Source organism: Paenibacillus campinasensis, assembly GCF_002272015.1.
Classification (GTDB): Bacteria; Bacillota; Bacilli; order Paenibacillales; family Paenibacillaceae; genus Paenibacillus_AQ; species Paenibacillus_AQ campinasensis.
Genome location: NZ_NPBY01000014.1, coordinates 1 through 57,671 on the forward strand (window position 1 = coordinate 1; position 57,671 = coordinate 57,671).

The window sequence follows — 57,671 nt, forward strand, 5'->3', positions numbered from 1 at the left end:
CAATCTGCTGATGGTTCTGATGTATATCGGAATCGTTCGTCTCTACCCGGGAAAGACGATCTTCGAGATCCATGAGCAAGTTCTCGGCAAAGTGTTGGGTAAGGCGCTCAATCTGCTGTACCTGTTCTACTTTTTGATTTTGACAGGCACGCTGCTTGGGAACCTGGGCTTTTTTCTGACGAGCGAGATTATGCCGGAGACGCCAACGGAAGTGATTCAGCTGTTGTTCTTGCTCTCGGCGGTCATTTGTGCCCGGATGGGGCCGATTATACTGGCCAGGGTCGGTGAGCTTGCCTTTCCCTGGATCGTATTTCTGTTTCTGGTTCTTGTGTTGGGGCTCATTCCACAGATTGAATGGGATTATATTAAACCGGTGCTTGAGGAGGGCTGGGGGCCTGTATTGACAGCGGGGCTCCATTCCTCGATGTTTCAGGAATTGATTGTATTGCTGGTGTTTTTTTCGTTGGTCAACAAAAGAAAGGACGGTGAGCGGGCCTATGTGCTTGGCGCATTTAGCGGTGAAGTTGTACTTGCGATCATCACGACACTGAGCGTGCTTGTGATGGGCATCGAGCAGACGGAGAACAGCACATTTCCGGCATTCGCCCTGGCCAAAACGATTAACGTCGGCAACTTTTTTCAGCGGGTGGAAGGGATTTTAATTACATTATGGGTATTGACCTTCTTCCTTAAAATCTCCCTCTTGTTCCTGTCCATTCTTGAAGGCTTGCAGAGCGTATTCGGCTTGAAGGAACAGCGTTCGTTGATTTATCCGCTGTCGATCATCTTTATCATCGTATCCTGGAACACGTACATCAACACCGTGTATGTCTCGGATATTATCCAGAATGTATGGGTTGGGTATGCCATGCTTCATTTGATAGCCATTCCGCTACTTGTCCTGCTGATCGGCGCCGTTCGGAGGAAGCTGCTGGGCGGGCGTTAACTTCAGCACGGAGATCAGTGCGGAGCCATGCCGTTTGCGTGGCTGTCTCTTCCTGGATGCAGACGGGCGGATGCCGAAACGCGGATCTGCCGTTATAATAGGGTGTAGGCCTGTCAGCTTCGCTGCAGGCTGTTCGGGGAGGCATGGCACAGCTGAAGCCCCCTGTAACAGCATGGGAGGGGACCTATGAAACCGATTAACCAACTCCGCATTCAGGATGAATTCGTGGGCTTTTATTTGTTGAAGGAACTGAACCTAAGACAAACGAGCGGTACACCGCCGAAGGATTATTTTGACATTGTGCTGTCGGATGCGACCGGGCAAATTTCTGCGAAATACTGGGATGTGACGATCCAGGATAAAGAGACGTTTTTTCCAATGCAGCTGGTCAAAATCCAGGGAACGGTGCAAAGCTACCGGGATCAGCCTCAAGTCAAAATAAGCCGCATACGCAGGGCAACAGACGATGACGGAGTGTCGATCACCGATTATGTGAAAGCCGCCCCGCTTCGCCCTGTCGATCTGCTCCATACGATCAAACTGGCGATCAAGAGCATTGCGCATGAGGAGATTCGCATGATTGTGACGTATTGCGCTGATAAGGTGGAGGACAAGCTGATGCATTATCCGGCTGCGAAGTCCTATCATCATGCTTATTTCGCCGGGCTCGCCTATCATATTGTCCGCATGCTTGAGATCGGCGATTTCATCTGCAAGCAGCGCCCGTTCCTCAATCCGGATCTGATCAAGGCCGGCATCATTCTGCACGATATTGCCAAGCCGGAGGAAATGATCGCCCAGATGGGCATCGTGACGGATTACAGCAATCAGGGCAAGCTGATCGGGCATATTGCGCTTGCATCCGGCTGGATCGTCGAGGCGGCCATCTATCACGGCATTTCGCTGGATTCCGAGCTGGTGCTCGGGCTGCAGCATCTGGTGCTGTCCCATCACAATCTCGGCGAATGGGGCAGCCCTGTTCAGCCTCAAACGGCGGAAGCGGTGGCGCTGCACTATATCGATATGATGGACGCCAAGCTTCAGATGGTGGAGGACGCCCTCGATACGACCGCGCCATCCGAACCGTGGACGCCGATGATTCGCGGACTTGAGAACAAGGCGCTCTATCGGCTTAAGATAGAGGAAGAATCGGTCCGCAGCGGAAATGAGAAGGAGACCATCGCTCCGCCTTCCGGATGATTCGCTGCGGTAATCTGACCGCCGTGATGGGAGACGAGCAATTTGGCGATATAGAGGCCGAGGCCGGCATGTCCTTTCTGCCTTGGGGCACGTCCTTGCCCTTGATAGAATCGTTCAAACACTTGCTTCAGCTCCTGGCTGTCAAATCCGTTACCTGTGTCAGAGATCGCCATCTTCACTTGATGCTCGTTCATCTCGATGCTCCAGGTGATGGTCCCGGCTGCCGGTGTATGACGGATGCTGTTGGCCACGAGGTTGTCCAGAATTTGTGCGATCCGGTATGGATCGAACAGAATGGGCTGAACAGACGTCCGTTCATCCTGGCATGCTGCTGTAAACGTGATGTTCTTATCAGCGCACAGCGCTTTGTACTCGATGGTTTTCTCCTCTATAAATTCCTCTATATCCATTGGGATCGGCTGAAGATGAAAGGACATATGTTCAAGCTCAGCGATGGTGTTCATATCCTTCAGCAAATGGGCAGCATTGGCGGTGTTCCTCTTAATCACGTTCAAGTATTGGGAGACTGGAGATTCCTTGCTGCCTCTATTCATTTCCTCAAGCCCTTCGACATGGCCCTGGATAATCGTAAGCGGGGTGCGCAAATCATGGGCAAGTGCAGCGAACATCGTCTTGCGCTCCTGCTCTTGCTTCCATTCCCTCTCCAAGGATTGCGCCAGCTCCTTTCGCATCTCCTCAAAAGCAACCGTCAGCTCATTCATCTCGGTAACCGGGGAGCTCTCGCTCATCGAAAAATGAAGGTTCCGCTCCTTGATCCGGCCAGCTCCATCCAGCAGCTGTTGCAGCGGCCGGCTGATCATTCGGCTGATTTGTTTGCCGAACAGATAGGTGAACAGCGCGATGTAAAGAAAGGGAGTCAGGAACAAGAACAGAACGCCACTGTTAATCCAGGGACTAAGACCAGGATTGACAGCGGTCATCCTGAGCGAATATTCCAGCAATAGCGTACCTACCTGTTCCCCGTTATGGTCATGAATCGGCACAGACCTCGTAATATTTCCCCCGATCCAATTCGCCGGAGTCACTTGAACGGCTGCTGCATCCTGATTCCATCGCTTGGTGATCGCGGGGTCTCCGTAGAGAAATTGCCCTTTGCTAGCCACAACGCCATAGGATATGCCGGAAGAAGGAATCAGCTGTTCCAGCTCGGCCTGTGATTCCAGGCTCAGCAGGAGCGCTCCTTTCGAATTGGCAAAATGCTCGATAGCCGGAATCTGCTTCTCGTAATAATTGGCTGGACGCAGCACCTCATGCTGAAACAGAAAGCTGACCAGAGCAGCCAGCAGCCCCCAGGTAAGAAGTGTTGCGATCAGGCTGAGCGACAGCACCGACAGAAAGCTGCGGATGAATATACTTTTGACCGGCCGCTGTCTGCTCATTTGACCTCCCATTTATATCCGATGCCCCATACGGTCTGTATATAAGTGCGATCCGGGATGCAGGCCGCGAATTTGGCCCGGATTTTCTTGATATGCTCGGTGACAGTTGCATCGTCGCCTTCAGCGTCCCAACCCCACAATTTCTCGTAGATTTGCTCCCGCGTAAACACCTGCCCCGGATGCATGGCCAGCAGCTCTACAATTTTAAATTCCTTGTTGGTTAGTGAGATATCCTGACCATTCCCGTTTACCGTATAGCCTTTGCAGTCAATGGTTAAGGAATGGAAGCGGAGAACGCTCTGGTCCTGGGGCGTGAGTCCCCGCTTCTCCCGTCGCAGGTGAGCGTGAATTCGGGCTTTCAGCTCCGCCAGGCTGAACGGCTTTAACAGATAATCATCGCCGCCCGCCGCCAGCCCCTGAATGCGATCGGTTTCACTCTGGCAAGCGCTCAGGAACACGATCGGACACTGCGTAAATTCCCGGAGCCGCCGGCATGTCTCAAAGCCATCCAGCTCGGGCATCATCACGTCTAGCAGGATCAGCTCAGGCTGAAGCTGACTTAATTCCAGCGCCTCCCGGCCGTTTGCGGCGGTGAATACCTGATATCCCTCCCGCTCCAATGCGTCTTTCATAAAAGCGATAATTTCCTCTTCGTCGTCCACTAGCAATATACGTTCTTGAGTCATACAGATCCTCCGTCAGTCTATGAGATCGGTTAACTTCATCCTAGTATACATGGATTTTCTAAAGAAGCGATAAAGAAAGGGCCCGGAGCTAACCCCAGATAAGAGCTATCACAGCGATTCAGGAGCGCATACATGCGGCTTTATAAATTCTTTATGCTTATGGATTAACCTTGCATGGACCAACATTGTGGAAGGATGATCGACATGACAGACGTACGGCAGCAAAGAATTACACTCATAGACAGCTTGAGGGGATTTGCTTTATTGGGCATATTTCTGGTAAACATTCTTTTTTTCACGACATCGCTCCAGACGATTTCGTTTGGCGTGGACCTGTGGACTGGCGGGTACAATGAAGCGCTTGGCATGCTGAAGGACATTTTCATCAACAGCAAATTTATTCTGATCTTCTCGTTTCTGTTCGGTTTGGGGGCGGTACTGCTCCAGAACAGCTGCGAGGCGAAGGGGCTGAGCTTCCGTCGTGTTTATGCCCGGAGACTGACGGCCTTGCTGGTGATCGGTCTGATTCACGGCATGCTGATATGGTATGGCGACGTTTTGACGCATTATGCGATTCTCGGCTTCCTGCTGCTGCTGTTTATCAAGCGCAAGCCGAAAACGCTGCTTATCTGGTCGCTCATTTTGCAGCTGATCGTTCCGGTGCTGGTCGTGATCAGCAGCCTGGCTTCATCTGGCGATCCGCAATTCACCACATTGAGCGGGGAAGAAATGCAGCAGACGGCACTCTATTATCAAGCGAAGGATGCGGCGATCTATGGCGCTGGAGATGCGGGGCAGATTTTGGGGCAAAGGCTGAACGACTTCATCGCCTCGATTTTTAACATGATTCTGTTTTATCCCCAAGTGCTGGGTTTGTTTCTGTTAGGCATGTATTTCGGCAAGCGCAGGTTTCTGCATGACGTTGCCGGGCACCGGGCGCTGTTCGTTAGATTGGCTTGGATCGGAGGCGTCTTGGGACTTGCCGCGCAGCTGGCGATGGCATGGACGGAGCTGTCGTTTGCCATGGAGGCCGTTATGCTGTTCGTTGGCGCGCCCCTGATGTCACTGGCCTATATTTCGCTATTTGCGCTGTTGTACCAGAACAAGCGGTGCCAGAAGGTGCTGCGGGTCTTTTCCTATCCGGGTAAAATGGCCTTCACCAACTATCTCATGCAATCGGTTATTTGTGGCTTTATCTTTTATAGCTACGGCTTGGCGCTGTACGGCACCGTGGACGTTGGAATCCAGATGCTTATTGCCCTGGCGGTCTATGCCGCGCAGGTGATCTTCAGCATGCTATGGCTGCGCCTCTTCCCGATCGGCCCGTTAGAATATGTGTGGCGCTTGTTTACTTATTGGGGGAAACCGGTGAGGAAGGGAGCAGTGTCACATCAGGCTAGCATCGCTAGCGACAAGGACAGCAGCCGAGCGAACCGGGCTTGAAACCATTTTTCAAGAAACCCTTGCAATACCATTCCGAGTGTATTACAATGCATTATAAATTCATGACATGATATGTTATACAAGCAATGAAGGAAAGAGTAAGCACCGGAACTTCCCGACAGGAAAGGGCTGCCACCGACTGAGAGCGCCCGGGCGAAGCGTCTGCTGCCGAAGTTCATTCCTGAGCTGGTATCCTGATAGCGGTGCGATTGCGCTGCGGTAGGGATATCCGTCCACCTCGCGTTAAGAGGCTCAAGTGAGATATGCTGCGGTGAATACGATGGACGCACATATCTAATAAGGGTGGTACCACGACTCCTCGTCCCTTGACGGACAGGAGTCTTTTTGATTTTCAGATAAATAATAATGAGTGAAGGAGAGAAACCGTTATGAATATTAATGAAGGTCGTTTGGAGGAGCTGCGCTCCCAGCTCGATTCCGTCAATTTGCAGCTGCTTGCACTGCTGTCGGAGCGGGCACAGCTGGTTCAGGAGATTGGGGAAGAGAAGCAGAAGCAGGGCGTGCCTGACTATGATCCGGTCCGTGAGAAGAAAATGCTGGATAGCTTGGTGGAGAACAATAGAGGGCCGTTCGATAATGAAACGGTCCGCCATCTGTTCAAGCAGATTTTCCAGGCTTCGCTCAAGCTGCAGCAGGTCGAGCATAAGAAGCATCTGCTGGTCAGCCGCAAGAAGAAGCAGGAGGATACGGTGATCCAGTTGGGCGAGACCGCCATTGGTGGCGGACAGCCGGTTATGATCGCTGGACCGTGCTCTGTGGAAAGCTATGAGCAGGTGCGCCAGGTGGCTGCAGCGCTCAAGGAGGCTGGCATTACCGTGATGCGCGGCGGAGCCTTCAAGCCGAGAACATCGCCGTACGATTTTCAGGGGCTGGGTATTGAAGGTCTGAAAATTCTGAAGGAGGTTGCCTCCGAATTCGGGCTGAAAACGATCAGTGAAATTGTGGATCCGGCGCATGTTGAGCTGGCCTGTGAATATATCGATGTCATTCAGATCGGGGCTAGAAACATGCAGAACTTCGAGCTCCTGAAGGCAGCGGGCGACGTCAAGACCCCGATTCTGCTGAAGCGCGGTCTTGCGGCGACGATTGATGAGTTCGTCCATGCGGCCGAATATATCGTGTCCCGCGGCAACACGCAGGTCATGCTGATTGAACGCGGCATTCGAACTTATGAGAAGGCCACGCGCAACACGCTGGACATCTCGGCTGTGCCGATTCTGAAGCAGGAGACGCATCTGCCGGTGCTGGTCGATGTGACGCATTCCACAGGCCGGAAGGATATTCTGGCTCCATGTGCGAAAGCCGGGCTGGCTGCAGGTGCGGACGGCATTATGGTGGAGGTGCATCCGAATCCGGCGACCGCACTGTCCGATGCTGCCCAGCAGCTGAACATTCCGGAGTTTCAGGAGTTCCTGGCGACAGTCAAACAATCCGGTTTGCTGTAAAGCGGGCGGGGCGTAATTCAGCCCCCTGGCATTAGAGGTCCGGCCCTGGCATCCGAAGGTGCCGGGCCGGCGATATAGCGCTATGTACGCCGCGATCATCTCTGATGATGCGGCGTTTGTCTTGTCCAGGGCAAGTTATGCGCGGACCTGGTTTTTCACGACAAAAGAGCTTCCCGAAGATGACGGTTTGCATGGGAGGGATACGATGCGATGATGTTGCAGCATCCCGATCCTCTGCGAAGGGGTGAACTTCGGGTTGCAGCCATTCACACGGCTGCGGACGAAAGCGACAGGGGAAAGTCGAGCAAGGCTGGACTGGCTCCCGTTCACGGTGGGCGCCTCCACAATCCATTCAGCCGAAGTTTGCGGACCATGATAACTCTGCACCGTTTTGAAGGTCCAGCCCCGGCTCAGGTTTTGCAGGCGGATCAGCCACTTGCTGCCTTTTAATTTGGCAATATAAGCGCGCATAACATCGCCCGGTCTCACCGGCAAGGAGATACGGGTTTCGTAGCTGGGGAGAATCTCCCACCAGGCATAATACTGCGCGGTGCCGTTTACGAAGTGATGCGCGGTACCGGTCTGGATCAGGCTGCTGTTGTTGTAGCCGTCAATTCCGACCCAGGCCGAAGAGTAGGAAGATCGTGAAGTAGGCAGAACGAAAGGAACTGTCCATTCTCCGGAGATGCAGCTGTACTTCCCTTTTCTGCCTGTGAGGACATATCCGCTCCAGTTGCTGGAGTAGGGAAGAGACGCGCTGCTCTTGCCTGGACGAGGAACGAGGCAGCAGGTACCGTAAGCTGGAAGCTTGCTGATTGTGCTCATATATCCACCACCTTGATCGATTTGGGGCATGCTGGATTATGAAGCATCCCAGCATTGTCCACAGTATATTAGATGTAAGCAGGCGGGGAATGGTATGGTCATCGTTTCTATTATTTTTTCGTTTGTTATGTAATGGTTGCAGCCGGGTAAAAATGATAGAGACATCGTGAAGCTGAACATGCCATCTTATATCAAGAAGGAGAATAACTCATGCCAAATGAATTTTGGGTTAACCTGCCTGTGGAGAACCTGGATCGGTCAAGACAGTTTTATAAGGAGATCGGATTTACGTTCCATCCCGAGTATGTTGACCGGGACGATACGGCAGCTCTGCTGCTGGGCGATAACCAAGTGCTGGTGATGCTTCTTCCTGAGGCGGCATTCTCAACCTTCACCGGTCATGCCCCGGCGGAAGTGAGCGGCACAGGTGTGGAAGCGTTGTTATCTATCGATGTAGGCAGCCGGGAGCGCGTTCACGAAGTTATCGGCCAGGCGGTAAAAGCCGGGGGGACGATCTTCAGCGAGCCTCAGGCCCAGGGCTGGATGTACGGAGCCGGATTTGCCGATCCGGATGGCCACCGCTGGAATGTGCTGTGTACAGATGTGAACCAGGTGCCGCAGGAATGAAAGACTTCATGCCAGACGGAAGCGAGGCAGAACGTGATTCCCTACTAAAAGAATATATAACATCTATTACAATTTAAACCATAATATACCTGATTGTAAGAAAGCCATCGCTCTATCCAGCAACGGAATTGTTGGTGCCAATGTGATGATGCGAAAGCTTGGAAAGCCGCAGTGTTGCGGCTTTTTTCTGTTGTTCGGAGCACTGCTCTGCTGATGCATGACAGCCATCTTCCTATCCGTTCCCCTAAAAAGTTCCGAATATCTTCACAATCCCATCAATATATTTTAGTAGACGCTTTCTGTAAGCGGATACAACAAAATGCCAAAGAAGTGACGGTCAATGGACTAAAGGAGGGAACAGAATGAAAGGCGGCAAAAGGGGACTGATGCTGATATCATCGGCACTCAGTTTGTCACTGTTGTTTGGATGCGCGGGCGGGGGACAGTCGTCTGAACCCGGTTCGCCGGAAACGGGGGAGGCGGGAGAAAATGCAAAAACGGTCATCTCGGTAACCTTCCGCGATGACGGGATCGGAGAGAACGGGGCCTTCTATAAATGGTTGAAGGAGGTATCCGCAAGTTACCCGAACCCGGATGTGGAGATCAAGCCGACGCCGATCCAGGCATCCGAGGGCGACTATTTTGCCAAGGTTGCATTGGCTCTGAAATCCACGGAGACCGCACCTGATATCGTCACCGAGGATACGTTCATCCTGAATTCGGACGCAAGCGCCGGATATCTGGAGCCGCTGGATGACCGCTTGCAGGACTGGGAGGACTGGAATAACGGTTCCTTTATTGAAGCGATGAAAAAAGGGGTGACTGCCAGCGATGGCAAAGTGTACGGTGTGCCGTACAACACGGATTCCCGTGGACTCTGGTATAACAAGGAAATTTTCAAGCAGGTAGGACTTCCTGAGGATTGGCAGCCGAAGTCGTGGGAGGAAGTGCTTAACGCAGCCAGAACGATCAAGGAACAGGCACCGGATATCGTGCCAATCTGGATGAATATGGGCAAGGCTACCGGGGAGGCGACCTCCATGCAGACGTACGAGATGCTGCTCTATGGCACCGGGGAGCGCCTGTATGATGATGCCAGCGGCAAATGGATTATCAAAAGCCAGGGCATCCTTGACGCGCTGGGCTTCGTGGAAACCGTGAACAAGGAAGGACTGGGTCCGCCGCTGTCCAAAGTGCTGAACGGTCAGGCCGGCAATACGGCCTCCCGGGAATATCTGCCGCAAGGAAAGCTGGCGATCTCGCTCGACGGCTCCTGGATTACCGGCAATTATCTGGAGACGGGGGCGGCGCCTTGGCCGGAATATAAAGATGTGCTCGGATTTGCCCCGATGCCGACCAGCGAGGGACAGCCGCCCGGATCAATTACGCTGGCCGGAGGCTGGGCATTGTCGATTCCGAGCAATTCCAAGAATAAGGACGAAGCTTGGGAATTCATCAAATATGCATTGAACAAGGACAACACCCAGAAGCTGGTGACCAGCTCCGGAAATATTACGGTGCGTACCGATGTTGCCAAAGACCCGGGGTATACCCAGATGCCGTTCAATGAAATTGCGACCGCTTATTTGCAAAATGCCGATTTCAGACCGTCGCAGGAGAAGTATCCGGAGGTATCCACGCAAATCCAGACGATGGTTGAAGCGGTGGCTACCGGAACCTCGCCTCAGGATGCGATGAACAAGTATGCCCAGGATGTCACCCGAATCGTAGGCGCCGACAATGTTGTAGAGAAATAGTGACGAGAACAGAAGCCTGCTCAAGCGCGACCCGCCTGAGCAGGCGGTATTTCGATTCCCTGCATGAAAGGAGCTAGGTTCATGAGCAGCTTGACGATAGGCTCACAGAAACCGAAAAGAAGCACCTACACCTGGCTGTTTTTTCTGCTTCCGTCCGTGGCGATTATGCTGGTGTTCTTCATCTATCCGATCCTGCTCACGTTCTTCTATTCGTTTACGAACCTCGCGTTGACAGGGGAAGCGGCCAGGGAGCTGAAATTTGTCGGGCTGGACAACTATGCCCGCATGTTCCAGGATCCTACGGTGAAAGTAAGCATCTGGAACACGCTCGTATTTCTGATCGGATCAGCGGTGATCGGACAGCAGGTGCTCGGTTTTCTCATTGCGCTGCTGATGAAGCAGCGAAACCGGACGTTCCGGCGTGTCATCGGGACGATCGTGCTTGCAGGCTGGGTTACGCCCGAAATTGTATGCGCATTGTGTCTGTACAGCTTTTTCGGGGATGACGGGACGCTTAATGCCATCATTACGTCGTTTGGATTCTCGGAAGTGACCTGGCTGTTTACCGTTCCGATGTTGACGGTCATATTGGCGAATATATGGCATGGCACGGCATTCTCGATGATGGTGTTTCAGGCAGCGCTGGACGATGTTCCGAGCGAGATTGAGGAGGCTGCCGTCGTCGACGGGGCGTCCAAGTGGAAAATTTTCACCTCGATCATCATCCCTTACATTAAAGGCTCCATTACAACCAATGCGATGCTGGTCACGCTGCAGACGCTCGGGGTATTTGGCCTTATCTATGCGATGACCGGCGGCGGGCCGGGCAATTCAACGATGACGCTGCCGATCTTTATGTACAACCAGGCGTTTGTTAATTATCAGCTCGGCTACGGAACAGCCATCTCGTTGCTCTTGCTGCTTATCGGCATCGTGCTGAGTCTGCTCTATATCCGATCGATGAAAGAGTAATCAGGGAGGAGTTCGTATGAATGCCAGGCAACGAAAGCTCATCTACCGAATACTGCCTTACACGATACTGACCGGAATCGGGCTCTGTTTTCTGCTGCCGCTGCTGTGGGTGCTCGTGGCTTCCGTTGATCCCAATGCCATGCAGTCCCTCAAGCTCCCCAGCCAGCTGACGATGGGAAATTATGTTGAGGTTATCACGAGTCCTGAGAATCAGCGGGCATATCTGATCGGTCTGGTCATTTCGCTTGGCCAAGCCGTGCTTGTCGTGCTGCTGGCGCTGCTGGCCGCTTATCCGCTGTCCCGGTATCAGATGAAATACAAGAAACCGTTTATGCTTACAATTCTGTTCATGACATCGCTTCCGATTACCGCGGTCATGATGCCGGTCTATCAGCTGTTTCTCGGATTGAAGCTGTATGACAGCATTGGCGGCGTCATTCTGTTCTATGTGGCATCGTCGATGCCCTATGGCATTTGGATGATGAAAAATTTTATGGATTCCGTACCGCGGGATATGGAGGAAGCTGCCTGGGTGGACGGGGCTTCGCTGCTGACCGGTATCCGAAGGGTAGTAGCTCCGCTCATGGTGCCCGGAATCTGCACGGTGGCGATCTTTACCTTCTCCGGCAGCTGGGGCAATTTCTTTGTCCCTTACATTCTGCTGCAATCCCCGGAGAAGTTCCCGGCTGCGCTGAAGCTGTACCAGTTCTTCGGACAATACGGGATGGTGGATTACGGCAGTCTGGCGGCATTTTCCGTCCTCTATGCCGTTCCGGCTATCGTGATGTATGTGCTGTCCCAGCGATTTATGTCCCGCGGCTTCGGTCTGCAAGGCGGAAGCAAGGGATAAGGGTCGCGGGAAAATGCAGAAGACTGGAAACGTTATTGAACCAACAATGCCTGTTCTGATTGATCACGGAGAAGGATCCGCATACTAGACGTTTAAGGCCAGCATCAAATGCTCACTTTGATGCTGGCCTTCTATCATAGTGATATCGTCGGTCTTTCATACAATCCACGTGATTTGGAGCTATGATTAATCCTGATCCTGACGATCAGACCTGATCAGACTTGATCAGATGGGATCAGACATGATCAGATGATCAGCTCCAGCTCGATGACCGTGTTGCGCTTATCAGGGAGCGGATAGGTGAAATGCTCGGGACGGGCAAAGCTTATAAACGCATCCTCTATGAATTCTGCGGCACTCCACGGTCTGCCAACGAACACTTCGGAGCCGTCAGCAAGCAGGCGGGCGCTCTTGATCTTGTCTGCCAATCCGGGCAGGCTGATCGGTCCGATCGATTCCTCGAACAGATGGGCGTACAGCTTGTTGCCTTTTTGCGTATAGCGTCCCCACTCCGGCTTCGGAAAGTCGGCGGCCCGGCAGCCGTGAATGCTGTCCCCGTTCTTCTTCATCCAGTCCCCGATCTCCTTCAGAATGTCCAGGCTTTCCTGAGGGATGGCGCCTTTCGCATCAGGCCCGACGTTGAGCAGCATATTCCCGTTCTTGCTTACGCATTCCACCAGCTTGCGGATGATCGTTGTAGCCGATTTGTAGTTTCGGTCCGCTGCGGCGTACCCCCAGTTGTTGTTCAGCGTAATGCAGGCTTCCCACGGAATCGGATCACCCTGTTCATTGACGAGACCGCGGGGAGGAATAATCTGCTCCGGTGAAGCGAAATCCCCGCTGTATATCGAAGGATTGGCAGTATAGATGCTTCCGCCCTGCTCGCCGCTGCCTTCTAGCCGGTTGTCGATAAGGATATGCGGCTGAAGCTCGCGGATCATCTGAACCAGCTCGGTTGCACGCCATTTCTCTCCGGTCATCTCATCATAGGAGAAGTCAAACCACATAAGATCGAGCTTGCCGTAGTCTGTCAGCAGTTCCCGAACCTGGCCGTGCATGTAGTCCAGGTAGCGGCCGAAGGTGTTCGGGTCGCGCTTGAATGCTTCGTTCTCCCGCATCGGATGGATGCGGTCGCCGTAGGCAGGATAGTCTTCATGGTGCCAGTCGATCAGCGAGTAATAGAGTCCAACCTTCAGCCCTTCCTCTCGGAAGGCCTCCAGAAATTCTCTGACCAGATCGCGGCCAGCCTGGGTGTTGGTAGATTTGTAGTCCGTAAGCTTGCTGTCAAACAGGCAGAAGCCATCATGATGCTTGGCTGTCAACACGGCGTATTTCATGCCGGCTTCCTTGGCCGCCTTGGCCCATTCCCGCGGATTGTAATGGACAGGATTGAATTCGTCGTAATAGGTCTGATACTGCTGGATGCTCATTTTCTCCGTGCTGCGAATCCATTCTCCTCGGGCAGGAATGGCATAGAGCCCCCAGTGGATAAACATGCCGAAGCGGTCTTGCTCAAACCACTGTACACGTTCCTTGCGCTCCTGGATAATGGGATTGGTATGATTCGTCATGGGATCAGTCCCCCTGTTCCTGGTTTATCGACCATGATTGTAGCAATTATATGGTAGTATGAATAGACAATTACTTAACTAATAAGGGTATTATAATAACTTTAGAGGATTATCGAAGATGAAGAAGAGAGCGCAGAACGAACAGGAAGCGATTCAGCAGATGCTGCTTCATATGCAGGTTCAGGTGCTGGAAGCGGAGTATACACAGTGCTGGCCGGAATGGAAAGAATTCGATTATACGATAGACTACAATAAACTCTACTGGATTGTGGATGGGGAGGGGTGGCTCAAGATCGGCGATAAGGAGCTGTATCCGAGGCCGGGCCAGCTGATTCTGATGCCGGCGGGTACGAAGCAGTCATATTCCACGATCAGCGATCGGCCGTTCCTGAAGTATTGGTGCCATTTTACAGCCACGGTGGGAGATTCGGAAGTGTTCTCCTGGCTGGATGTCCCGCTTGTGTATGACGGGTTTGATCCTGAGCTCATGACCGGGGTATTCTGCGAACTGGTTCAGGCAAGGCATCAGAAGACGGTCTCCTCCAGGCTGAAGGAGAAGTCTGCCGTTCTGGATATTTTGTCCCGTATTTTGGATAGGACGACGCCTGCGATTCATCCAGACAAAACGTGGGAGATGCAGCGTCTTGCTATTGTGCAGCAATACATCCAGGACCATCTGCACGAGGAAATTACGCTTGAGCAGATGGCTGCCACCATTCATCTTCACCCGAATTATTTTATCAAATACTTCAAACGTCATTTTGGTACAACACCGCAGAAATATCTGAGTATCAAACGGATGGAACAGGCCAAAATATTGCTGAGAACATCGACGCTGAGCATCAAAGAGATTGCGGACGCAACAGGCTTCGAATCCGCCAACTACTTCTCCAAAACCTTTCGCCAGAGGGTCGGATACAGTCCCTCTGAATACCGGGCGAACATGTGATGAGCGGAATATGGTTGTGAGATTGGAGAGCCGTACAGCAGCTGCGTGATCGTGTGCGAGTTGCAGGTTAGGTTGAGAAGATCTCGTTATGGTTTCAATACAACCTTGATGCATCCTTCTTCCCGATTGTTAAACATTTCGTACGCTTCACCCGCTCGTTCCAAGGGCATTCGGTGTGTCACAATTTCGGTCGGGTCAATCTGTCCGCTGTTGATTAGGTTATACAATTCGGGCATGTAATGAATGACTGGGGTTAGTCCCATCTTTAACGTGATGTTTCGTTCATACAGGTTGCCCAGCGGGAACAGGTTGTAGACGCCGCCGTATACACCGGCCAGCATTATGGTGCCGCCTTTTCGGACCGCTTTGATGGCCATCCGGATCGCACTCATGGGCCCGCTTTGAATCATCAATTTCTGACCGATGTTCTCAATCATGGATTTTTTGCCGTCCATGCCGACGCAGTCTATGACAATATCGACGCCCCCTTTGGTGATCTCGCGGATATACATGCCCATATCGTCATAATCTTCGAAATTGTAAACTTCCGCCTGATTCATGCTTTTGGCTTTCGCGAGGCGGTAGGGGACGCGATCAATGGCAATCACCCGGCTGGCGCCCATCATCCACGCAAACTTCTGGGTCATCAACCCGATCGGACCGGAGCCGAGTACAGCGACCGTATCGCCGGGCTTCACGCCGGCATGCTCCACGCTCCAGTACGCTGTCGGCAGCACGTCCGACAATAACAGAAGCGCCTCATCCTCCAGTTCGCACGATTCAGGAATGACAAAGGGCATGAAGTTCCCGTACGGGACGTGGAGATATTCGGCTTGTCCGCCGGGGTACTCTCCATATCTTCTCGCGAGTCCCAAATAGCCGCCGCCGTCCACGATGCCTTTGTCGTTTGTGACATCACACATGCTCTCCAGGTCATGCTGGCAATAATAGCATTGTCCGCAGGATACGGTGAATGGAATGACGACCCGATCGCCTTTTTTGACAAGGGTAACTTCAGGACCGACCTCCTCTACAATCCCCATCGGCTCGTGACCGATAACGTATCCTCGCTCGGTAGGCATGACCCCTTGATATATATGCAGATCCGAACCGCAGATGGATGTCGACGTCACCCGGATGATGATGTCGTCCTTTTTTTTCAACATCGGGTCGTTCACCTGTTTGACCTGAATATCCTTTTTGCCTTGAAAAGTGACGGCTTTCAATGCATTCCCTCCTTATATGCGCTATACGTTAATGTGCCCTTTTTGGAGTTGAATATGACGGGTTGCGTCAAATAAACACCTTGTTGCTGGTTGCTTAGCACGATTATCCCGTTTGATCAGGTGACCGAGAACCGAGAACAGTGAACAGTGAACAGAGAACGGGGAACAGTGAACAGCGAACTGAGAACCGAGAACAGTGAACGGGGAACAGAAGCTCGAAGGAAGAACGCTAGACTTTTACGGTAGGGTGTCGATCTCAAGACGAAGAGATCATGGATAAGACGGAGATCAAGCTCAATATGGGGATCAATCTCAATATGGAGAACAAGCATAGATGGAGATGAAGGACAGGTGGAGATCAGCACAAGGTAGAGATTAGAGATCAAACACAGATAGAGATCAAGCGCAGACGAATATCAACGGCAGACGGCAGATCAAGGTCGCGGCGCGAGGCCAAGGGCAGACACAGGAAAACGAAAACACCGGGATAGATTGGCAGCAACCTGAACGAAAGGGATAATCATGCAAAGGTCCCAGACAGGAACTTCCGAGCCCCAAAAAAAGAATGCCCTAATAGCCAGGGAAGTGATTGGCTCAAGGGCATTCTTCTTTAATTTATAGGCTTGGAATCACGAGGCAGGCCCCGCCGCTGGTTCACCTTATACCAGCTTCAAATATTCTACGATGGTCAGCAATCCCTTGTCGAAATTCTCAAGGTTGAAGTGTTCGTTCGGTGCATGCAAGTTCTCATCCGGCAGACCGAAGCCCATCATGACAGCCGGGGCATTCAGCGTGCTGGACAGACGCTCGACAATCGGAATTGAGCCGCCGTCTTTTGTGAACAGCGCCCGTGTACCGTACACGTTCTCGAACGCGTCCGCCGCTTTTTGCAGCATTGGATGAGATGGATCGATGTTGAATGCAAACGCCTTTTCCTTCGGCTTGAACGTAAGCTTCGCACCCACAGGAGTATGAGCCTTCAGGTGGGCCTCAATCGCATCAAGCACGGCCTGCGGGTCCTGGTCAGCGACGAGGCGGCAGGTGATTTTGGCATGGGCTTCTCTCGGGATCACCGTCTTGCTGCCTTCCCCTTGGAATCCGCCGTATACGCCGTTCAGTTCCAGTGTAGGACGTGCGCCAACGCGTTCCACGAAGGAGTAGCCTTCCTCGCCGAACAGTGCGTCAAGCTCCAGATCCTTCTTCAGCTTCTCTTCGTCAAACTGCTGCTTGGCGAACTCTTCCCGCATTTCCGGGGACAGCTCCAGCACACCGTCATAGAAGCCTTCAACGCTGACTCGGCCCTTGTCGTCATGCAGGGAAGCGAGCAAGGACACCATTGCATGCAGGGCGTTGGGCACGCCGCCGCCATATGTACCGGAATGAAGATCGCTGTTGGCTGTGTGCAGGGTCAGCTCCATCGAGCAAAGGCCGCGCAGTCCTGTCGAGATGGCCGGCTTGCCTGGTGCGAGCAGGGAGGTGTCCGAGATCAGAACCGCATCGGCGGTCAGTTTGTCCTTGTTGACATCCACATACCGCGGCAGATTCGGGCTGGACACTTCCTCTTCGCCTTCGATGCAGAACTTGATATTGACTGGCAGTTCGCCTTCCTCTTTCAATATCGCTTCGACAGCCTTTACATGCAGGAACAGCTGTCCTTTATCATCGGTAGCTCCGCGCGCGTACAGCTTGCCGTCCCGGATGTCCGGTTCAAAAGGCGGCGTCTGCCACAGGTGAAGCGGATCAACCGGCTGCACGTCATAGTGGCCGTAGATGAGAAGGGTCGGTTTGCCTTCAGCGTGCAGATAGTCAGCGGTCACAATCGGGTGCCCTTCGGTCTGATGAATTTCCACATGCTCAAGCCCGGCTTCTTTCAGCTTGGCGGCAATCCATTCTGCTGCACGGGCGACATCGCCCTTATGCTCGGACAGTGCAGAGATGCTCGGGATCGCAAGCCACTCTTTCAACTCGTTCAGATGGGCTTCGCGATGCTGCTCGAAATACGCTTTATAATCAACGCTCATTTGGAATAGATCCTCCTTGAAATGATGGTAATAGGTCAGGCAATACACATGCCGTTCCTTCCTATTCTACCCCTTTTTCCATCAATGCGAAATAAGCTGAATGTCGATCGATTATTTCCGCTGCTCGGAAAATGCTTCGGCCAGGCTCTTCCAGAACATCTGCAGCGCCGGTGTTATCAGCTTGTTCCGGTGCCGGACTGCATAGATCTGGCGCTCGGGCACCCACTTCGGAATCGCGCGTGTACACAGCTTGCCTTCCAGCTGCTCCTCCTGCACGGCGGCCTCTGCAATCATGCCATAGCCCAGGCCATGCTTGACCGCTGCCTTCAGCGCCTCGGTTCCGGACACCTCGAGGGAAATCTGAAACTTAACGTCGTTGCTGTCCGCCCATCGATCAATCAGCTGCCTGCTGATCGATCCGGGTTCATGCGATACAAACGGATGCTCAGCGAGATCGCCGGGCAGCAGTTCCCCAGCGGAGGCCAGCGCATGATCCGGGGGAAATATGAGCACAAGATCATCCTTGAGCAAAGGCTTGGACACCAGTTCCGGATCGTCTACACGAGTGTTGGAGATGATTCCGATATCCAGTTCGTACCGTTTCAGTTTATCCAGAATAAAGGGGGCAGGGCGCACGTCGAGCATTACGGTTAACCGGGGATTGCTGGCTTTCAGTTGCTTGAGCAGCGGAGGCAGCAGGTAGGTTGCCGGCGTATGGGTGCTGCCTACGGCCAGGACACCAGCCGCTGTTCCCCGGTACACGTCCATCGTCGCTTCGGCCTCCGATGACAGGGAGTGGATCTGGGAGGCGTAATGGTAGAAGGCCTGGCCTGCCTCGGTCAGCTTGATGACATGATAGGACTTCGTATGGAACAGAGCGATGCCAAGCTCCTCCTGGAGCTTGTTCAAATGAAACGTCACCGTAGGCTGGGTAATCTCGAGCTGCTGTGCTACAAGATAGAGCTTTTTCAATTGTACGGTCAGCACAAACACTTTCAACTGTTGCAGGTTCAAGAGTCTGCTCTCCTTTCATCATCAACATTGATACGATCAATCTTACATTTCATTTGATAGATGAAATTTAATTGTTTGTTAACGCAGCGATAATTTTTTCAAGAAATTGAAGGGTTAAGCTTAAATAGCATTCGAAATGTGATAGGAATAATGGGAGGGCGACATGAACAAGAAATCGGTATTTCGTTATATCAGCACGATGATGCTTATAGCATTGATGCTCATTGTGTCCGCATGCGGACAAAGTGGCGGCACCGGCTCCGGGGAAGCAAGCCAGGCACTTGGCAGTCAGAATGAAGCGGAAGCACCGCAGGTCGAAGCGGAGGAACCGGCAGGTGCTGACGGTCCGGGAGAAACGATTTATTTGTACGGCAATGATTTCGTAGATGTCATTGCTCCGAAGTTTATGGAAGAGACCGGTTATAAGATGGAAGCCGTACATTACGGCGGCGGCGAGGCGCTGGCGAAGATTGAAGCCGAGCAGGGCAATCCGCAGTGGGACGTGCTGATGATGGACGGTCATGGTTCGATCCGCAATCTGGGGGACCGGGACTTTCTGATGACAGGCTGGCAGCCGGAAAATCTGGCGAATCTGTCCGAGCAAGGGGCGGCCTATGTGCCCGAGGACCTTGCCTATTATCCGGTCGGTATTCACGCAGCAGGGCTTATTGCGTATAATACCAACCTCGTAACGGCTGAAGAAGCGCCACAAACATGGGAGGAGTTCTTCGCCTATGAGGGGCCGGTAGGGCATGCAGATCCGGCGGTTGCAGCGCCTGCGTATCCGCTGGTGTCCGCTTTCTTCGAGAAATGGGGGGTGGCCGAGGCGGAGAAGCTGTATGTAAATCGGTTCAGCCAAGGCATGAAGGTATATCCGAAGAACGGCCCGGTGGGCAAAGCGCTGTTAAGCGGAGAGATCGAAGTTGCGGCACTGCAGGAGCATAACGCTTACGAGCTGAAGTTGGCCGGGGAACCGGTGGAGGTCATTTGGCCTGAAGAAGGCGCGCCGGGAAGTTTGCGCGTGGTGGCAATCAGCCAGCATACACGTAACCCGGAAGCGGCCAAAGCCTTTGTGGAGTTCATGCTGAAGCCGGAGACACAGCAGATGCTGGCTTCGCTCGATTCGACAGACAGCTTCTTCACACCGCTGGTAGAAGGGGTGTCTCCTCGAAGCGAGCGCGAGCCAAACGGAAAATTTCTGCTCCCTTCAGCCGCATGGGCTTCCGAGCATGAGGTTGAGATCAAAACATGGTTTGCAGATCAAAGCGTGAAGTAAAGGCGGGACAACAGCGATGAAAGCTTCGGAAGCTCACTATGGAGGCGGGGTAGCCCTCTTCCTCTTTTTATTTATTTTCCTGCCGCTGCTGGCAGTGCTTGTCAATGTAATATTTCCGGGGCTGTTCTTCGGAAATGTCGAGTGGGGCGGCATCGGTCTGATCGGGGAAATCTTCCATCGGCCGTTATGGCGGCAATCCTTGCTCAATTCGGTCACGCTTGCGCTCGGGGCGGCAACGCTCGGCACGATCATTGGTGGGGCGCTGGCGACGATCCGGTCCAGATGGAGCTTCGGAGCCGCCCGGCTATTGGACATTACAGCCTGGGTGCTGCTCATTGCACCGTCCTTCATGATTGCCCAGGGATGGGTGCTGTTTGCAAGCGCCGATGGGCTGGTTCACAGCTGGCTCGGCTGGACATGGGTCACCTCGTTTATTTTTCAGCCGACAGGGCTCGTATTTGTAATGGCTCTCAGCAAATTTCCGCTCGCCTATCTGGCGATTCTGGCAGCAACCGAGTGGAACATTCGCCAGTTCGGTTATGCTGCCAGATTGAACGGGGCGGGGCCATTCACCGTATGGCGCACGGTGGAGCTACCGCTGGCGATGCCTTCTTTCGTGGCTGGCTGGACACTCGTCTTTATGGATACCGTCGGCGACTTCGGGCTGCCAGCCGCGCTGGCAACCGTCTACAGGTTTCCGACCTTGACGTACTCGATATATTCCGCCATCTACCAATCGCCGGTCCGGTTTGATATGGCGGGCGTGCTCGCCTTCTATCTCGTGCTCATTCTGGCGCTTGCCATGGCGCTGCTGATGCTGACGATGCGCCGCTCGAAGTACGACTTTTTGAATGCGAGAGCGGTCAAGACGGTTAAGGAGCAACCGAAGCATGCCTGGATCTACAATGTGGCGATTGCGCTGTTTGTTTGTCTTAGCCTCGGTGTTCCGATTGGAACGAGTGCGATTGTATCCTTTATGAGACATGCCGGGGGCGGCTTGCGCGTGGAGAATTTTACGCTCGATCATTATCGCCAGTTATTCTCATATACGGCAGGGGATCATCGCCTGCTGGCATTTCTTGAAGGGATGTACCATTCCCTGCTCGTTGCTGCTGTAGCGGCCGTGCTGAGCATGGTGATCGGCTTCGTGGTGGCGTATGTGCTCGCCTTTACCCAGTCGAGGATGAGGCCGATGCTGCAGCTGTTCTCGATTATTTCGCTGGCTGTGCCCGGGGTGGTGCTCGGGATCGGGTATATTTTCATCTGGAATCAGAAGTGGCTGGAGCCGCTCGGGCTTCATCTGTACGGCAAGCCTTCGCTGCTTGTTATTGCAGGCATTGCCGGGGCGATTCCTTATGCGGTTCGGGTACAGCTTGGCGCCTTCGGAAATCTGTCGGGAACAATTCTGAAGGCGGCCGCGATTCAGGGGGCAAGCGTATTCGACCGGATGCGGGACATAGTGCTTCCGCTCGTGCGCCAGTCTCTGCTAATTGCGGGTTTGACGTCGTTTGGCACGAGCGTATTCGATCTGGCCTTGGCCTCGATGCTGAAGCCGCCGAATTTCTCTTTGATGCCGCTCGTCATTGACAAGGCTTTTGAATTTTCGAATTATGGCTACGCAACCGCAGCTACCGTAGTGAGCTGCGCCAGTGTAGTGCTGATCATTATGGTCGTTCAGGCCGCAGGCCGCTGGGTATTCGGGCGGCTGGACCGACAGAGGCAACAGGAAGGATGAAGAGACCGATGATATTGAAAGTGAAGGGTGTTTCCAAATCATTTGGCGAGCAGCAGGTGCTGAAGCCGATTGCGTTTGAAGTCGCGGAAGGGGAACGGATCTGCATTCTGGGCCCCTCCGGGTGCGGAAAATCCACCCTGCTGCAGATGGTGGCCGGATTGCTGCGAATCGATGAAGGGGAGATCGAGATGGACGGCCGGGCCGTGGAACGCGGGCGACTCTACATTCCTCCGGAATCCCGCCCGATCAACATGGTGTTTCAGGATTATGCCCTGTGGCCGCATATGACGGTTCGCCAGAACATCGAGTATGGTATGAAGCGGCGGAAAATGAACGGTCAGCACCGGGAACGGACGCTGCAGCGGCTGCAATCGCTGCTCAAACTGGATGGCCTGCTGGATCGGCTGCCGGCCCAGCTGTCCGGGGGGCAGCAGCAGCGGGTGGGCATTGCCCGTGCGCTGGCAACCGAGCCCAAGCTGCTGCTGATGGATGAGCCGCTGTCCAATCTGGACGTCAAGCTCAGAACCGACATGCGGGGTGAACTGGCACGTCTGCTCGAAGATTTGGCGATCGCCTCCCTGTATGTCACCCATGACCGGATGGAGGCTTTCACGGTCGCCCACCGGATTCTCGTGCTTCGCGAGGGGCGAATCGACCAGATCGGGAAGCCGCAGGAGCTGTTCGAGCGACCGGCCAGCCCGTGGGTCGCCCAGCTCATGGGCTACCATAACCGGCTGAATGCCCGGATTGACCCCGGGGCAAAGTCGCATGCGCGGATTGCGGACCGCCCGATTCAGGGACAGCGGATGATAACGTCTGTGCAGGATGGGCCCGCGGTCATCATGGTCCATCCGGAGGGCATCCGGCTGCACGAGAAGGAAGATGCCGAGGGGAATCTTCTGCCGGTCCTTGTGGCGCAGTCCATCTATGAGGGAACCCGGTGGCGAGTGATCGTGCATACCGCTGATCATCAGGCGATCCATCTGTTTCATCATCAGGGAGTTGAACCCGGCAGCGAGGTATGGATCGAGCTGCCGCCGGAACAAACGATGGTGTATGCGGGGGAGGGATTGTAGTCGGATGGGCAGGCTGCTTGCAGTATCAGATGTGCACGGATACGGAAATTTGCTGGAAGCCCTGCTGGAGCATGTGAAGTACGATCCGGCCGCAGACCGTCTGTTTCTATTGGGCGATTACGTAAACAAGGGGCCGGACTCGGGCGGCACCCTGGAACTGGTTGCTGCGCTATGCGCCTCCGGTGCCGTTGCATTGCAAGGGAACAACGAGCGCAAATGGCTTCTCCGGATGCCGGAGCATGCGGTGACCGACGTATCGCGGGCGGAGAAGTACCTCAAGTGGATCGACAGCATGCCGCTGTGGGCGCAGGATGGCGAATACGTATTTGTCCATGCGGGGCTTCGCCCCGGCATTCCGCTCTCCTGTCAAACCCCGGAAGATTTGACGACGATTCGCGAGCCCTTCTTCCATGCGCCTGCCATAGGAGGTCATACGATCGTGTTCGGACATACTTCCACCTGGCGGCTTGGCGCCGATTACGGACAGCTGTGGCGTGGAGAGGGCAAGCTGGGCATCGACACTGGTGCCGGTCATGGGCATTATTTGAGTCTGGTGGATCTTACGTCAGGCTGGCAGTATGCGATTCATGTGTCGGCAGAGGAGGGCATCCTGCGCAGAAGAATCAGCTGATGAGCGCAAAGGCGACTTATCATCTTCAGTGAAGCTCCGTTTATTAGATATACAAGGATGACAGAAGGAGCTCATTTCCCGCTTGGAGGGGATGAGGTCCTTTCGTTGTTGGAAAGCGGGAGTTGCAGCTTAGAATAGGTTTCCGAAAAAATCCCATCCATTTCCGATGACGGGAGGCCGCGCTGGACCGCCATGCCGGGCTTCTTCCGGCTGCGGGGAGACAGCGGCATCGGAGTATGGGGTTCCCTGTGCCTGCTTTTGTTCAAACATCTCTTGCTGCTGCTGCATAAGGCGCTTCTGCTGCTCCAGCATCAGCTGGTGCCAGTCAAACGGCTGGATGTGCTCCTGCTCATCCGGGTAGGATACCTCGGCAGTCGGCTGGCTATAAGCCGATGCGGCGGACGGCGGAGCTGCCTCCTGCCGGCTGCAATTTGCCGGCGGGCCGATGACGACGGAGCCTTTGATTGGAGCCAGCGCCTCTTGGACTTTGGCTTTATCAAGGCAATAAGTATGGGCGAATACTCCGGGTGGCGTCAGTCTTAACATATCGGAGGCTCCGATAAATTGCGGGATCGGTGCATCAAATACAGCCAGAAGATGCGTGTTGTCCACCGTAGCCATCTCATAGTGCCACCAGCCTTGAGGCACATTGACAACCTGACCCGGCTTGATGGAGTACTGAAGCAGCTTTTTGGTAAACGGATTGATCAGCGAAACGTCCGCAGCTCCGGAGATGCAATATACGATTTCCGAAGCATTCTGGTGGGTATGCGGTTCGATAACGTTACCTCTGCTCAGAAAAATATCCAGCAGAGAAGCATTGCCGAGGGTATTCAGCTCGTTTACGGAAAGCAGGTTGATATAGTTCCGATTGTCTTTCTTGATAAAGGTGCTCTGGTTTAGATCGAATGAAAATTGAACGTTGGGTGAGGTGAAATCCATATAGGAAACGGCCATTTTCGTTTGCCTCCTCTTGGGGTTTTGCTGCAGGCATTAGCCTATGGAATACCGTATTCCGCAGGAAGTCTGTACGTGCGCCTATTTTTAGGCGCTTTTGCAGGTGAGCCGAAGCCTTGTTGATTTCTTGACTACATTAAAAATCAAACTTCATGGAGGCTCGATACGTTCATTAAGTATGTGGGGGGAACCCAGATAACCAAGCTGCCGGAGGAACTATGAATAAAGTTAAATTCATCATCATCATTGTTATAACATTGATCGTGGCCGTCTTGAGTTTAAGATTAGGCTTTTGGAATTTATACCCGCCTTATCCGGCGACCGGAGCAATAGGTGAACTGCCGAAACCTAAAAAAGCGAATGCTGTTCTCTATTTTCTGTCTTCGGGGATTGCTTTCATTGCGCTGATTACCTACTTATACAGACTGTTTAAAAAGGAATAATTTCAAGAAGATCCTTTCTTTTCTATGAAAATTTCGTATCCTTATAGATAACTTTTCATTCCAGAAAAGAGATATAAGGGGACGGTGAGAACGGATTGGGAAAAAATAAAATCAACCTGTTAACAAAGCTCTTGGTTTCCTATCTGCTTGTGCTGTTGTTTCCTGTAACCATCATTTTGTTCTACTATTATCCTTACTCTGCTGATGTGGTGAAGGAGAAGGAAATGGAGTGGAACGCCCATATTACCGAGCAGTTTATGACCTCAATGGATGCCTTCACGCGCTATGTTTACAATTTGCCGTTTGAGCTCGTTCAGAACCAGGAGTTCAAGATGTATCAAACGGAGGACAATGATTATCAGAGAGTGCTTATTGCAAAAGAAATGAAAAAATACAATGCGACCGATGCTTTTATATACAACACCCTGTTGTATGTAAAAAACACCGGTTATTTGTTCTCCAAAACTGGAAGCGCATACAGTTTGGAGGATATGAGAACGCCCGGCGTGGGCTTTTATTACGAGAGGTGGCCTTATACGGATGTAGTTAACACGCTGAATACTTTAGAAGCCCCCATCGTTCGGCCTGTGGAAGATGTCATGATTCCCGGCCATAACCGGGTCCGCATGCTGACCTTCCTGCAACCGCTTCCGGTCGGAGGCGTCAATTCCCCCGGCACCGTCCTCATTATGGTGAAAGAAGATACGATCATCCGCATGATGCGATCGGTATCTGAAATTTATAAAGGGGACTTTTTCATTTTTGATGCCCAGGGAAAACCGCTTGTTGCTTCCAATGAATCGCTCTACCAAACGTCAGATGATGTGTCACAGCTCGTACGCGGAATGGACGACAAGACATCGCTATCTTCTGGCATCCATACGATTAACGGCAGCTCCTACCTTGTCTCCCATACCGTATCCGATAAGAATGGATGGCGCTATGTCAGTCTGCTCCCGATGACGGATTCACTCCAGGGAATCCGCACCATTCAGCTAAATACCGTGATGCTGGTTGGCGGCATATTGCTGATTGAAGTCGTGGTGATCTATCTTTCGATCCGCAAAAACTATCATCCGATCAAACGTTTGGTCGATTTTGCAATCCATCTCTTCGCACCTCAGGGAAGCCAATCGATGAATGAAATTGACACCATACGATACACGTTAAGCGGTCTATCTGCCGCCAACACCCGGCTTGATGAGAAGGTAAAGGGAACGCTGCCCATCATGCGGGACAATCTGCTGCAGCAGCTGGTGAATGGGCAATTTCTCTCGTGGGAGGAATTTGTCCGTGAGGGTGAGAGGGTAGGCGTCAGTCTTCACGGCCCGGAGATTTCCGTTATTGTCATATCAAGCGAATCTTCAGGGTATGAAGACGCTGCTCTTGAGCACTTCAGGGAGTGGGGGCATTTCCTGCCGCCAGGCGTTCAAGCCTATCTCTTCAACAGCATTTATGATCACGAGTTCGTGATGCTTTGCTCACATGAGCACGATTTTCCGTTAAAAAAGGTTCTGGCTCAGCTGCAGCAGCGGATAAAGGAGGAAGCCGGGCTGATAACGCGATTTGGCATTGGCAAGACGGTGGACAGCCTATGTCCGCAAGCGGTACACATCTCTTATCTGCAGGCACTGCGTACAGCCGAGCACTTGCGGCTGGGCCAATCCCATTCCATCCTCGTCTTTGATGAGATGGAGGAGTCCCAGGCCGTGGCGGTTTCCTACTTTGCCGATATGCTGCAGTCTCTGGAACTGTCAATTCTGAAAAATGAGGCCGCTATGGTCGAATCAATCATCGAGCGACTTATCGGGCATCTTGGCAGCGACGGTATGCCTCCTCATATGATCCGCAGCATCTACCTGAATACGGCAAGCGTAATTTTCAATGGGCTGCTGCGGTTTCGGCATGATGATCAGTCTGTGCTGCGGCTGACGGAAGCCGCTTTCTCCACCCGATACACGCCGGCGCAGATGTCCAGCATTATCCGGGATAGCAGCGCCAAGCTGTGTGAGATGATCCGCGAAACGCTGCCGCCCTCGAGATCGGCGGGACGTGAGGATATTCTGGCAGTAGTGGAAGCTAAGGCGATGGATCCCAACTGTTCGCTGCAGCTCATGGCCGACCACTTCGGGATGTCCGTATCCAATTTCAGCCACCATTTCAAAAAGACAATCGGACAAAATTTCAAGGAATACATTGACCGTCTGCGGATTCAGCACGCCATTCGCCTGCTCCTTGAAACGGAGGAGACGCTGGACGCGATTGCGATGCAAGCGGGATACAACAACACTTCAAGCTTTATCCGCACCTTTAAAAAAATCGTAGGGGTTACCCCGGGGCAGTACCGGAGTGCCTGCAAGGGCTAAGACAGTTTTTGAATGTCCACAATTTTTGAAAGCGCTTTGATATCAGGGGATCTGAAGAGCGCTTCCTGTTTGTCAGCCTTCGTTTTCAAAAAATGTAAATCGGCAAAAAACTGCCCGTTTACGCCGCATTATACCTCCGATTAGAGTCTAAGGTGCCCTGTACAGCAGGGCTGAGGCAGCTAACCTCATCAAAAAAAATCCAAAGGTTGGAGGTTATGGAATGCGAAAAAGAGTAAACGTTTTCACTTCTATCGTCTTGATCACGGCCTTGCTCCTGGCAGGGTGCAGCTCGGGAGGGAGTCGGAGCGAATCGGCGGAATCCCCTGATCGTACCTCAGGAGAGAAGGTAAAGCTGACGGCGATTATGATCAAGCATCCGTTAACGAAGCCGCTTGCCGACATGGAGTGGCTTCAGAAGGTGGAGGACGCCGCTGGCGTGGATATTGAATGGCAGGAGATTACCGCCGATTGGGGCCAGAAAAAAGGAACGATGCTCGCCAGCGGAGACATCCCGGATCTGTTTATCGGGCCCAATGTGATTACAGACGCGGATTTTGCCCAGTTCCAAGGGCTGTTTCAGGACCTGACCGAGATGCTGGATCTGGCTCCCAATGTACAGACGATGTTCAATGAACGTCCTGAGACACAGCAGATTGCAACCCAGGCTGACGGGAAAATATACGGGCTGCCCAAGTACCAGCGTTTCTGGCCGGACACGGCCTCCAGACAGTACATCAATCAGCAATGGCTGGATGAGCTGGGGCTTGAGATGCCGACGACGTGGGATGAGTTATATGAGGTGCTGCTCGCCTTCAAAGAGCGCGATGCCAACGGCAACGGCGATATGAACGACGAAATTCCGATGGATTGGCCTGGCGGCATCGGCGGAAACTTTAACGCTGCACTGCTGCTGGGCAGCATGGGCATTACGTTGTCGGAGGGAAGCAGCCAAGGCTATTTTGTAGAGGATGGTCAGGTAAAGAACTTCCTGATTGACGAACGCTATAAAACGATGGTGATATTTCTGAACAAGCTGTATAAGGCCGGGCTGATCAACCCCGAGGTATTCACGCATGATTACACTAAATACCAATCGATCGCCAGGGGCGATGGGGACACCGCCAAAGTCGGGTTCACCTGGGGCTGGGTCGCTTCAGACCGGTTCGGGGAACGGGTAGCCTCGCAGTACGTATCCTTGCCGCCGCTTAAAGTATCGGATGATTATACGGGCAAGCTGTCCTGGAGTTATGACTACAACTCCCTGAACTACGGGGTGAACCATATCGTGATGTCTGCAAGAACGAAAAATAAGGAGGCGGCCATGCGCTTGATCAACGAACTGTATGATCCGGAAGTGGGCATGCAGGTGCTGTTTGGCTCCATCGGCCCGAATATTCAGGATAACGGGGACGGGAGCTACACCATTCTTCCTCCTGGAAATCCAGAGATGGACCCGGGGACATGGAAATGGACATCCACGATGGCCGACCACGGCGCTTTCTATATACCGGATTCGCTCCAGCTTACGCTTGGCAAAGACATGCAGGAGGTCATCGAGCAGTCGGAACCCTTGCAGGAGGCGCTGCAGGTGGATCTGGACAAGGATGTGTTTCCGGCAATGTTTATTAAATATTCGATGATGGACAACAACACGATGAGTTTGAACAATACCAATATCATGAATCTGGCAGAGTCGAGCTTTGCCAAGTGGGTGACCAAGGGCGGTATAGAGGCCGAGTGGGACGCGTATGTCAGAGAAGCCCAGAAGGCCGGCATCACCCAGAACCTGGAGATTATGCAGAAGTACTACGACGAGTACAGAAGCAATCATTGATGTCTGATCAACATGGAATGATGCCATGTCTAGTCTAGCGGCCGTATAGGCCGTATCAACGCCTGGACGGGCATTTCCGTTAAGCTGAGGGGGGATAGGATGCGGATCCACAAAGGAATATCGTCCATAATACGAGACTATCAGCTATGGCTGATGATTATGCCAGCGATTCTCGTCATATTGATCTTTAATTATATACCGATGTACGGTATTCAGCTCGCTTTCCGGGATTACGATTTCAGCAAGGGCCTCACCGGAGGGGAATGGCGCGGGCTGGCGTATTTCCAGCAATTCATCGATAGCTATCTGTTCACCGACCTCATGCGGAATACCTTTCTGATTAGTTTGTCCAGCATTGTGCTGGGCTTTCCGGCCCCGATCATTCTAGCGTTGATTCTGAATCAGATCCGGCGAAAAAAGATGAAGCAGCTGATGCAAACCACCGTCTATTTGCCGCATTTTATTTCGATTATCGTGCTTGTTGGCATGCTGAATGTGCTGCTGTCCTCGGAGACCGGGGTGGTCGGACATTTCATGAAATCCATAGGACTCGGACATATCCAGCTGCTGGCATCCACGTCGACCTTCATCCCGGTATACGTGCTCTCCGACATTTGGCAGCACTGCGGCTGGAACAGCATCATTTATCTTGCTGCCTTGTCCTCGGTGGACCCCCAGCTGTATGACGCGGCCAAGATCGACGGGGCAAGCCGGTGGCAGACGATCCGTTATATTGATTTTCCGGCCCTTGTGCCGACCATCATTATTCTGTTTATTCTCAGTATGGGCAACATCCTCAGCACTGGCTTTGAAAAGATATTTCTGATGCAAAATTCGCTTAATTTGCCGGTATCTGAAGTGATAGCCACTTATGTATATAAAATCGGGATCGTATCCAGCCAGTTCAGCCTGGCCTCGGCCATTGGACTGTTTAATACGCTCATCAACTTTGTGTTTCTGTTTGCGATGAATATGATCTCCAAGAAAGCATCCAATCAAAGCCTATTCTAACGAAGAGAGGAAGGAGGGACCAAGATGGGGCATACCGGATGGCGCGTTAGCGGAAAAGAGATCACATTTAAGATGATGCTGGCGTTTGTGTGCACGATCATCTTTCTGTTGATCGCTTACCCGCTCTATTTTATCGTTATTGCATCCTTTAGCGATTCAACCCTGGTATCAACAGGGAAGGTGCTGTTCTTTCCGAAAAACATCAGTTTGTTTGGATATCGGGAAATTTTTCAGGACGCGAGGATTTGGACGGGGTATCGCAATACGGTGTTTTACACCCTGTTTGGCACCCTGGTCAATATGCTGTTTACGCTGCCGGCTGCTTACGTGCTGTCCAGGCGGGAGTTTCGGCCGAGACGGGTCATCATGTTCTTCTTTGTCGTCACGATGTTTTTTAACGGGGGGTTGATCCCAACCTATTTGCTGATGAAGGATTTGCATTTGACCAACACGATATGGGTGTTCATCATTCCGTTTTCCGTGAATGTGTTTTATTTGATTATCGCCCGTACGTTTTTTGAAAACTCGCTGCCGCAGGAGCTGCATGAGGCGGCTGTAATGGACGGCTGCTCTCACTTCACCTTCTTTGTTAAAGTGGCTCTGCCGCTGTCGAAGGCGCTCATATCCGTTATCGGTCTCTATTATTTGGTCGGACACTGGAATGATTTTTTCACCGCCCTGATCTACATTCGGGATAACCATCTGCAGCCGCTGCAGATCGTGCTGCGGGATATTTTGCTCTCCAATCAGGTGTTTGCCGGAGGGGCGGGAACAGGTGGAGACGCCGGAGGTTATGCCCAGCGATATGCCGATCAGATCAAGTACGGTGTCATTATTGTATCGACCCTGCCGATTCTCATGATCTATCCGTTTATTCAAAAGTATTTTGAGAAGGGGGTCATGATCGGGTCGATCAAAGGTTAAGTAACCTGAAAAACGCCTCGGGTGCCCCTGCGTTGTGCAGGTGCCTCGAGGCGTCCTTATGAGCTTATACAACACTTCATGAATGATGACTCAAGTAGAGCCGCAGGCAGTACCGCAAGACAGCCAATGGCTGTGGGGCGGCTGTCTGCATGATTACCTTTCGCGTTTACGCTTGCCGATAATTCATTTCCGGAATGACAAAAGAGATGCTGGTTCCCTCGTTCGGCACGCTTCGAACGACCAGGCCCGACCCATAAGTCTGGATCAGCCGGCGATGCGTATTGTACATGCCGATGCCGCGCTTCGCCGGACCGGGCTCATCCAGCAGATGAAGCACTTTCTCCGGCTCCATTCCTTTGCCGTTGTCCTTGACTTCCACGAGGATATGCTGCTCCTGCCGGACAATCCGGATGCGGATTGTACCGCCCTTGGCTTTCTGCAGGATGCCATGCCGAACGGCATTTTCAACCAGGGGCTGAATGGTGAGCGGAGGCAGAACCATATCGATCTCCGGATCAACGTCCCATGCAATCGTCATTCGGTTGCTGTGGCGCTCTTGTTCGACATAGAGATAGGCGCGTACCAGTTCAAGCTCCTGCGAAAGCGAAACGAACTGATCCGAATTCTGATAATGGAAGCTGATCTGCAGATAAGAGCTGAACGCTTCGCTCAGGCTGCGCATCCGGTCAAGGTCAATCTCGCTGAGGGCCATAATTGAGTTCAAGGTATTAAACAGAAAGTGCGGGTGAATTTGCGCCTGTAAATACGCAGCCTCCATGCGGAGCCGCTCATCAATCGAGCGCTTCATCGCGGTTAAGGAGCGAATGCGGTATTTCAGTTCCAGCGAATCCACCGGCTTGGTCACATAGTCATTGGCGCCGGCTTGAAACCCCGTATAGATGTCTGCCGCCTCGCTGCGTGCGGTCAGCAGCAGCACAGGGAGCTCGGAAGGGCTAAAGCGCTCCCGGATTCGGCGCGTCAGCTCATACCCCGACATTTGGGGCATCATGACATCCGTGATGACAAGATCCCAGGACTTGGTGCCGAGCAGCTCCAGCGCCTCGCTGCCTGACGAAGCAAACGTAATATGGTAAGGCTCCTGAAACAGGATTCCTCCGAGCACTCTCAGATTGACCCTGTCGTCATCTACGGCGAGCACGTTGAACGGATGCTTGGCCGTGACGGTATCAGCCTCCGGTGGAAGCAGGCTCAGTTGATCGAGCTGGCTGCCCTCCACGATATAGCTGAATGACTCTTGACCCGCGGCCAGCTCAGCTGCCGCCTCGTCGCCTGTCGCTTCCGCGACAGGCAGCATGAACGCAAAGGTGGAGCCTTGTCCAAGCTCCGACGTAACGCTTAGCGTTCCGCCATGCAGCTCCACCAGCTCTTTGCTGATGCTGAGCCCAAGCCCGATTCCCTTGGCATCGTTAAAGCCGGGATGCCCCTGTTCATAAGGAAGGAATACGCGCTGGCGCGTCTCCTCATCCATGCCCACACCGGTATCGGTGACTTCGATCAGGACGTGATCGTTCACCACCTTGGCACTTACGGTGATCGTTCCGGCTTCGGTAAATTTAAGTGCGTTATGAAGCAGATTCAGCAAAATCTGCAGCAGCCGTTTTTCATCAGCCAAAATGTAAGGAAGCTGCTCCGGGATATCCATCCGCATCTCTACGCCCGCTGCCTTTGGCGTAAATTTCAGAATATCGAATACGCCATGAACGACCGATTGCAGTGACATCGGCTTCGTCTTAAGCATGATTCGCTTCTCCCTCAGGCGGACGGCATCCAGCAGATCATTCAGCAGATGAGACATCTGATGACCGAGGGTGACAAGCAGCTTCAGATCCTCCACGCTTCGGTATGTCATGCCGGCCTGTTCCCTGTCGGCGACGCTTTGCGCGATATTGATGATGCCGTGCAGCGGCGTTCTCAGCTCATGCGAAGTGTTGGCAAGGAACCGGTCTTTCATCTTGTCCGCAGCTTTCAGCTCTTCGTTCAGCTGGCTGATTTGCTGGGTATTGTGGTAATAGCGGCTGAACCAGTAGGACGAAAATCCGACGACGGCAGCCAGAATATCAAAAGGATAATAGACAACAGGCAGTTCTATAAATATTTCACTGATGGACCATGCCACCCCGCAGAAGATCCCGCTCGATGACAGCAACAAATAGATGGCGTGCTTGCGGCTTTCCATGACCATGCGCACAAATCGGTACAGGAATACCGGCATCGGAAGCAGATAGAATGCCGAGAACACCCGGTAGTGATAGGTAACTGACACCCAAGATGGCGGAGCAAACAGCACAAACACCGAATATAGCAGCAGCAGGGCGGAATAAATGTAAAACCAGGTGCCTTTTGTAGGCTTGCCATAAAATCTGCTGCTTAACTTGACGAAGAAGAAGACCATCCACATGTACGAAAGGAGTCTGATTTTCAGCGTCCATTCATAGTTGAGCGGCACCCATTGCAGCAGAATTGAGTCTGTACTGATGGCGACCGTAATAGCCGTAATGAGCATCATCAGAAGAAAATCAAGCAGCATGAACTCCCGTGGGTTTAAGAAATACAAGATACATGCATAAAGCGCATGCAGCAGCAAAATGACAAAGGTGATGAGCTGAAGATCAACCGACACGCCGTAGGTGCGGTCGATCTCTTCCTCAGAGCCCAGCATAACGGATCTTGCAATTCCGCCGACGAACGGTTCGTCAAAATTAGCCACGCGAATAAAAAGCTCAATTTCTTCAGCATCGCGAGCACCGTCATAGTCAACGACCAATGAGTTTCGGACCGGCACATAGGAATCTGCATTCGTTCCTATTTGGCCGATTTGCAGCAGGGTAGTTCCGTTGATCTCGACTTCGGCGGATAGCCGGATCTCCGACAGCCACAGCGATATCGGCGTTCCTAAAGGCTCGTCCAGCATAATTCGGAGTCTGTAAGTCCCCACACCGAAGGCAGTTTCAGCAAACTCTGAGCTGACGTCCCGCCAGCTCTGGGGCACCTGAATATAGTGAGGCTTCAGCGCTTGTTGCTGTAGCTCTGCCCTTCCGATAAGCACGCCAGGATAAAATTCCCATTCTCCGTCGATCGGGATTGCCGGCAACGGATTAAGCTGATAATCGCGCAGATCCAGAACCCCATGCTCAGCTGAGGGATGAGGCGGCAAGGAGTATGCCTGCAGCCAAATCAGCCGCATGCCCAGAAGCACAGCCAGAAATATAATGACAATCAAGAAGTTTTTTAGTATGGATTTTCTGATGATTTTATCAGGCATTATGGCACCGTCCGCTTTAGCATGTAGTTTCATTATCATACGAAAAAAATCCCGGCGCGTACAGAAGAAAGTCAGGACAATGGCTTAATATTTCTCTATATGAGTCATAAGACCTTGATTCTAAAGACCTATAAAAACTCGCCTTACTCCTGAAATGGAATAAGGCGAGTAAAGTGAATGGAACTGTCCCGGTTATGAGGCTATAACGAATCAATAATTACATATGAATATCTCGGTTGGTGCTGACCGCATCCTTAGGCGACTCTTTCGGTGTGAACGGCCACCAGTTCGCACGTCCGAACAAACGCACCATCACAGGGACGAAGAACGGAAGGAACACGAGGGCGTACAGTACAAGACCGACGAGTACAACCGTGGCAATCTGCATCATCGACAGCACACCGGACGGATACATGGCTGCGAAGGTGCCGCCAAGGATGACCACCGCAGACAGGATGACGGTTCCCATATTTCGCATCGCGTGAAGGATGGCGTCTTTAACGTCCCAGGTTTTGTTCTCGTTAAACCGGGCCATCAGGAAGATGCTGTAATCGACGCCGAGCGCAATCAGCATGACGAAGCTGAAGAACGGTGTCGCCCATGTAATTCCGGAATAGCCGAGCCCGTTCACGAAGATCAGTTCGGTCACGCCGACAGAGGTGAAGTACGTAATGACCAGAGAGATAATCAGATAGATCGGCATCACGATGGAACGGAGAAGCACGATCAGGATTATGAAGATGCCGGTGAGCATTAAAATAACAGTTCGGCTGTAATCATCATTTGAGATCGTTTGCAGATCATGGTTGGTGCTCGTAATTCCGCTGATGGCCACTTCGGCATTTTCCAGCTTCGTATGAGCCACCGCGCGTTCTACAGCGGACAGGATCTGCTCAAGACTGTCCATCGCTTCCTCGCTGTACGGATTGGCTGACAGCACGACATCCAGCTTCATCACCTTGCGGTTATCGGACAGGTAAGTGTCGAAGACGGTCTGGAAATCGCTGTTCTCCAGCGCTTCTTGCGGAATGAAGAATCCGCTCAGTTCCTCATCCTGGATGCTTTGAAGCTGTTCTAGGTATCCTTGGGCGGAACCCAGGCCATCCGAGATTTGCCGCAGCCCGTCGGCGCTTGCAGTCAGCCCTTCGGTCAGCTCACCGATTTGGCCGGTTAGTTCGCTGAAGCCGTCTGCCAGCTGCTTCTGTCCGCCTTCCAGCTGTCCCAGCCCATCGGTGATGGACGGAATCTGCCCGACGATTTGCTGCTGTCCATCTGCGGCCTGCGACAGTCCGGCTTGCAGTTCACCAATGCCGGCCACAATCTGCTTCAGCCCCTCGGCAAGCGCGTCCTGCCCAGCGGCTGCCTGTGCATATCCGGCATTCGCTTCTTCAACGCCGGCAGCAGCGCCTTTTATCTGCTCTGATATTTGTCCCAGCCCGGCTGCCAACTGGGCTGCGCCGGATCCGGCTTGGGTTACGGTTCCTTTAATGGTCAGGTAATCCGGATTTTGCAGCAGATCCGGGTGGCTGCTCTCCAATCCGGAGAAGGAGGCATCCAGACTGCTCAGGGCAGCTGCAACACCATCCAGCTGCTCTCTGATGCCGGCAACGCCGCCGTCAAGCGCGGATAATCCGCTGCCAAGCTGCTTGTAGCCTTCCAGCAGCTGGGCGTGCGCATCCGCCAGCTCCTTGGCGCTGTCGGCCGCTTGCTGCAAGCCGGCTTTCAATTCGCCGGCGCCGGCGGAGCCGCTCGCAATCCCTTGCTGGATCGCGCTCAAGGCCTGACCAAGCTCGCCAATGCCCTGCTTCAGATCCGCTGTCCCCTGGGTCAGCTCCATGGCGCCGGCAGCGGCTTCGCTCAGCTTGGGCGCATTTTCACTCAGCTGTTTGCCGGCCTCGGACAGGCCATTTTCAATTTCATTTAGCCCGCCTTGAGTCTGATCCAGGCCCTCATTTAAAGTCTGAACCTGTGTCGGGATCAGGAAGTCATGAATTTGTTCCCCGGTCGGGCGCGAGAGGCTGCGAACTGCAGAAACGCCGTCAACCTTTTCGATCTCTCGGCTGATTTTCTCTGCCAGACCGACATATTCGGCCGTATCCATCAGGTCATCGTTTCGGATGACAACGGTAGAAGGCATGGATTCACCAGGTCCGAAGCTCTCAGAGATGATATTAAATCCTTTGACCGACTCGTATTGCGGCCCGATCTCCTCCAGACTGTTAAAGGACAGCTTGCCGCTATAGGTGAGAAGGAACGGTGCTACGATGACTGCAACAACGAGCAGCGACGCCAGGGGACGCTTGAGCGAGAATGCCCCGGCGGCTCCCCACAGCTTGTTCTCCGAGTGCTCCAGACTGCCGCGGGAAGGCCAGAAGAGCGCCTTGCCCAGCAGTGCCATGAAGAAGGGCACCACGGTCAGCAATGCAATTAGCATGATCGCAATACCGACGGCTACGGCAACTGCGGATTTGTACAGAATGAATTCAGACAGGCCGATGGCAATAAAGCCAACAAATACCGCGAGGCCGGAGTATATGACTGTACCGCCGGCTTTGCGGTAAGTTTCGATAACCGCTGTTTTGGTATCCTCAGCGGCTGCCAATTCCTCCTTAAAGCGGCTGATCAGCAAAATGCAGTAATCGGTGCCGATCCCGAACATGACAGCGACCATGAATACCTGGGTAAAGGTCGAAATCGGGAAATCGAATCGGTCGACTAGAAAGGAGACCACCGATTGAGACACAATGTAGCTCAAGCCCACGGTCAGCAGTGGCACAAACGGAGCAACAAAGGAACGGAACACAATGAATAGAATGACGAGAATGAAAACGACAGTAATATATTCCGTTTTCTTCAGCCCTTCCTCGGAGCTGACGATGGTATCCTCATTGATGAGGCCTTCACTGGTCAGATAATGGTCTGCTGTTACGTCTGCCAGCAGCTCTTTCACCTGCCCCGGCAACTGCTTGACTGCTTCCTGGCCTCCGCTGACCTGGAGCGCAACCATAATGGTGTTGCCGTCTGCCGCGATCAGCGTATCCGCCAGCTCCGACTGTGTGAACGGATCGTTAATGGAGGTGATGCTGAGCTTATCTCTATTCTCGCTCAGACGCTCCACGCCCTGGCGTATACTGTCTTGATCCGCCTCGCTTAATCCGTCAGGCTTGTTGAAGACAAGCGCCACCTGACTCAGCGAACGGCCGTCCTCACTGTCGGAGGCTTCCCTTAGTATTTGAGAAGCTCTCGAGGAGGAGTAGCCATCCGGAACGGAGAGCTGTCCCTTCTCTCTTACAAGATCCGCCATGGATGGCGCCGTTAGAAACAAGCCAGCGGCTACAGCAATCCATAGGATCATGATGAACCATCTTGCTCTCAGTATGGTTTTCAATTCTTTCTCCCGCCTTCCTGCATTAACTGCCCCAACTTTTCAAAATTAGAAATGAAGGATTCGATTTCTTCCTCCTCAAAATGCTGCAAATAAGGTGAAATGAGTTCCCTGATTTGCTTGCGGCACGAATCGAAAATGGAGCGTCCGTGATCGGTAATCGATAGATAGATGATGCGGCGGTCAGCTTCATCCCGCGTTCGCTCAACCATTCCGGCCTGCACCAGACGATTGACTATCGCCGTAATGGAGCTTTTGCCGACGGAGAACATCTCCGCTAGCTGGGAAGGCGTGCATTGCGGGATATCGTTAATCAGCAGCATGATCTGATATTGATCATCGGTCAGCGTTTCGCCAAGCTCCTCCCGAATACGGGCATTGATTCGACGTACAACAAATGAGTGAGCATTCACATACCGGTCGATCCACTCCTTTATTTTATCGTCCAACAGATTGTTCCTCCTTCAAATAGTTCGATTATGAAATAGTTTTATTATAGAACTATATAGCAGCAGAATATTGAAGTCAAGATGACGCCTTGTCGGACATGGGGGGCTTTCGCTCATTTCGCAAGCCTAGCTTTATACAGATTGTAACATTAAATATAAACCTTCAAGCACCATGACGGTATCAGCTTCGGAAAAGCGGACTGCATCAAGGTTCGGAGTCATCAAATTTTGTACTTGCATCAATGTTGTAAGATAGGAATGCACTGCCGGAGATAGCGTTAATAATGCTTCCGAAGTCAGTTTTGTTGCGAAGACCCCCCAATGAAGCATCTGCTCCACAAAACTAAGTAGATGCTTCCGAAGTCAGTTTTGTTGCGAAGACCCCCCAATGAAGCATCTGCTCCACAAAACTTTTAGGAGGTTAAATCATGCACCCAACCATCAAAATCCGCGGGGCGAGGGAGAACAATCTCAAGAACATCTCCCTTGAAATCCCCAAACACAAGCTGATCGTCGTTACAGGTCCTTCCGGTTCGGGGAAATCAACCTTAGCCATGGACACACTCCAGCGGGAATGCCAGAGGCAATATATGGAGTCCATGGGCATGGTATCCGATTCGGTCAGCAAGCCCAAGGTCGATTCCATCGAGGGATTATCTCCTTCCATCAGCGTTGGCCAGCATGTGACCAATCGCAATCCGAGATCGACGATCGGGACGGTTACCGATATCTATACCCTGCTTCGTATATTGTTTGCCAAGCTCGGGGAGCGGCCGTGCCCTGCTTGCGGTGAGACGGTTGCCCCGCCGGTCGATGGCGTGCCTGCCCAGATCTCTGCGGATGACTCCGAGCCCTACGATGCATTTGAGACGGTTCGTTGCAGGCGATGCGGTCATTCACTGGAGAAGCTGACCATGTCGCATTTCTCGTTCAACAAGCCAGAAGGGGCTTGTGAGACTTGCAGCGGTCTTGGCCATACAGTCGAACTGAACATGGAGGCGGTGTTCAGACCGGAGCTGAGCTTGAAAGACGGGGCTGTCACGACATGGTACAGCGCGATTGTGGATTACAGCACGAATATATTAAAGGCGGCCGCGAAGTATTACGGCTTTTCGTTTGATGAGCATCTGCCTTTGCAGGATTATTCGGAAATCCAGCGCGATTTGCTCTATTACGGTGTGGAAAGCGAGCCATTTGCCCGCCATTTCCCAGACATGAAACCGCCCAAGACGGTGAGTCAAGGCAAATTCGAAGGGGTGGTGACTGGGATCCGCCGAAGATATCTGGAGAAAGGAAGCGAATCCTCCGAGGCTTCCCTGTTCCACGAGTTCACATGCACCGATTGCCAAGGCTCCAAGCTGAAGAAAAGCAGCCGCGAGGTCCGGGTGGACGGTGTATCCATCAGCGAAGTCAATGCCTGGGCGATCGGCGATGCATTAACCTGGCTGGAAAGGCTTGGCGGCAAGCTTTCGGAAGATCACCTGCATATCGTGGAACCGATCATTCATGACTGCGTAATAAGACTGAAACGCATTATGGACGTCGGGCTAGGCTATATGTCGCTGGAGCGGCAGGTCGTCACGATGTCCGGAGGTGAAGCCCAGCGACTGCGGCTCGCTTCAATTCTTGGCTCAGGACTCACCGGTGTGCTGTACATTTTGGATGAGCCGACTACCGGTCTGCACCCGAAAGATACAAGAGGATTGATCCAGGTGCTGAAGCAGCTTCGTGATCTGGGGAACACCGTGCTTGTCATTGAGCATGACGAGGAAGTGATGCAGGCTGCCGATCATATTATCGACATCGGCCCGGGAGCAGGCTCGAAGGGCGGTACGGTCGTAGGCCAAGGAACATTCGAGCAGCTGTTGCAACAGCCTTCTTCCGTGACGGGTGCTTATTTTAGGGAGTATGGAGGGCATTGGCCGGGAAGGCAGCCAAGGCCGGGCAACGGCAACAAACTAACGATTCATGAAGCCTCCCTTCGGAATTTGAAGCAAATTACGGTTTCCTTCCCGCTCGGTTGTCTGGTCTCGGTAACGGGTGTGTCCGGTTCCGGCAAATCAACGCTGTTATTCGATCTGCTGGCCGAATCAGGCAGCGGGAGCAAGACGCCTCCCGGCTGCAAGGACATTACCGGCTGGGATTCGATTGGCCAGCTTGTTACGGTGGATCAGTCCCCGGTATCTCGCATGCAGCGTTCGAACGTAGCCACATACACGGATGTGTATACCCATATTCGAAGCGTGTTCGCGAGCTTGCCTGAAGCCAGACGAAACCGGCTGACTGCCAAGCATTTTTCCTTTAACACGCCGGGAGGACGCTGTGAAACCTGTCAGGGGCTTGGTGTCGTACCGATGCACATGCACTTTCTGCCCGAGATCGAAATTCGTTGTCCGGCATGCCGAGGCAAACGTTTCAAGCCGGAGGTGCTCGAGGTGACGTATCAAGGGTATTCTATCTCCGATATGCTTGATATGACGGTGGAGGAAAGTCTACCGGTGCTGGAGGGCCAGCCGAAAGTTCTTGAGCTGACTCGCCTGCTCTGCGAAGTTGGACTTGGTTATTTGAAATGGGGACAGTCTGTGCGCACTTTGTCCGGCGGTGAGGGTCAGCGGATTAAGCTGGCGAAGGAGCTAAGCAAGAAGACGAAGAAGCATACGCTGTACCTTCTGGACGAGCCTTCAACCGGACTTCATCCCGCCGACGTCAGACAGCTGCTGCATCTGCTAGACCGGTTGGTCGATGCAGGCAACACGGTTATTCTGGTTGAACATCATATGGATCTAATTGCTGCCTCGGACTGGATTGTTGATATCGGTCCGGGTGGAGGGGCCGCCGGCGGAGCGGTTGTGGCCGAGGGGACCCCCGAAGCGGTCGCACAAGTGGAGAAGTCGCATACCGGGCGATTCCTCAAGGAATTAAGATATGGATAGGAAAGAGGAGTGAGGCTTGGTGGATCAAACGACAGAGAATGTAAAGATGGAAGAAGAGAAAGGGGCGGTCACACGGACGACCGTCCGTTACCTGATCCGGCTGCTGGGATCGGCAGGCATTCCCAAGCTGGTGCTTGCCTTTGCAGTAGTGCTGAGCTTGATCGGAGCGGTCACAGGGCTCATCGTTCCGCTGATCACCGGGCAGCTGATCGACAGCTTCTCGGCCGATATGCTGCGGATGGAGACGATTGGCATTCTGATTGCGATGTTCCTGCTTGAAGCGGTATCCAGCGGGTTCTCGTACTATATGCTCGCTTATGTCGGGAACCAGACGGTGAATAAAATCCGAAAGCGACTCTGGAACAAGGTATTGGCACTGCCAGTCCCGTTTTTTGACCGTCATCGCTCGGCTGAGACAATGAGCCGGGTCACGAATGATACGAATGAGGTGAAGACACTCATCACCGACCACCTCATCTCATTTTTCTCCAATTTGCTTACCGTTGCTGGGGCGGTGGCGATTCTGTTCTACCTGGATTGGCAGATGACGCTGATTATTCTGATTGCTGTGCCGGTCGGTTTCGGCATTCTGATGCCAATCGGCGGTAAAATGTACAAGGTATCCATGAGCCAGTACGGCAAACTTGCCCAATTGTCGGCCATGCTGACCCAGGTGATCGGCGAAATCCGCCTAGTTAAAGCCTCCAACGCCGAGCGGCGTGAGGAGAAGAGCGGCTATGACCAGATGGATGATCTGTACCGCTTCGGCATGAAGGAAGCGAAGATCAATGCGGTGCTCATTCCGCTCATGTCGATGGTGATGGTGGTGCTGCTGGTCGTCATTATCGGTTACGGCGGTGTCCGGGTATCCTCGGGTGCGCTGAGCGCAGGCGAGCTGGTTTCCTTCATCCTGCTGCTGTTCCAGATTATGTTCCCCTTCAGTCAGTTTGCCACGTTCTACACGCAGCTCCAGAAGGTTATGGCGGCGACAGAGCGCTTGAGACTGATTCTTGAATACGAGCCGGAGACGGAAGAACGCGCAGCGCTGCAGGCTCCGCAGGGACATCAGGACTTGGCATTCCGCGAGGTAACCTTTGCTTATCATGAAGGGGAGACGATTCTGTCAGAGGTAAGCTTCACCATTCCGGCCAAAAAAGTGACGGCGCTTGTCGGACCGAGCGGAAGCGGCAAAACAACGGTGTTCTCTTTGATCGAGCGTTTCTATACGCCAAGCAGCGGCTCGATCGAGTTTGGGGAGGTGCCAATCCGGGATTACAGCCTGGACTCCTGGCGCAGAAAGCTCGGCTACGTCTCCCAGGACAGCCCGCTCATGACCGGGACGATCCGCGACAACATTATCTACGGCCGGGAGGAGCCTGTGACCGAGGAGGAGATCGCTGAGGTGGCAAGGTTGGCTTATGCGGAAGGTTTTATTCAATCGCTGCCAAGAGGCTATGATACGGAGGTTGGCGAGAGAGGCATTCAGCTGTCTGGCGGTCAGCGGCAGCGGGTGGCCATCGCCAGAGCCTTGCTCAGGAAGCCGGATATCCTGCTGCTGGATGAAGCGACGGCCAGCCTGGACAGCGACTCCGAGCATGAAGTGCAGAAGGCGCTCAACAATCTGATGGAGGAGCGGACAACGGTGGTCATCGCGCATCGACTGTCCACGGTCGTGGAAGCCGACCAGATTGTCGTGCTGGAGAACGGTCGCATTACGGGCAGCGGCAAGCATGAGGAGCTGCTGCTTAGCCATCCGTCCTATGCGGAGTGGGCCAAGAAGCAGTTTCATATCGGGAATGACGCAGAAGTGTGAAGTTGTCGTCTCATCAAGAAAAGTCAGGGGAGCTCAGGCCTATCAACGGCCTGAAGTCGCTTCCTATAACAAACACTGGACTCCGGGGCTAAGTATAGCTTAACGGAGTCCCTTTTTTCTGTAATCGACTACCGGTCTTATGGATATACGGATATAATATTTCATCGGTTTGTCGGCCCGAAATTTGATATGATCAATGTAAATATAAAAAAAAGGGGGAGGCTTTCTATGACTTTGCAGCAGTTAAGATACGTCATTGAGGTTGCCAACCGCGGCTCGATGAACGAGGCGGCCAGGAGGCTGTTCATTTCGCAGCCCAGTCTCTCCAGTGCGATCAAGGATCTGGAAGAGGAGCTTGGCATTACAATCTTCGAACGGACGAACAAAGGGATCATCTTGTCCAAAGAGGGAGCCGAGTTTCTCGGATATGCGCGTCAGGTGGTGGAGCAGGCTGAGCTTCTGGAGAGCAGATATTTGAACGCTAAGCCTTCACCGCAGCATTTTTCCGTCTCGACGCAGCACTATGCGTTTGCTGTGAATGCTTTTGTCTATTTGGTGCAGCAATACGGGCAGGACGAATACGAGCTGGCGCTGCGTGAAACGAAGACCTACGAGATCATCCAAGACGTCAAGACGCTGCGGAGCGAAATAGGCATTCTGTATCTCAACGAATTCAACTCCAAGGTGATTAACAAGCTGTTGAAGGATGCGGGCTTGCAGTTTACAAGCTTGTTTACAGCACGGCCGCATATATTCATCAGCATTAAAAATCCGCTTGCGAAGCAGTCGATAGTGACCATTGAGGAGCTGCAAAATTATCCGTACCTGTCCTTTGAGCAGGGGGAGTACAACTCCTTCCACTTCTCTGAGGAAATTCTGAGCACGCTGTCTCACAAGAAAAGCATTCGTGTCAACGACCGGGCTACATTGTTTAATTTGTTGATCGGTCTGAATGGGTATACGATCTCCACCGGCGTGCTGAGCGCGGATCTGAACGGCAATGAAATTATTCCGGTGCCGCTGGACTGTGACGAGACGATCAACGTAGGCTGGATCAATCATAAGAACGTGTCGCTGTCCAAGCTTGCCGAGGCCTATGTGGAGGCACTGCACCGGGCGATTGCGGAGTAGATGCAAAATAGATGCAAGGATAGATGCAAGGATAGATGCAAGGATAGATGCAACGTAGATGTAACATAGATGCAAAATAGAGGCAGAGAAACTGCGGCACAGCTGTGGAGTAACTGCGGAGTAGCGGATTAACACTCGCTATCCAGGAACTTTGCATCATTATCCCTTTTGATCAGGTCGCACAGAGATCAGGTAGTACAGAGATCAGGTAGTACAGAGATCAGGCAGCACAGAAACAGCCAACCAGGAAGAGCGATAAATTTACATGCTCAGAAGAAGATATATTTTGGTAAAGGCAATTGCAGATCATGAGCTTGTCTCAGGCGAAGGTCGAAGTTTAAGTGAAGTGAACCAAGCCAGGCAGCAGATCCTGAATTTAGATGAGATGAACCGAGCCAGACAAAGGTTCTACATTTAGACGAGATGAACCAAACTAGGCAGTAAATCCTGAATTTGACAAGATGAAACAGACCCGACAATAGTTCCAGGTTTAGGCGAAGTGAAAAGGGCGGAGCAGAAGATAAAGCCCAGGCAAAATGAAACAGAGTGCCCATCACCTTTCCATCCTCACGTCAGGAAACAGCCGCGAAAGGCTGTTTCCGTTGGACTTCGATCAGCTGGCGGTAGGGAAGCGCGGGGATCGCCATACAGATCTGCAGCAGCTTATGCCGCATCGTTTCAACAGTTCCGGACAGGCGTAGCCAGCGGCGTCTGGTGTATTCATTCAGGTATGCCTGCAGATGCTTAACTCCCAGAGCTCCATACGTACTCTTCAGCGATTGCCACGCCTCTCTAACCACTTTCCGCAAAGGAGCATACAACCGAAAGGCTTGAGGAAACAATTGAACCGCTGATGTACCGGCATCCACATGCTCGTCAATGAATGCGGTTAAATCGCGACGGGTTGCCCTTTCATCGCCTCCTCGCTTATGTGGCACCAGGCGTATTTTCACCTGCTGCAGCTCGCCGGACTCCGCTACCGAGCAGGCGGCGGTGACCGCCGTGGCATACGGATGCGAAACTGAACACCGGGAGGGATTACGTCCATACTGATCGGAGTTCACCTTTACCTCTCCGTAGAGCAGTTCCCGGGCATCGAATTCCAGGGCGGCATGGCGTATTTTGTGCAGCATGAGCCACGCAGTCTTGTAAGTAACCCCAATTACCTGACTCAGCCGCATCGCCGAGATGCCATCAGGGAGCAGAAACAATTCCAGGGCCATGAACCACTTGAGCAGAGGCAGACGAGTTCCTTCAAACATCGTGCCGACCAGAGCCGACGTTTGATGCTTGCAATGTCCGCACTCAAACAAGGGGATGCGCCGTGAGGTCAGACGGCTACAGCGGGTGTGTTCACAACGCGGGCAGATGAAGCCGCTCGGCCACTTCATAGCGATCAGTGTTTCCATGCAAGCTTGCTCGCTAGAATAACGACTATTGAAGGATTGAAGCGCTGCTTCCAGATGAACATCCATTTCCACTCGTCCCCCCCAAACAGCAAAATACGTACATACGTTCTATTATCTGTATTATACCGAACTAATGTTCTCTTATCAAGTCGAAAATATCATTTGAATGATCCATGGATCCCCACCTCTATTTGTTTACTCTTTCATCTTGCCTGTTCCTTGTTCTCTCCTCTGTCCTGACTTATAGGGATAATCATGCTAAAGCAATGAATAAAGATATCAAGACACCAAGACACCAAGACACTGAGGAATTTGCTATAACATATTTTTGTTTAATATATTGCACAAAGGGGTAGGATTGCATACAATAGGGGTGAAATCATACTTTGAATTTCCATGTGCGGGAGGGAATGGGGATGACAAGCAGGTCATTGGCTTCTTTTTTAACAGAAAATCTGGAGGCGCTCAAGGCAAACGGGCTGTACAATACGATTCAATCATTAGAGGGGCCGAACGGGCCGGTGATCACGATTGATGGGCGGGAGTTGGTCAATCTATCATCCAACAACTATCTCGGATTGGCGAACGATGACCGGCTGAAGCAGGCGGCAATTCGCGCCACCGAGCAGTACGGAGCCGGCAGCGGTGCGGTTCGCACTATCAATGGTACGCTTCTGCTGCATGTGGAGCTGGAGGAGAAGCTGGCGAAATTTAAAGGCACGGAGGCCGTGCTTTCGTATCAATCGGGGTTTAACTGCAACATGGCTGCCATATCGGCGGTGATGGGGCCGCAGGATGCGATTTTGTCCGATGAGCTTAACCATGCTTCGATTATCGATGGCTGCCGTCTGTCGAGAGCCAAAGTCATCCGTTACAGCCACTCGGATATGGAGGATTTGCGGAATAAAGCGAAGGAAGCTAGAGCTTCCGGTCAGTATGACAAAATAATGGTGATTACCGACGGGGTATTCTCCATGGATGGCGATATTGCCAAGCTGCCGGAAATCGTCGATATTGCGGAACAATTCGATCTCATAACTTACGTGGATGACGCGCATGGCTCCGGCGTGCTGGGAGGCGGGGCAGGCACGGTGAAGCATTTTGGCCTGTCACACATAATCGATTTTCAGATCGGCACCTTGTCCAAGGCGGTGGGCGTTGTTGGCGGTTATGTAGCCGGTTCCCGGGAGCTGATTGACTGGTTAAAGGTGCGGAGCAGACCGTTCCTGTTCTCAACAGCGCTTCCACCGGGAGCGGTAGCGGCTTGCATTGCGGCCATCGACATTTTGCACAGCAGTCAAGAATTGCAATCCAAGCTGTGGGACAATGCCCGCTACTTGCAGGAGGGACTTAAGAAGCTCGGATTCTCAGTCGGTGCTACCGAGACGCCGATTACGCCATGCATAATCGGAGACGAAGCGGCTACGCAAACATTCAGCCAACGGCTGTATGAAGAGGGCGTGTATGCTAAAGCGATTGTGTTCCCGACCGTTCCAAAGGGGACTGGACGCGTTCGCAACATGCCGACCGCCATCCATACCCGTGACATGCTGGATCAGGCGCTGGATGCCTATGAGCGAATCGGGCGCGAGCTCGGATTGATTCATTAAAGGAGGTTATCGGGGATGAAAAGAATTATGGTCACCGGGGCGCTGGGCCAGATTGGATCTGACCTGGTAACCGTCCTCCGGCAAAGCTATGGTACGGACGCGGTGCTGGCCACCGATATTCGGCTGACAGATCATGAGGTGGCCAAGTCCGGCCCGTTTCAGGTGCTGGACGTGACTGACGGGGCTGCGTTCTACCAGGCGGCACACGATTTTCGCGCCGATGCGATCATCCATTTGGCTGCACTGCTCTCCGCGAAAGCGGAGGCGGATCCGATTCTGGCTTGGCAGCTCAACATGGGCGGATTGCTGAACGGACTGGAGACGGCGCGTACGCTGGCCAGCCAGTTCTTCACGCCAAGCTCCATCGCTGCATTCGGCGCGACCACGCCGCGACAGGGTACGCCGCAGGACACACTTCAGCGACCAGCAACGATATACGGCGTGAGCAAGGTGTCGGGGGAGCTGCTGTGCGACTATTATTTTCATAAATACGGGGTGGACACCCGCGGTCTGCGTTTTCCGGGCTTGATCTCTCATTCGGCGCCGCCTGGGGGAGGAACGACCGATTATGCGGTCGACATGTATTGGTCTGCGGTTCATAGTGGAAGCTACGCAAGTTATATTGCGCAGGGAACATACCTCGATATGATGTATATGCCGGATGCGATCCGGGCGATTATTCAGCTGATGGAGGCCGACGGCTCCAAGCTGAAGCATCGCAACGCTTTTAACGTGACCGCGATGAGCGTTGATCCAGAGGCGATTGCGGCAAGCATTCGCAGGCATGTGCCGGAGTTTGTGCTGCGATATGAGATTGATCCGGTGCGGCAACGGATCGCCGAGGAATGGCCGGACTCGATTGACACGTCTTCGGCGCGCGAAGAATGGGGCTTTGATGTACAATATGATTTGGATCGTATGACGGACGATATGATATCCAAATTGACACAGAAGCTCCGGGAAGACCGCGCCAAGATTGGCTGATTCGCCGGATGTCATTGAAGGAGGGCAATAATTCGATTGGAAGCAATTCATAAGAAGGTAGGCAGAAATCTGCAGGCGATTCGGAAATCACGGGGGCTGAGCCTGGATAATGTGGCTGAACTGACAGGGGTAAGCAAGGCGATGCTCGGTCAGATTGAACGTGGGGACTCGAACCCGACCATTTCCGTCCTGTGGCGCATTGTGAACGGACTGAGCATATCCTTTACGACGCTGATTGAAGAGGTGAAGCCGGAGGTTACGGTCGTATCGCCGGATGAATCGGAGCCTTTCATGGAGGCTGATGGCGCATACCGGGTGCATCCTCTGTTCTCCTACAATTTGCGCACCAAATTCGAATCCTACATGGTTGTGATGGACCCGGGCTGCGACTATGGCTCTGAGGCGCATAATGACGGGGTCGAGGAATATATTTTTGTCCATGAAGGCGAATTGGAACTGTGGTGTGACGATGAGAGCTACCGGGTGCCAGCGGGATGCTCCCTGCATTTCTCGGCGAACCGGCCGCATCGCTACCGCAACCCCGGGACGGATACGGCCAAGTTTTACACCATTATTTTTTATGCGGATGCCGCAGCACGGGGATAGTGGGCTTTCAAGAGAGGTTGTCTCAACAGTCATCGTAGATGACGAAGAGACAGCCTTTTTTTATTTGCCGATAGTTGTACGACAATTCATCCCAATCACCTTATGTTATTTCTGCTCCCTCTGAACAAGACCAACCACGCCCCTTGCGAAACCGGCGTGCTGTGGTTCTAGTGGTTCAGTTCATTTTGTGCCATCATAGTAATCAAGGGGGTTATGGGATGTATTCCGATTTCAAGCTGGCGTCTGATCGCCCGGCATATATACAGGTCAAGGATTATATGAAGCGGCTGATGATGACCGGAGCCATTCAAGGTGACCAGAAGCTGCCGTCCACGCGCGAGTTGAGCGCGCTGTTGCATGTGAGCCGCAATACGGTACTGAGCGCCTACGCTGATCTGGAGGATGAAGGGTATATTTATGCGGTCAAGGGCCGAGGGCATTTTGCGGTTCCGTCCTCCAGGGACAGTGAGGCGAAGCCGCAAGGCGGGCAGCTGGATTGGGGAGCCAGGCTGAATGATTACGCCAGACTTGCGGAGGCCCATGACCTGATGAAGCACGGCATACGAGCACCTAAAGGCGCCATAATGTTCACAAGCATCGCGCCTGACGAGAAGCTGTTTGATCTGCCGAATGTGAGACGCGCGTTTCTGGACCGGATGGCGATGGAGGGCGAGGTTCTGCTCAATTATGGCTATGCCAAGGGCTACAAGCCGCTCATCGAATATCTTGCTGCTTACATGGAGAATAAGGGCGTTGACATGGAGGGGAAGGATCTGCTCATTACGAGCGGTTTTACCGAAGGATTGAACCTGGTCTTATCGGTCCTGAACAAGGAATCCGGGCGTATTCTGTGTGAAAATCCGACCCATCATACGGCGATTAAAAATTTCAAAATGCACGGCTATGACATTGCCGGCGTAGATATGGAGCCGGACGGCATCAGCCTGGAGAAGCTGGAGCTTGCGTTGTCGCAAGGGAGCTACGATGCAGCCTATCTCGTGCCTTCCTATCACAATCCGACCGGAATCGTCATGTCCCAGCAGAAGAGGCTGGAGGCGCTGCGCCTGCTTGGCAAGGCTCAAATTCCGGTCATTGAAGACGGATTTAACGAGGAACTGCGATACTCGGGGGCGCATATTGCTCCGCTGGCCGCTTGTGTGGGAGAGGGTAATAACAGCCTGATTTATTTAGGCAGTTTCTCGAAGATTTTATTTCCCGGAATCCGGGTGGGGTGGGTGCTTGCAGACCGGACGCTGATCGACGTTCTGGAGAGCGTGAAGCGGGCGCGCAGCATCCATACCTCGACGCTGGATCAATCGCTGCTATATCAATATTTGTACAATGGCAATTTCGAAAAATATTTAAAGCGCGTGAAGGCGGTATATAAGCGGAAATACGAGCTGGCCACCCAATGCTGCGAAGCATCGATTCCGATGAAGCGCTTGTCGGGGGACGGCGGACTGCATCTGTTTGTAGAATTTGATCCGGGATTTCGGACACGGGAACTGCTAGAGGTCTGCTCCGCCCAAGGGGTTGTTTTCACGCCGGGTGACATCTTCTTCACGGACGGAGGCGGCCACCATACGCTGCGGCTTGGCTTCTCGCGGGTAAGCGAAGACGATATTGTCAAAGGCATTCGCATCATTGGCGAGGCCGCAAAAGGCATGCTGCAGCAACCGTAGGTTCTGGATAGAGCATCACAGAAACATCGAAGAAGATCTGTAGGAGGGAGAAGGCATGATGAAGGTTGGTGTTGTGATGGGAGGCGTATCCTCCGAGCGAGAGGTATCCCTGCTCACCGGCAAGGAGATGATGGCACATCTGGATCCTGGCCGGTACGAGGTGCGCGCGATTGAAATCAGCCATAAAAGCGATCTGATCGAGAAGGCGGCGGAGATCGATATGGCGCTGCTTGCGCTTCATGGCAGTTACGGCGAGGATGGAACGGTACAGGGGACACTGGAGACGATGGGCATTCCGTACACGGGCAGCGGTGTCCTGGCCAGCAGCATATGTATGGATAAGGATGTCAGTAAAAGGCTGATTCGCAGTGAAGAATTGCCGACACCGGACTGGGTGACGGTATCCGGCCTGGCAGATTTGGAAGGAGCAGACGTGCAGCGGCTCGGATTTCCGATTGTAGTCAAACCGAATCGGGGCGGTTCCAGCATCGGGATCCGGATCGTGCATTCGGCCGACGACCTGACTTCTGCTGTGAAAGAAGCGCTAGAGTGGGACCGCACGATCATGTTGGAGCGGTATATCGACGGTCAGGAAATCACCTGTTCGATTCTGAACGGCGAGCTGCTTCCGGTGCTGTCCATCAAGCCGCATGCTGATTTTTTTGATTACAAGTCCAAATATGAAGAAGGCGAGGCCGAGGAAACGGTGGCTGTACTTCCGGCGCCAGTGCGGGAGCAGGTCGAAGCTGCTGCTCTGCAGTGCTATCATGCTTTAAAATGCAGTGTGTATGCCAGGGTAGACATGATGCTGAAGGATGATAACCTCTATATTCTGGAGGTCAACACCCTTCCCGGACTGACCAAGAACAGCCTGCTTCCCAAAAGCGCAGCGGCAGCAGGCATATCCTTTAGCAGGCTGCTCGACATCATCATCGAATCTTCGCTTCGCGAGCGGCTAGGGGAAGAAGGCAAGGGGCCATGGATATGAATCCCATCAGCAGCCGGATATCACCCGTTGTGCAGTCGATTCCGCCATCGGGGATCAGGCAGTTCTTCAATGTGGTGGAGGGTGACAAGGACATCATCTCCCTTGGGGTAGGAGAGCCGGACTTCTCAACGCCGAAGTGTGCAATCGATGCGGTGAAACGCAGCCTGGAGCAGGGGCAGACGATGTACACGCCAAACGAAGGCATGTCAGACCTGCGGGAGGCGATCGCCGAGTACATGCATGCCAGCTTCGGAATACGCTATGAACCGTCACGGGAGGTGCTGGTGACGGTAGGAGGCAGCGAGGCGATTGATCTTGCGCTGCGAGCGATCTTGTCACCGGGTGATGAGGTGATCGTACCGGTGCCGGGGTATATCGCATACGCTCCCTTGATCCGCTTAAATGGCGGCACCCCGGTCGAGCTTGAGCTGGCAGAGAAGGATCAGTTCAAGCTGACGGCAGAAGCGCTCAGGCAGGCTATTACACCGCAGACAAAAGCGATCATGGTTAATTATCCGAGTAATCCGACCGGAGCAATTATGACGCATGAGGATTGGCTCCCGATTGCTCGTCTTGCTGTACAGCATAATCTGATCATTCTATCGGACGAAATCTATGCGGAGCTGACGTACGAAGGCAAGCATGTCAGCATTGCTTCACTGCCAGGCATGCGGGAGCGAACCGTCGTGATCAGCGGCTTCTCGAAAGCCTATGCCATGACCGGCTGGCGGGTCGGATACGTCTGCGGGGACAGGGCGCTTATCGCGGCCATGACGAAGATTCATCAATATACCGCCCTCTGCGCCCCCCGCGTGGGGCAAGCGGCCGCGCTGGAATGCCTTCGCAGCGGGCAGGCAGACAAAGAGGAGATGAAACGGGCATTCAATGAGCGAAGACGGATGTTTGCAGCGGCGCTTAACGACATCGGCCTGTCGTGCCGCCAGCCGCAGGGCGCCTTCTATCTGTTTCCTTCCATAGCAGGAACCGGGCTGAGCTCCCAGGTGTTCGCCGAGCGTTTGCTTGTGGAAGCGAAAGTTGCGGTCGTGCCAGGGCATGTGTTCGGTGCCGGTGGAGAAGGCTTCATCCGCTGCTCCTACGCGGCTTCAAGCGTACAACTGGCCGAGGCCGTAGAGCGAATAGATCGCTGGCTGAAGCAGACGGGTCTGGTCTACAAAATTCGTGACAGCTTGCGGTATTCCGTAGCGGTAATGCCCTCGAGCCTGCGAAAGATACGGCTGAAATAATGGATATCGGCGTAGCCGACATGGGCACCTACCATCTCGATTGACAGATCGGATTCCCGCAGCAGCCTTCTGGCTTCCCTGTGGCGGATGGACTGGACATATTCGCTCGGCGGCATCCCCGTCAACTGCTTAAACAGCTTGGCTGCATGATCAAGGCTCAGCATGAGTCGTTCCGCAATCACTTTATTGCTCCAGTCTTCGGCTGGAGCTTGTTCCATTTGGGCTATCAATTCATATAGTTTGGCGTCGTGCGGCGATGAATCTGCGAGTGTGCGTGCGGGACGAGAGCGAAGCAGCTGAATAAGAATGTCCAGCATCAGGCCTTTGCATACCAGCTCATAGCCGGCAGGACGCAGCGTGAATTCATCTACAACGCGCTCCATCATCTGTACGCAGGGAACCGGGGGGGTGTAGATGGTGCGGGATGAGAGCGGCGGAAGATGGTCCAAGACTCCCTCGCTGGCGAACTTCTCAGGTGCAAGCCTCGCTTCATTCACAATCATATCCGCTTCTGTCTGAATGTTCAGCTCATCGAAAAAGTCAAAATGAATGCCAAGAAACTTCGCATCCGGCCGTGATACGACCTCATTCTGATGATACACCCCGGATGGCAGGAAGATAAGCTGCCCCGCCTCAATGGGATGACGCTGACCGTACATCGTCGTTACGGCTTCTCCCTGACATACATACAACAGCTCAAAATCATACAACCTCCGCGCAGGCAAAGCGCCGGTCGGCATCCGCTGAAACTGCGCATAATGAATGCTCGGTGACCATGCCTTCGCGGGAGCCTGTCTTTTCCTAGGGTAATCCTGCTCCTGTGGTGGGTACACGCATCTCCCTCCTTTCTGTATGTCTCAAGTCATATTAAAATCACGGAATTATCCAAATATTCGCTTTTCTATCTAAATCAATTATTGAATTAATTATTTAATATATAAGTAATTATTGCAACTCCAAGGACTTCATATCTCAACGGATATGGACAAAACGGAGGCTGCTGAGTCTGTCTTTATCATGAAAATAAAGGAGGGCTTCACATGAGAAAAGGGATTAATATATGGTCGTTTCCCGAGCATGCGTCCATTGCCGAATGCATTTCACTGGCCAAGAATGCGGGCTTTGAGGGGATTGAATTGTCGCTGAACAAGACAGGGGAGCTTGGACTTGAGGCAACCGACAAGGAAGTTGCGGTTATTCAATCCGCGCTCAGGGAAGCAGAGCTGGACATTGCTGGGCTTGCGACCGGGCTGTACTGGGATTACTCCATGACGAGCGACGATCCGGCAATGCGGGAGAAGGCGGTGGATGTATGCAAGAAACAGCTGGAGCTTGCTTCTGCATTTGGCGTGGATGCGATTCTGGTTATTCCCGGCGCAGTGGGAGTAGATTTTATTCCGGGTGCGGCGGTCGTGGACTATGAATATGCGTATGAACGGGCTCAGGAGGCGATCGCGGGACTTGTACCTTTTGCCAAGAGTGCAGGGGTATCCCTAGCTATCGAAAATGTATGGAACAAGTTTCTGTTATCCCCGCTGGAGCTTCGCAGATTCATCGATGAAATCGGCTCCGAACTGGTCGGCTCCTATTTTGATGTAGGCAATGTTGTGCACAGCGGTTATCCAGAGCAGTGGATTCGAATTCTGGGCAAGCGGATTAAAAAGGTGCATTTCAAAGATTACCGTAGACAGGCGGGCGGACTGCACGGCTTTGTTGATTTGCTTGCTGGCGATGTCAACTATCCGGAGGTCGTGAGTGCGCTCCGTTCCATCGGTTATGACAACTACGTAACGGCCGAAATGATTCCAGGGTACACGCATTATGCTGAGCAAATCATTGTGAACACGTCCTTGGCGATGGATGTTATTCTGGGCCGAGCTCAAGGTTAAGGCGTAAGGTTTTACGATGGCAGATGACATTGACAGATGACATTGACAGATGACTTTAAAAAGGAGGGCTTCTGGATGTTGAAGGTGGGATTGCTGGGATTTGGCTTTATGGGACGCATGCATTTTGACAATTACGTCCGTCTGATGGAAGAGGGGGCGGGCGTTCAGCTTCAAGCCATTTGTGATGTTCGCATGGATGAACTCAAGAATGCCAAGGCAAGCGGGAACATGGCGACAGAGAAAGAGGTGTACGACCTGTCGGATTACCGTCTGTATAGCCGTCTGGAGGACATGCTGGAGCAGGAGCAGCTGGACATTGTGGATGTGTGCCTGCAGACGTATCTGCATGCCGATCTTACTTGTATGCTGCTGGAGAAAGGCTATCATGTCCTGTGCGAGAAGCCGGTGGCGGGCTCTTCCGATGAGGGCTGGCGCATGGTGCAGGCTGCTAAGCGTTCCGGAAAGCAGCTGATGATCGGGCAATGTCTTCGCTTCTGGCCGGAGTACGAATACCTGAAAGCATGTGTAGAGGATGGACGGTACGGGAAGGCGCTGGCGGGACAATTCTATCGAGGCTCGGAGTCGCCGACTGGCTGGTTTCTCGATGGGGATCTTAGCGGGGGCTGCATACTGGATATGCACATTCATGATGCGGATATGATTCACTGGCTCTTCGGAAAGCCCGATGCGGTGACAACACAGGCACTGAATGTGATTCCGGGGAGCGGATACGATATTGTGTCGACCCATTACAGCTATCCGGATGGCAAGGTCATACACGGGCATGCGGATTGGACGCTCCAAGGAGAGCATGGTTTCTTCATGGGATACCGGGTGAACTTTGAGCGGGCGACGCTCGTGTTCGATCAGAACGTGCTTACGGTGTATCCAGCAGAAGCTCCTCGCTTCCAGCCTGATTTGTCAACGGATGCGGGATATTACCGTGAGATCAAGTATTTCCTCAACTGTGTGGCGAATGGGGAAAGCACGACAGTATGTACGCCGGACAGCGCGGTAGGATCATTGGAAATAATCGAGGCGGAGATTCGTTCAGCCAAGGAGAACGGCCGGGCAGTGACGGTTGCAAATAATCGGTACACCAAGTCTTGAATATAACCGGGTAAACCGCCATCCGGGCTGTGGTATCAGGGATCAGGTCATGTGTCTGTTGCTGCCTTTGCACCATTATCCCTTTCTTTCAGGTAGCGGGGTCAGGGACAATGGGGGAAGAAGGAGTTACCGGATCGAACGGGATAATCGTGCAAGGCGTACCGAAGCGATCCAAATCCTTTAGGCTGCAAATGATTTAGACCCAAGCTGATATAGTCCTAAAAATGTTGTAACCCTATGTTGTAACCCAAATGTTGTAGCCCTAAATGCATAAGGGAAATGCAATAAGAAACAGGCCGTGTCAAGGAGCAACTCCAACCTTGAACGGCCTGTTCTCATTTGCCTGTCTATTAAGCTCGGAATCCTTTCAGGAAATTCACAGCAAGCTGAATATCCTCTTCCGGATTCGTTTTTACTTCGCGCTCAATCGTCAAGTAGCCGGTGTATCCGATATCCTTCAATGCCTGTAGGTAAGCCGGCCAATCCACGCCGCCTTCCCCGAGCGGCACTTCGCGGAATTTCTCACCGGATTCGGCCATATCGGCCATTTTGTCATGGTCGAGCGCAGGTGCTTCATACCCGAAATCGCCATACACATCGCGCGGATCGATGAAGTCAGCCAGCTTGATGCCATCCTTCGCGTGGGTATGCACGATGTAATCCTTCAGCGTGTATACGCCTTGCACAGGGTCATCACCGGTGACCATTACCATATTGGCCGGGTCGAAGTTAACGGAGACGCCGTTGGAGCCGAGGCTGTCCAGGAACGATTTCAGATGGGCCGAGGGCTCCGGACCTGTCTCAATCGCGAAATAGGCGCCCATCGATTTCGCAAACGAGCTGAGCTCGGAGCAGGCCTTGTGCATCGTTCCATACACCGGGCCGTTCTTGTCTTGTGGCACGATGCCGATATGGGTAGTCACGATGTTGGTGCCGAGATCGAGCGCAAGCTCCATAATCCGTTTGGATTTTTCGATTTTGGCTGGATTTTCAGCAGGGTCCTGGAAGCCGTGACCGCCAAGATCGCCGACCAGGGCGGAGATTTCCAGCCCAAGCGAGGCAATGTAATCCTTCAGCTCCTTGCGGGCGGATGCTGATAGATTAGCTGGATCCATCTCGCCATGTACGGCATAGATCTGGACGCCGTCCGCGCCGACCTTTTTCGCTTTTTGCAGACCTTCTCTCACGCCAACCCGAAAGCTGTCCACAATGACACCGATTTTGTTCGGCATAATAGGCTTTGTCATGCGTAATCCTCCATTCTTATTGAATGCTTTCGCTCTTTATACTTCATTCCATGTTTTACGCAAATATTCCAGTCCAAGCTTCGTGCCTGTCCGGCAGTCTTCCATGCCTTCAAACTCAATGGAAATGTAGCCATCATATCCGGATTCCTTCACGATGCGGATGACATCGCGCATCGGAATATCGCCATGACCGACAATCGCCCCGCGCAGCCAGTTGCCGCTGGAGGTGTTAAACCAGCCTGGACCTGGCGCGAGCTCCTTGGAGCGATAGTAGAAATCCTTGAAGTGGACCATAGAGGCCAGTCCAATATTGTTGGCTACGGCAACGGTTGACGGTTCATCCGCACAGAGGAAGTTGCCGACATCAAGCGTTGTTTTGAAATTCGGATGGTTCACGGTTTGCACCAGCGCCTGGACACGGTCACTATGCTGGATGAAGTACCCGTGGTTCTCCACGCTGGTTGTAATCCCGCGCTCTGCGGCATAATCCGCGATGATGCGGCAGGCATTCGCGAGGCGAGGAAGCTCTTCCAGGAAGTGCTTCATCGACAGGTCCTGGGAGGAGGCGACGTCATGCCGCATCAGCTTGACGCCAAGGGCGGAAGCGATGTCCACTTCGCTTTTCACTCTTTCGATTTCGGCCTCGTAAGCGGCATCGTCCAGTTCAGCGAAGTTTGCGCCGATGGCATAGTTGGAAATGTC

General features: G+C 52.9%; 44 protein-coding genes (1 of these 44 running past the window's edge). 29 read left to right on the top strand and 15 right to left on the bottom strand.

Annotation, left to right across the window (positions count from 1 at the left end; translation table 11 throughout):
- Both CHH67_RS05035 and CHH67_RS05040 read left to right on the top strand, forming a co-directional pair.
- On the top strand, positions 1–946 hold a 946-nt coding region (locus CHH67_RS05035; RefSeq protein WP_144029240.1), incomplete at its 5' end, for a GerAB/ArcD/ProY family transporter.
- 186 nt (positions 947–1,132) lie between these two features.
- Positions 1,133–2,146 carry a 3'-5' exoribonuclease YhaM family protein gene (locus CHH67_RS05040; protein ID WP_095263900.1) on the top strand — a complete coding sequence of 338 codons (1,014 nt, stop codon included), beginning with the start codon at positions 1,133–1,135 and terminating at the stop codon, positions 2,144–2,146.
- On the opposite strand, the gene CHH67_RS05045 is transcribed toward CHH67_RS05040, so the two are convergent.
- Together CHH67_RS05045 and CHH67_RS05050 are read right to left on the bottom strand one after the other, a co-directional pair.
- Positions 2,071–3,546 carry a HAMP domain-containing sensor histidine kinase gene (locus tag CHH67_RS05045; protein WP_095263901.1) on the bottom strand — a complete coding sequence of 492 codons (1,476 nt, stop codon included), beginning with the start codon at positions 3,544–3,546 and terminating at the stop codon, positions 2,071–2,073. The genes CHH67_RS05040 and CHH67_RS05045 overlap by 76 nt on opposite strands.
- Positions 3,543–4,232 (bottom strand): response regulator transcription factor, encoded by a 690-nt coding sequence (locus CHH67_RS05050; RefSeq protein WP_095263902.1) that lies wholly within the window; start codon positions 4,230–4,232, stop codon positions 3,543–3,545. Before CHH67_RS05050 ends, CHH67_RS05045 begins: the two co-directional genes overlap by 4 nt.
- 204 nt (positions 4,233–4,436) lie before the next feature.
- Between CHH67_RS05050 and CHH67_RS05055 the strand changes: the two genes are divergently transcribed.
- Together CHH67_RS05055 and CHH67_RS05060 are read left to right on the top strand one after the other, a co-directional pair.
- The gene (locus CHH67_RS05055; protein ID WP_095263903.1) at positions 4,437–5,675 is read left to right on the top strand and encodes a DUF418 domain-containing protein; all 1,239 of its coding nucleotides are present in this window, start codon (positions 4,437–4,439) and stop codon (positions 5,673–5,675) included.
- A gap of 389 nt (positions 5,676–6,064) precedes the next feature.
- Complete coding sequence (locus CHH67_RS05060) at positions 6,065–7,141, top strand: bifunctional 3-deoxy-7-phosphoheptulonate synthase/chorismate mutase (protein ID WP_155617701.1); 1,077 nt, start codon at positions 6,065–6,067, stop codon at positions 7,139–7,141.
- A gap of 135 nt (positions 7,142–7,276) precedes the next feature.
- On the opposite strand, the gene CHH67_RS05065 is transcribed toward CHH67_RS05060, so the two are convergent.
- On the bottom strand, positions 7,277–7,966 hold the full coding sequence (locus CHH67_RS05065; protein WP_179292060.1) for a G1 family glutamic endopeptidase: 690 nt from the start codon (positions 7,964–7,966) through the stop codon (positions 7,277–7,279).
- Between the two features lie 210 nt (positions 7,967–8,176).
- Between CHH67_RS05065 and CHH67_RS05070 the strand changes: the two genes are divergently transcribed.
- From CHH67_RS05070 to CHH67_RS05085, 4 genes are all read left to right on the top strand, one after another.
- Complete coding sequence (locus tag CHH67_RS05070) at positions 8,177–8,593, top strand: VOC family protein (RefSeq protein WP_095263905.1); 417 nt, start codon at positions 8,177–8,179, stop codon at positions 8,591–8,593.
- Positions 8,594–8,955: 362 nt separating this feature from the next.
- Positions 8,956–10,350, top strand: coding sequence for an ABC transporter substrate-binding protein (locus tag CHH67_RS05075; protein WP_095263906.1), 1,395 nt, complete (start codon positions 8,956–8,958; stop codon positions 10,348–10,350).
- Between the two features lie 81 nt (positions 10,351–10,431).
- The gene (locus CHH67_RS05080) at positions 10,432–11,322 is read left to right on the top strand and encodes a carbohydrate ABC transporter permease (protein ID WP_095263907.1); all 891 of its coding nucleotides are present in this window, start codon (positions 10,432–10,434) and stop codon (positions 11,320–11,322) included.
- 16 nt (positions 11,323–11,338) lie between these two features.
- Complete coding sequence (locus CHH67_RS05085; protein WP_095263908.1) at positions 11,339–12,172, top strand: carbohydrate ABC transporter permease; 834 nt, start codon at positions 11,339–11,341, stop codon at positions 12,170–12,172.
- Between the two features lie 245 nt (positions 12,173–12,417).
- On the opposite strand, the gene CHH67_RS05090 is transcribed toward CHH67_RS05085, so the two are convergent.
- Positions 12,418–13,743 carry an alpha-L-fucosidase gene (locus CHH67_RS05090; RefSeq protein ID WP_095263909.1) on the bottom strand — a complete coding sequence of 442 codons (1,326 nt, stop codon included), beginning with the start codon at positions 13,741–13,743 and terminating at the stop codon, positions 12,418–12,420.
- Between the two features lie 118 nt (positions 13,744–13,861).
- On the opposite strand from CHH67_RS05090, the gene CHH67_RS05095 reads away from it, so the two are divergent.
- Positions 13,862–14,692, top strand: a complete 831-nt coding sequence (locus tag CHH67_RS05095; protein WP_095263910.1) for an AraC family transcriptional regulator — start codon at positions 13,862–13,864, stop codon at positions 14,690–14,692.
- 86 nt (positions 14,693–14,778) lie between these two features.
- Here CHH67_RS05095 and CHH67_RS05100 read toward each other — a convergent pair whose 3' ends face one another.
- From CHH67_RS05100 to CHH67_RS05110, 3 genes are all read right to left on the bottom strand, one after another.
- A complete protein-coding gene (locus CHH67_RS05100) occupies positions 14,779–15,918 on the bottom strand; it encodes a zinc-dependent alcohol dehydrogenase (RefSeq protein ID WP_095263911.1) in 1,140 nt (379 codons plus the stop codon).
- A 659-nt stretch (positions 15,919–16,577) separates the two neighbouring features.
- A complete protein-coding gene (locus tag CHH67_RS05105; RefSeq protein WP_095263912.1) occupies positions 16,578–17,939 on the bottom strand; it encodes a dipeptidase in 1,362 nt (453 codons plus the stop codon).
- A gap of 111 nt (positions 17,940–18,050) precedes the next feature.
- Positions 18,051–18,953 (bottom strand): LysR family transcriptional regulator, encoded by a 903-nt coding sequence (locus tag CHH67_RS05110; protein ID WP_095263913.1) that lies wholly within the window; start codon positions 18,951–18,953, stop codon positions 18,051–18,053.
- A gap of 163 nt (positions 18,954–19,116) precedes the next feature.
- Between CHH67_RS05110 and CHH67_RS05115 the strand changes: the two genes are divergently transcribed.
- The 4 genes from CHH67_RS05115 to CHH67_RS05130 are packed head-to-tail and all read left to right on the top strand — an operon-like array spanning position 19,117 to position 23,671.
- Positions 19,117–20,229, top strand: coding sequence for an extracellular solute-binding protein (locus CHH67_RS05115; protein ID WP_095263914.1), 1,113 nt, complete (start codon positions 19,117–19,119; stop codon positions 20,227–20,229).
- 16 nt (positions 20,230–20,245) lie between these two features.
- Positions 20,246–21,964, top strand: coding sequence for an ABC transporter permease (locus tag CHH67_RS05120; protein ID WP_095263915.1), 1,719 nt, complete (start codon positions 20,246–20,248; stop codon positions 21,962–21,964).
- Complete coding sequence (locus CHH67_RS05125; RefSeq protein ID WP_244908088.1) at positions 21,961–23,040, top strand: ABC transporter ATP-binding protein; 1,080 nt, start codon at positions 21,961–21,963, stop codon at positions 23,038–23,040. Before CHH67_RS05120 ends, CHH67_RS05125 begins: the two co-directional genes overlap by 4 nt.
- A 4-nt stretch (positions 23,041–23,044) precedes the next feature.
- Positions 23,045–23,671 (top strand): metallophosphoesterase, encoded by a 627-nt coding sequence (locus CHH67_RS05130; RefSeq protein WP_095263917.1) that lies wholly within the window; start codon positions 23,045–23,047, stop codon positions 23,669–23,671.
- Positions 23,672–23,800: 129 nt separating this feature from the next.
- On the opposite strand, the gene CHH67_RS05135 is transcribed toward CHH67_RS05130, so the two are convergent.
- A complete protein-coding gene (locus CHH67_RS05135; protein WP_095263918.1) occupies positions 23,801–24,628 on the bottom strand; it encodes a cupin domain-containing protein in 828 nt (275 codons plus the stop codon).
- Between the two features lie 218 nt (positions 24,629–24,846).
- Between CHH67_RS05135 and CHH67_RS05140 the strand changes: the two genes are divergently transcribed.
- From CHH67_RS05140 to CHH67_RS05160, 5 genes are all read left to right on the top strand, one after another.
- On the top strand, positions 24,847–25,071 hold the full coding sequence (locus CHH67_RS05140) for a hypothetical protein (protein ID WP_095263919.1): 225 nt from the start codon (positions 24,847–24,849) through the stop codon (positions 25,069–25,071).
- 95 nt (positions 25,072–25,166) lie between these two features.
- Entirely contained in the window at positions 25,167–27,437 is a 2,271-nt protein-coding gene (locus tag CHH67_RS05145) for a helix-turn-helix domain-containing protein (RefSeq protein WP_095263920.1), read from the top strand.
- Between the two features lie 220 nt (positions 27,438–27,657).
- The gene (locus tag CHH67_RS05150) at positions 27,658–29,271 is read left to right on the top strand and encodes an ABC transporter substrate-binding protein (protein ID WP_095263921.1); all 1,614 of its coding nucleotides are present in this window, start codon (positions 27,658–27,660) and stop codon (positions 29,269–29,271) included.
- A 99-nt stretch (positions 29,272–29,370) separates the two neighbouring features.
- Complete coding sequence (locus CHH67_RS05155) at positions 29,371–30,282, top strand: ABC transporter permease (protein ID WP_095263922.1); 912 nt, start codon at positions 29,371–29,373, stop codon at positions 30,280–30,282.
- 24 nt (positions 30,283–30,306) lie between these two features.
- A complete protein-coding gene (locus CHH67_RS05160; protein ID WP_095263923.1) occupies positions 30,307–31,206 on the top strand; it encodes a carbohydrate ABC transporter permease in 900 nt (299 codons plus the stop codon).
- Between the two features lie 166 nt (positions 31,207–31,372).
- Here CHH67_RS05160 and CHH67_RS05165 read toward each other — a convergent pair whose 3' ends face one another.
- The 3 genes from CHH67_RS05165 to CHH67_RS05175 all read right to left on the bottom strand — a co-directional run bounded on the left by CHH67_RS05165 (position 31,373) and on the right by CHH67_RS05175 (position 38,323).
- Complete coding sequence (locus tag CHH67_RS05165) at positions 31,373–34,447, bottom strand: sensor histidine kinase (protein ID WP_342351948.1); 3,075 nt, start codon at positions 34,445–34,447, stop codon at positions 31,373–31,375.
- 259 nt (positions 34,448–34,706) lie between these two features.
- Positions 34,707–37,877, bottom strand: a complete 3,171-nt coding sequence (locus CHH67_RS05170) for an MMPL family transporter (protein ID WP_095263925.1) — start codon at positions 37,875–37,877, stop codon at positions 34,707–34,709.
- On the bottom strand, positions 37,874–38,323 hold the full coding sequence (locus tag CHH67_RS05175) for a MarR family winged helix-turn-helix transcriptional regulator (RefSeq protein ID WP_095263926.1): 450 nt from the start codon (positions 38,321–38,323) through the stop codon (positions 37,874–37,876). The genes CHH67_RS05170 and CHH67_RS05175 overlap by 4 nt, the downstream gene beginning before the upstream one ends.
- 428 nt (positions 38,324–38,751) lie before the next feature.
- Between CHH67_RS05175 and uvrA the strand changes: the two genes are divergently transcribed.
- The 3 genes from uvrA to CHH67_RS05190 all read left to right on the top strand — a co-directional run bounded on the left by uvrA (position 38,752) and on the right by CHH67_RS05190 (position 44,200).
- Entirely contained in the window at positions 38,752–41,256 is a 2,505-nt protein-coding gene (uvrA, locus tag CHH67_RS05180) for an excinuclease ABC subunit UvrA (protein ID WP_095263927.1), read from the top strand.
- 46 nt (positions 41,257–41,302) lie between these two features.
- Positions 41,303–43,069: an ABC transporter ATP-binding protein gene (locus CHH67_RS05185; protein ID WP_095263943.1), complete on the top strand. Its 1,767-nt coding sequence runs from the start codon at positions 41,303–41,305 to the stop codon at positions 43,067–43,069.
- A gap of 228 nt (positions 43,070–43,297) precedes the next feature.
- Positions 43,298–44,200, top strand: a complete 903-nt coding sequence (locus tag CHH67_RS05190; protein ID WP_095263928.1) for a LysR family transcriptional regulator — start codon at positions 43,298–43,300, stop codon at positions 44,198–44,200.
- A 572-nt stretch (positions 44,201–44,772) separates the two neighbouring features.
- On the opposite strand, the gene CHH67_RS05195 is transcribed toward CHH67_RS05190, so the two are convergent.
- Positions 44,773–45,675, bottom strand: a complete 903-nt coding sequence (locus CHH67_RS05195; protein ID WP_095263929.1) for a transposase — start codon at positions 45,673–45,675, stop codon at positions 44,773–44,775.
- A 350-nt stretch (positions 45,676–46,025) separates the two neighbouring features.
- On the opposite strand from CHH67_RS05195, the gene CHH67_RS05200 reads away from it, so the two are divergent.
- The 6 genes from CHH67_RS05200 (at position 46,026) to CHH67_RS05225 (ending at position 52,723) form a co-directional block, all read left to right on the top strand.
- Positions 46,026–47,219 (top strand): glycine C-acetyltransferase, encoded by a 1,194-nt coding sequence (locus CHH67_RS05200; protein WP_095263930.1) that lies wholly within the window; start codon positions 46,026–46,028, stop codon positions 47,217–47,219.
- Between the two features lie 15 nt (positions 47,220–47,234).
- On the top strand, positions 47,235–48,203 hold the full coding sequence (locus tag CHH67_RS05205) for an NAD-dependent epimerase/dehydratase family protein (protein ID WP_095263931.1): 969 nt from the start codon (positions 47,235–47,237) through the stop codon (positions 48,201–48,203).
- A gap of 36 nt (positions 48,204–48,239) precedes the next feature.
- Positions 48,240–48,809, top strand: coding sequence for a helix-turn-helix domain-containing protein (locus tag CHH67_RS05210; protein WP_095263932.1), 570 nt, complete (start codon positions 48,240–48,242; stop codon positions 48,807–48,809).
- A 218-nt stretch (positions 48,810–49,027) separates the two neighbouring features.
- On the top strand, positions 49,028–50,491 hold the full coding sequence (locus CHH67_RS05215) for an aminotransferase-like domain-containing protein (protein WP_095263933.1): 1,464 nt from the start codon (positions 49,028–49,030) through the stop codon (positions 50,489–50,491).
- A gap of 58 nt (positions 50,492–50,549) precedes the next feature.
- On the top strand, positions 50,550–51,479 hold the full coding sequence (locus tag CHH67_RS05220) for a D-alanine--D-alanine ligase (RefSeq protein ID WP_095263944.1): 930 nt from the start codon (positions 50,550–50,552) through the stop codon (positions 51,477–51,479).
- Positions 51,476–52,723, top strand: coding sequence for a pyridoxal phosphate-dependent aminotransferase (locus CHH67_RS05225; protein WP_095263945.1), 1,248 nt, complete (start codon positions 51,476–51,478; stop codon positions 52,721–52,723). Before CHH67_RS05220 ends, CHH67_RS05225 begins: the two co-directional genes overlap by 4 nt.
- On the opposite strand, the gene CHH67_RS05230 is transcribed toward CHH67_RS05225, so the two are convergent.
- Positions 52,648–53,556, bottom strand: a complete 909-nt coding sequence (locus CHH67_RS05230) for a helix-turn-helix domain-containing protein (protein WP_244908090.1) — start codon at positions 53,554–53,556, stop codon at positions 52,648–52,650. The two genes, CHH67_RS05225 and CHH67_RS05230, sit on opposite strands and share 76 nt — an antisense overlap.
- 207 nt (positions 53,557–53,763) lie before the next feature.
- Here CHH67_RS05230 and CHH67_RS05235 point away from each other — a divergent pair, with 207 nt between their 5' ends.
- Positions 53,764–54,612, top strand: coding sequence for a sugar phosphate isomerase/epimerase family protein (locus CHH67_RS05235; protein WP_095263934.1), 849 nt, complete (start codon positions 53,764–53,766; stop codon positions 54,610–54,612).
- A gap of 75 nt (positions 54,613–54,687) precedes the next feature.
- Complete coding sequence (locus CHH67_RS05240; RefSeq protein ID WP_095263935.1) at positions 54,688–55,722, top strand: Gfo/Idh/MocA family protein; 1,035 nt, start codon at positions 54,688–54,690, stop codon at positions 55,720–55,722.
- 350 nt (positions 55,723–56,072) lie between these two features.
- On the opposite strand, the gene CHH67_RS05245 is transcribed toward CHH67_RS05240, so the two are convergent.
- Positions 56,073–56,969 carry a sugar phosphate isomerase/epimerase family protein gene (locus CHH67_RS05245; protein WP_095263936.1) on the bottom strand — a complete coding sequence of 299 codons (897 nt, stop codon included), beginning with the start codon at positions 56,967–56,969 and terminating at the stop codon, positions 56,073–56,075.
- Positions 56,970–57,005: 36 nt separating this feature from the next.
- Positions 57,006–57,671, bottom strand: partial view of a sugar phosphate isomerase/epimerase family protein gene (locus CHH67_RS05250; protein WP_095263937.1) — the 3' portion only. The gene runs 192 nt beyond the window's last position; the window shows 666 of its 858 coding nt (coding positions 193–858); the start codon falls outside the window, past its right edge; its stop codon occupies positions 57,006–57,008.

Excerpts from the sequence above, each read along its gene's own strand:
- CHH67_RS05105 (WP_095263912.1), bottom strand. The coding sequence starts at position 17,939 with ATGAGCGTTGATTATAAAGCGTATTTCGAGCAGCATCGCGAAGCCCAT.
- CHH67_RS05045 (WP_095263901.1), bottom strand. The coding sequence starts at position 3,546 with ATGAGCAGACAGCGGCCGGTCAAAAGTATATTCATCCGCAGCTTTCTG.
- CHH67_RS05215 (WP_095263933.1), top strand. The coding sequence starts at position 49,028 with ATGTATTCCGATTTCAAGCTGGCGTCTGATCGCCCGGCATATATACAG.
- CHH67_RS05090 (WP_095263909.1), bottom strand. The coding sequence starts at position 13,743 with ATGACGAATCATACCAATCCCATTATCCAGGAGCGCAAGGAACGTGTA.
- CHH67_RS05160 (WP_095263923.1), top strand. The coding sequence starts at position 30,307 with ATGGGGCATACCGGATGGCGCGTTAGCGGAAAAGAGATCACATTTAAG.
- uvrA (WP_095263927.1), top strand. The coding sequence starts at position 38,752 with ATGCACCCAACCATCAAAATCCGCGGGGCGAGGGAGAACAATCTCAAG.
- CHH67_RS05205 (WP_095263931.1), top strand. The coding sequence starts at position 47,235 with ATGAAAAGAATTATGGTCACCGGGGCGCTGGGCCAGATTGGATCTGAC.
- CHH67_RS05115 (WP_095263914.1), top strand. The coding sequence starts at position 19,117 with ATGAACAAGAAATCGGTATTTCGTTATATCAGCACGATGATGCTTATA.
- CHH67_RS05080 (WP_095263907.1), top strand. The coding sequence starts at position 10,432 with ATGAGCAGCTTGACGATAGGCTCACAGAAACCGAAAAGAAGCACCTAC.
- CHH67_RS05155 (WP_095263922.1), top strand. The coding sequence starts at position 29,371 with ATGCGGATCCACAAAGGAATATCGTCCATAATACGAGACTATCAGCTA.
- CHH67_RS05070 (WP_095263905.1), top strand. The coding sequence starts at position 8,177 with ATGCCAAATGAATTTTGGGTTAACCTGCCTGTGGAGAACCTGGATCGG.
- CHH67_RS05120 (WP_095263915.1), top strand. The coding sequence starts at position 20,246 with ATGAAAGCTTCGGAAGCTCACTATGGAGGCGGGGTAGCCCTCTTCCTC.
- CHH67_RS05135 (WP_095263918.1), bottom strand. The coding sequence starts at position 24,628 with ATGGCCGTTTCCTATATGGATTTCACCTCACCCAACGTTCAATTTTCA.
- CHH67_RS05235 (WP_095263934.1), top strand. The coding sequence starts at position 53,764 with ATGAGAAAAGGGATTAATATATGGTCGTTTCCCGAGCATGCGTCCATT.
- CHH67_RS05220 (WP_095263944.1), top strand. The coding sequence starts at position 50,550 with ATGAAGGTTGGTGTTGTGATGGGAGGCGTATCCTCCGAGCGAGAGGTA.
- CHH67_RS05245 (WP_095263936.1), bottom strand. The coding sequence starts at position 56,969 with ATGACAAAGCCTATTATGCCGAACAAAATCGGTGTCATTGTGGACAGC.
- CHH67_RS05125 (WP_244908088.1), top strand. The coding sequence starts at position 21,961 with ATGAAGAGACCGATGATATTGAAAGTGAAGGGTGTTTCCAAATCATTT.
- CHH67_RS05130 (WP_095263917.1), top strand. The coding sequence starts at position 23,045 with ATGGGCAGGCTGCTTGCAGTATCAGATGTGCACGGATACGGAAATTTG.
- CHH67_RS05140 (WP_095263919.1), top strand. The coding sequence starts at position 24,847 with ATGAATAAAGTTAAATTCATCATCATCATTGTTATAACATTGATCGTG.
- CHH67_RS05075 (WP_095263906.1), top strand. The coding sequence starts at position 8,956 with ATGAAAGGCGGCAAAAGGGGACTGATGCTGATATCATCGGCACTCAGT.
- CHH67_RS05195 (WP_095263929.1), bottom strand. The coding sequence starts at position 45,675 with ATGGATGTTCATCTGGAAGCAGCGCTTCAATCCTTCAATAGTCGTTAT.
- CHH67_RS05240 (WP_095263935.1), top strand. The coding sequence starts at position 54,688 with ATGTTGAAGGTGGGATTGCTGGGATTTGGCTTTATGGGACGCATGCAT.
- CHH67_RS05095 (WP_095263910.1), top strand. The coding sequence starts at position 13,862 with ATGAAGAAGAGAGCGCAGAACGAACAGGAAGCGATTCAGCAGATGCTG.
- CHH67_RS05085 (WP_095263908.1), top strand. The coding sequence starts at position 11,339 with ATGAATGCCAGGCAACGAAAGCTCATCTACCGAATACTGCCTTACACG.
- CHH67_RS05185 (WP_095263943.1), top strand. The coding sequence starts at position 41,303 with ATGGAAGAAGAGAAAGGGGCGGTCACACGGACGACCGTCCGTTACCTG.
- CHH67_RS05190 (WP_095263928.1), top strand. The coding sequence starts at position 43,298 with ATGACTTTGCAGCAGTTAAGATACGTCATTGAGGTTGCCAACCGCGGC.
- CHH67_RS05200 (WP_095263930.1), top strand. The coding sequence starts at position 46,026 with ATGACAAGCAGGTCATTGGCTTCTTTTTTAACAGAAAATCTGGAGGCG.
- CHH67_RS05150 (WP_095263921.1), top strand. The coding sequence starts at position 27,658 with ATGCGAAAAAGAGTAAACGTTTTCACTTCTATCGTCTTGATCACGGCC.
- CHH67_RS05050 (WP_095263902.1), bottom strand. The coding sequence starts at position 4,232 with ATGACTCAAGAACGTATATTGCTAGTGGACGACGAAGAGGAAATTATC.
- CHH67_RS05060 (WP_155617701.1), top strand. The coding sequence starts at position 6,065 with ATGAATATTAATGAAGGTCGTTTGGAGGAGCTGCGCTCCCAGCTCGAT.
- CHH67_RS05225 (WP_095263945.1), top strand. The coding sequence starts at position 51,476 with ATGAATCCCATCAGCAGCCGGATATCACCCGTTGTGCAGTCGATTCCG.
- CHH67_RS05065 (WP_179292060.1), bottom strand. The coding sequence starts at position 7,966 with ATGAGCACAATCAGCAAGCTTCCAGCTTACGGTACCTGCTGCCTCGTT.
- CHH67_RS05040 (WP_095263900.1), top strand. The coding sequence starts at position 1,133 with ATGAAACCGATTAACCAACTCCGCATTCAGGATGAATTCGTGGGCTTT.
- CHH67_RS05055 (WP_095263903.1), top strand. The coding sequence starts at position 4,437 with ATGACAGACGTACGGCAGCAAAGAATTACACTCATAGACAGCTTGAGG.